The sequence below is a fragment of the Streptomyces sp. NPDC104106 genome, assembly GCF_055584345.1.
The window spans coordinates 222841-280511 of record NZ_JBVJMF010000001.1; the positions used below are offsets into that span (position 1 = coordinate 222841).

A 57671-nucleotide genomic window follows, 5' to 3' on the forward strand; every position below is an offset into this window, starting at 1 on the left:
GGCTCCCGGTGGTCCCCGTGCGGCGGTCGCCGTGGACCGGGGTCGGCCGCGCGGTCGGTGAGGGAGGCGACGAAGACGGTGAGGGTGTGCCGGGGGCGCGGTCTCGGGACGAGGGCCAGCACGAGGGCGAGGTAGCCGCGGGCCAGGTCGGCCCACTGGCGCCAGTCCGGGATGTGGTCGGCGCGGGCGGTCAGGGCCGCGAGTCTGCGCCGTAGGCGCCTGACTGCCGTACGGACGCTCTCCGCGAGGTCCACGGGGACGCGGGCGGTGCTGGCGCCGGCCGCGAGGGCCGGGACCGGCGAGGCGGGCAGCCTGTCCTGCGCCGAGGCGGTGACTTCCCAGGTCGCCCGGGTCTCCGCCTCGGGCGTCCGGCGGTGAAGCATGTGTATACCCATGCCCGCAGTGTTGCGGCTGCGGGGGGTGCGGGGCGTTTTGGCGGGGGCCACGTGAGTGACGGACCGGGCCCTTCGGGGGTCGGCCGGCGTCCGTCTGCCGACTCCGGCCGCGTGCTGCCCGCGGCGTGCGGGCGCGGGAGGCCGACCCCGGTTAGGCACCGCCGGACCGTCTCGCCCGAGCGCCATCGGCGACGGGACGGAACCTGTCGCGACGCTCAGCCGAAAGGCGTCCGGCGTCGAGGGCTTGGAGCCGGACCCGGCCGGAGGCGTTGGAGGCAGCCCTGGCTGGTGGTCGGCCAGCCCCGACGGGGTGTTCGGGGCTGCCCTCGTCGGCGACGTGCCGGACTGCTTTGGCGGGCGGCGTCGGAACGACCCCAGGCGGACGGCCAGAGCCCGCCCCGACGGGGGCTGCACTGATCCAGCGTGCTGGAACCGACCCCGGCGGAGGCGCTGCCCCCGTCAGGGGCGTTGGAACTGCTCTGCCCGGCGCATTGGACGCGCCCCCGGCCGGGTGCGGACACCCTGGCGAGGGGTGTTGGGGACTGCCCTGGCCGCCGGCGTCGACTCGACCCCGGCGGGGCGGAGCCGGCCCTGACTAGGGGCGGCACTGCCCTCGCCCAGAGTGTTGCAGCCGACCACGTCAGAGGAAGCCACCCCCGTCAGAGGGAGCCACCCCCGACCGGGGGGGGAGGCGACACCACCCCCCGCCCAGAGTGTCGGAACCGACCCCGACCGGGCGAGCCGACCCCGACCGGGGGTCGGCGCTGCGCTGGTCCAGGGTGATGGAGCCGACCCCGACCCCGGTCAGGGCGTGGGAGCCGACCCCGGCCGGGCGGGGGACACACCCCTGGCCGAGGCGTTCGAGTCGGTCCCGGGTTCGGGACGTTCGAGGTGGTCCCGGTCCGGCCCTGGCCGGGGACGTCCCGGGGCGGAGCCGGCCCTGAGGGGAGGGCGTCGGAGCCCGCCTCGCGGTGGCGCGCCCTCCGCGCTCGCGCCGGAGGGTCAGTGGGCTGCTGACTCCCAGTCCGGGCCCACGCCCACCGAGACGTCCAGGGGGGCCTTCAGGTGGACGGCGCCCGCCATCTCGCGTCGGACGATCTCCTCCGCGGTGTGGCGCTCGCCGGGGGCGATCTCCAGGACGATTTCGTCGTGGACCTGCAGGAGCATGCGGGACTTCAGGTCCGCCGCCCGCAGCGCGCCGTCCACCTTGAGCATGGCGATCTTGACAATGTCGGCCGCCGTGCCCTGGATGGGCGCGTTGAGGGCCATGCGCTCGGCCGCCTCGCGGCGCTGGCGGTTGTCGCTGTTGAGGTCGGGGAGGTAGCGGCGGCGGCCGAAGAGGGTCGCCGTGTAGCCCGTCGCCCGCGCTTCGTCGACCGCGCGGCGGAGGTAGTCGCGGACCCCGCCGAAGCGCTCGAAGTAGGTGTCCATCAGGGCGCGCGCCTCGCCCGCGTCGATGTTCAGCTGCTGGGAGAGCCCGAACGCGGACAGGCCGTAGGCGAGGCCGTACGACATGGCCTTGATCTTGCGGCGCATCTCCGCGTCCACCGCGTCCCGCTCGACGGCGAACACCTGTGAGGCGACCGTGGTGTGCAGGTCCTCACCGGAGGTGAACGCCTCGATCAGGCCCTCGTCCTCGGAGAGGTGAGCCATCACACGCAGCTCGATCTGGCTGTAGTCGGCGGTCATCAGCGACTCGAAGCCCTCGCCGACCACGAAGCCGCGGCGGATCGCCCGGCCCTCGTCCGTGCGCACCGGGATGTTCTGCAGGTTCGGGTCCGTGGAGGACAGCCGACCGGTCGCGGCCACCGTCTGGTTGAAGGTGGTGTGGATACGGCCGTCGCCCGCGACGGTCTTGATCAGGCCCTCGACGGTGACGCGCAGCTTCGCCTGCTCGCGGTGGCGGAGCATGATGACCGGCAGCTCGTTGTCGGTCTGGGTGGCGAGCCAGGCCAGGGCGTCGGCGTCCGTGGTGTAGCCGGTCTTGGTCTTCTTGGTCTTGGGCAGGGCCAGTTCGCCGAAGAGGACCTCCTGCAGCTGCTTGGGCGAGCCCAGGTTGAACTCGTGGCCGGCGGCCGCGTGGGCCTCCTTCACGGCCTGCTGCACGGCGCCCGCGAAGGTCTGCTCCATCGTCTCCAGGTGCGCGCGGTCGGCCGCGATGCCGTGCCGCTCCATGCGGGCGAGCAGGGCGGAGGTGGGCAGCTCCATGTCGCGGAGCAGGTCCGCCGCGCCGACCTCTTCCAGGCGGGCCTCGAAGGCCGTGCCCAGGTCGAGGACCGCGCGGGCCTGGATCATCAGGGCCTCGGCCTCGGCGCCGTCGTCCGCGCCGAACGCGAGCTGGCCGTCGGCCGCGGCGGCGGGTGCCAGCTCGCGGTGCAGGTACTCCAGGGACAGCGCGTCCAGGTCGAAGGAGCGGCGGCCCGGCTTGACCAGGTACGCGGCGAGCGCGGTGTCCATGGTCACGCCCTCGACGCGCCAGCCGTGCTCGGCGAGGACGCGCATGGCGCCCTTGGCGTTGTGGAACACCTTGGGGCGGTCGGCGTCGGCCAGCCAGGCCGCGAACGCGTTCTCGTCGGCCTCGTCCAGCTCGGCCGGGTCGAACCAGACGGCCGCTCCCCCGGCCGCGGCGAGGGCGACCTCGGCGACCGAGCCGGTACCCAGCGCCCAGGTGTCGACGGTGGCCACGCCCAGGGGCTCGGCGCCGTGCCGGGCGAGCCAGGGGGCCAGCTCGCCGGTGGCCAGGACCGTGCCGTCGATCTCCACGCCGTCGGTGGCGACCGGGGTGGCCTCGGCCTCCTGCGCTCCCGGGTCGACGGCGTACAGCCGCTCGCGCAGGGACGGGTTGCGGATCTCCAGGGTGTCCAGGACCATCGCGACGGCCGTGCGGTCGTACGGCGCGCGCTCCAGGTCGGCGACCGTCCTCGGCAGCTCGACCTCGCGCTCCAGCTCGGTCAGGACGCGGTTGAGCTTGACCGACTCCAGGTGGTCGCGGAGGTTCTGCCCCGCCTTGCCCTTGACCTCCTCGACGCGCTCGACGAGTTCGGCGAAGGACCCGAACTGGTTGATCCACTTCGCGGCGGTCTTCTCGCCGACGCCGGGGATGCCGGGGAGGTTGTCGGACGGGTCGCCGCGCAGGGCGGCGAAGTCGGGGTACTGGGCGGGCGTCAAGCCGTACTTCTCGAAAACCTTCTCCGGGGTGAACCGGGTCAGCTCCGAGACGCCCTTCGTGGGGTAGAGCACCGTGATGTTCTCGGTGACCAGCTGGAAGGAGTCGCGGTCGCCGGTGACGATCAGCACCTCGAAGCCGGCGGCCTCGGCCTGGGTGGCGAGGGTGGCGATGACGTCGTCCGCCTCGAAACCGTCGACGGCGAAGCGGGGCGCGTGCATCGCGTCGAGCAGCTCGCCGAGCAGCTCGACCTGGCCCTTGAACTCGTCCGGGGTCTTGGAGCGGTTCGCCTTGTACTCGGTGAAGCGCTCGGAGCGCCAGGTCTTGCGCGAGACGTCGAAGGCCACGGCGAAGTGCGTGGGCTGCTCGTCACGCAGCGTGTTGGCCAGCATCGACGCGAAGCCGTAGATCGCGTTCGTCGGCTGGCCGGTCGCGGTCGTGAAGTTCTCCGCGGGCAGCGCGAAGAACGCGCGATAGGCCAGCGAGTGCCCGTCCATGAGCATCAGCCGGGGACGGGTACCGCCGGGGGTCGTGTCGGTCTGCTTCGATGCTGTCTCTGCCACGTCCCCGATCCTGCCACGCCGCACTGACACTCCGGCCCGGGGCGCAGAGGGTCGCCAGCCGGTCACGTACCGTGGCACCGCCGGTGAACAGGGACGGGCCACGGTCGGCCTCGGCGTTGTCAGCGGCCCGTGGGAGGATCGTCGGCGTACATCTCACATGCAGTCGAAGGGGAGCGTGCGATGGCGACGAAGCCGCCGAAGGGTGATCCGGTCCAGGACGCGCCGCGGGTCGCGGAGCCGAAGCACGCGGCCGCGGGGCTGCCTGCCGTCGGCCACAGCCTGCGCATCGCCCAGCAGCAGATGGGCGTGCGGCGCACCACGCTGACGCTGCTCCAGGTGAACCAGAAGAAGGGCTTCGACTGCCCGGGCTGCGCCTGGCCGGAGCCGGACCACCGGCACGCGCTGGAGTTCTGCGAGAACGGCGCGAAGGCGGTCGCCGAGGAGGCCACGCTGCGCCGGGTCACGCCGGAGTTCTTCGCCGCGCACCCGGTGGCGGATCTGGCGACCCGCAGCGGCTACTGGCTGGGCCAGCAGGGGCGGCTCACGCACCCCATGTACCTCCCCGAGGGCGGCACGCACTACGAGCCGGTGACCTGGGAGCGCGCCTTCGACATCGTCGCCGAGGAGATCGCGGCCCTCTCCTCCCCCGACGAGGCCGTCTTCTACACCTCGGGCCGCACCAGCAACGAGGCCGCGTTCCTGTACCAGCTCTTCGCGCGCGAGCTGGGCACGAACAACCTGCCGGACTGTTCCAACATGTGCCACGAGTCGTCCGGCTCGGCGCTGTCCGAGACCATCGGCATCGGCAAGGGCAGTGTCCTGCTGGAGGACCTCCACCAGGCCGACCTGATCATCGTCGCGGGCCAGAACCCGGGCACGAACCATCCCCGGATGCTCTCCGCGCTGGAGAAGGCGAAGGCGAACGGCGCGAAGATCATCAGCGTCAATCCGCTGCCCGAGGCCGGCCTGGAGCGGTTCAAGAACCCGCAGACCGCGCAGGGCCTGTTGAAGGGCGCCGCCCTCACCGACCTGTTCCTGCAGATCCGCATCGGCGGCGACCAGGCCCTCTTCCGGCTCCTGAACAAGCTCGTCCTGGAGACGGAAGGCGCGGTCGACGAGGGGTTCGTGCGTGAGCACACGCACGGTTTCGAGGAGTTCGCCGCGGCCGCCCGGGCCGCCGACTGGGACGAGACCCTCAGGGCCACGGGCCTCGGCCGCGCGGAGATCGAGCGGGCCCTCGGCATGGTGCTCGCCTCGCAGCGCACCATCGTCTGCTGGGCCATGGGCCTCACCCAGCACAAGCACGCGGTGCCGACCATCCGCGAGGTGGTCAACTTCCTGCTGCTGCGCGGCAACATCGGCCGCCCGGGCGCGGGGGTGTGCCCGGTGCGCGGCCACTCCAACGTGCAGGGCGACCGCACGATGGGCATCTTCGAGCGGCCCGCCCCGGCGTTCCTGGACGCGCTGGAGAAGGAGTTCGGGTTCGCGCCGCCGCGCGAGCACGGCTTCGACGTCGTACGGGCGATCCGCGCGCTGCGCGACGGGGAGGCGAAGGTGTTCTTCGCCATGGGCGGCAACTTCGTCTCCGCCTCTCCCGACACCGAGGTCACCGAGGCCGCGATGCGGCGAGCGCGGCTGACGGTGCATGTGTCGACGAAGCTCAACCGCTCGCACGTGGTCACCGGCGCGCGGGCGCTGATCCTGCCCACGCTGGGTCGCACCGAGCGGGACGTGCAGGCGGGCGGCGAGCAGTTCGTGACCGTCGAGGACTCGATGGGCATGGTGCACGCCTCGCGCGGGCGGCTCGCGCCCGCGAGCCCGCGGCTGCGCTCCGAGCCCGCGATCATCTGCGGCCTCGCGCGCCGTGTGCTCGGCGAGCGGAGCGTCGTGCCGTGGGAAGAGTTCGAGAAGGACTACACGGCGATCCGTGACCGCATCGCGCGCGTGGTGCCCGGTTTCGAGGACTTCAACGCGCGCGTGGCCAGGCCCGGCGGCTTCACGCTGCCGCACGCCCCGCGCGACGAGCGCCGCTTCCCGACCGCCACGGGCAAGGCGAACTTCACGGCGGCGCCGGTGGAGTACCCCGAACTGCCCGAGGGCCGCCTGCTGTTGCAGACGCTGCGTTCGCACGACCAGTACAACACCACGATCTACGGTCTCGACGACCGCTACCGGGGCATCACCGGCGGGCGCCGGGTGGTGCTCGTGCACCCCGAGGACGCCCGTGCGCTCGGATTCGCCGAGGGGGCGTACGTCGATCTCGTCAGCGAGTGGAAGGACGGCGTGGAGCGGCGGGCGCCCGGCTTCCGCGTCGTGCACTACCCGACGACCCGGGGCTGCGCGGCGGCCTACTACCCCGAGACGAACGTCCTGGTCCCGCTCGACGCCACCGCCGACACCAGCAACACCCCGGCCAGCAAGTCCGTCGTCGTACGTCTCGAAGATCACACGGCGGGCACGGCGGGCCGTCTGGAACAATCGGCGACCGACTGAGCGTTTGCTCAGCGAGCAGGAAGCTGTGCGGACAGCTGGACGACGAACGGAGCCGGGCCCATGGGTGAGCAGCAGCAAGTGACGTTCCCGCAGGAGGTCGTCGACGAGTACGCGGCGCTGGGTGTCGACCTGGCCGCCCTGTTCTCGGCCGGACACCTGGGTACGCGCATGGGTGTGCAGATCGTCGAGGCCTGCGCGGACAAGGTCGTCGGGACCATGCCGGTGGAGGGCAACACCCAGCCGTACGGCCTGCTGCACGGCGGCGCCTCCGCGGTGCTGGCGGAGACCCTGGGCTCGGTCGGTGCCATGCTGCACGGCGGCAGCTCGAAGATAGCGGTCGGCGTGGACCTGAACTGCACGCATCACCGCGGGGTCCGCTCCGGCCTGGTGACCGGGGTGGCCACACCCGTGCACCGGGGCCGGTCCACGGCGACGTACGAGATCGTGATCAGTGACGAGGAGGGCCGCCGGGTGTGCAGCGCCCGGCTGACCTGCCTGCTGCGGGATGCCTGAGCAGAGGACCGAGGGCCCGGCAGGGGCCGGAGAAGGGGAGCCATGTCCGCAGGGAAGCACGGGGACCGGCCGGTGCTGGTCTTCGACGTCAACGAGACCCTCAGCGACTTCACCGCGCTCAGCGCCCGCTTCGAGGAGATCGGGGCCCCCGCCGGGCTGATGCCGACGTGGTTCGCGGGGGTGCTGCGGGACGGGTTCGCGCTGACGGCGGCGGGCACGTACGCCGACTTCGCGGCCCTCGCGCTGGACGGTCTGCGCACGCTGCTGCCGGGCGTCCCCGGGTGGACCGGGAACGTCGAGAAGGGCGCCCGGCACGTCCTGGACGGCCTGGCCGAGCTGGAGGTGCACCCCGATGTCCCGGAGGGGGTACGGCGGTTGAGTGACGCCGGGTTCCGGCTGGTGACGATGACCAACGGCGACGCCGGCCTGACCCGGCGGCTGCTCGACCGGGCGGGCGTGGCGGACCGCTTCGAGGCTCTGCTGGACGTGGGCGGCCCCCGCTGCTGGAAGCCGGCCCCGGCCGCGTACCGCTACGCGGTCGAGCAGGTCGCGGTGGCGCCGGAGCAGGCCCTGATGGTCGCCGTGCATCCGTGGGACCTCGAGGGCGCGCAGCAGGCGGGCCTGGGCGGGGCGTGGCTGTGGCGGGACGGTACGCCGGACTATCCGCGCAGCATGTCCCGGCCCGCGTACGCCGTACGGGATCTCCTGGCACTGGCAGAGGCCCTGAAGGCCGCGCGGTAGGCACCCCGCCGCACAGCCCTTCGGCGGCGCCCCACCCGGCCACGGCCTCTCCGCGGCCAGTTACGGCTCCGTGACCGACCACGAGATCTCGCCTCGGCCCCCACCTGCCGCGACCTCACCATGGCCGGCCGCGCCTCCCCGTGACCGCCCCGCCGTCTTCCCGCCTACCACGGCCTCTGTGACCGGCCGCGCCCCGCCATGCCCGGCCACGGCCCCTACCACCGACCGGATCCCTGCCCCCACCCACTCACCACCCGCACGACCGACCGGAACCCTGCCCCCACCCGCTCACGCCCCGCACAGCCGACAGGAACCCCGCCCACACCCGGCCGCGGCTTGCCCGACCGGCCGCGCGCCGCCCCGTCCGGTCGCGGCCGGCGCCATGGCTGACCACGGCGGCCACCACCCCCTTGGCCCTAGCGGTCTCGCCATGGCCGGCCGCGGCCTCCCCTCCCGCCGCAGGCCGGTCGCCGGTCCGCGCCGCCGCGGGGCGGTTGCCTACGGATGGTCCCAGCTCGCCGGTGGCAGGATGCGGTCGATCGGCGCCGTGGTGGCCAGTGCTCCGCGGTGGTCGGTGCGCAGCGGGCCGGCCGGGGGCAGGTCGAGGAGGTGGACGGGGTCCGGCGGCCAGCCGGCGGGGAGATCGCCCGCCGGGCGCAGGGTCGGTCCGGTCGCGTCGAGATGGGCGAAGCGGGCGGCGAGCCCGCGGCCGGCCAGCTTGCTGCCCGCCTCCTTGCGCGTCCACAGCCGGACGAAGGCCGCCGCACGCGCGGCCTGCGGCAGGCGGGCCAGTTCCCGCCGCTCCGCGTCCGTCAGTGCCTTGCGCGCCAGGCGGAGGGCGGTCCGCGGGTCGGGCACGGTGTCGACGTCCACGCCGACGAGGCCCTCGGAGACGACTACGGCCAGCACCCAGTCCCGGGTGTGCGCGACCGAGTAGTCCAGCCGTCCGGCCGCCGCGGGGAACCGGGGCCGTCCGTGTCCGGCTCCGCAGTGCGCGCAGGTGCGGTCGATCCGCAGCCGGTGGGGCGGGGTGCCCAAGTAGTGGCTGCCGAGGGCGCGTTGGAGGCCACGCGAGGTGACGTACGTGGCGCGCGGGGGCCCGGCCGGCAGCGTGTCCGCGCGTGCGGCCTCCTCCTCGGTGAGCAGCGCACGGAACGCGGCGGAGGCGGAGGCGGGCCACGCCCACAGGTGGCAGTCGCCGGGCCGGGGCGGCACACCGGCCGCCGCCGCGCGGGGGCCCGCCCCGGGCGGCGCACCGGCGGGACCGTGCCCGGCACGGACCGCCGCCCGGGGCTCGCTCACCGGCCGACGGACAGCGACGTGCCGGCCGGGTCGGTGCCCTCGGTGTCCGCGGCGGCCGTCCGGGCGCGCCAGCGGTGGATGAGCGCGCGGGAGGTCAGGTACACCAGCAGGCCGTCGCCGAGGTGCCAGACGAAGTGGGTGCCGATGGGCAGCGAGCCGCAGACCCGCTCGTCCAGGGTGCGGGCGGCCAGGGCGACGACGAACACCAGCGTCGACCAGGCGAAGGAGGGGGCGTGGGCGCGCAGTTCGGCGTCGCGCGAGGCGCGCAGGGTCACGGTGATGGCGATGAGCAGCAGCAGGACGGGGACGTATGTGCCGGACCTGTTGGGGATGTACGGGCCCGCCACGGCGATGAACACGGCCAGGAAGACGATGAAGGCGCCGACGCCGAGCACGCACCGCTTCAGGGGCTGGCCGTAGAACCAGAGCAGGAAGCTGCCGAAGTACCACAGGACGTACAGGCCGATCGGTGCGACGTCCAGGACCTGGGCCCAGCGGGTGGCGATGGTGTGGAAGGCGAAGCTGCCCAGGCCGATGCAGACCATCAGCGGGGTGGTGAAGGCGATGCTGACCGGTATCTTCCGGCCGGTGACGCGGTCCGGGGCCAGCATCCGCCAGATTGCCCAGGCGGCGATGAGGAAGGAGACGTTGCTGATCGCGTCGACCGGCTCGGACCAGAAGGCCGATGAGGTCCGTTCGCAGTAGTCGTCGACGTGCTCGTTGAGGTTCATCGGCTGTTTCCTGTCGGTTCCTTGTCGGATTCCCGCTCCGCGCGGGCGCTCGCGCGGTCCTCTCGCGACGGCCGGGACACCTCGTCGGCCGGCTCCGCGGCGACGGCGACGGCGAAGCGCCTGGTGTCCAGCACCGGTCCGGCCATCGCCGTGGTGAGCACGGCCATGACGACCATCATCGAGTAGACGGTGCCGTTGATCAGACGGAGTTCGAGGCCGACCGAGAGGATGACCAGCTCGGTGAGGCCCCGCATGTTCATCAGCGCCGTCAGCGGCAGCGCGAGCCTGTGGTCCAGCCCGGACAGCCGCGCCCCGCCGTACACGCCGGCCGCCTTGCCGGCCACCGCCACGACGAGGATGACGACGAGCGTCAGCAGGGCCGACAGCCCGAAGCCGTTCAGGTCGACCTTCGAACCGGCCACCACGAAGTACAGCGGCAGCAGCAGCGCGCCGACGTGGTTCGCGCCCTCGATCACGTGCAGGCGCAGTTCCTCGAAGCCGCCGCGGGGCATGACGGCACCGAACGCGAACGCGCCGAAGATGTAGTGGACGCCGAGCCATTCCGCGGCCCCGCAGGACATCAGCAGACCCACGATGAGGATCGGGAACAGCGCGAGGGGCGGGGTCCCGCGGTCCGCGCAGCGGCGCAGCAGCCGTCCGAGCAGCGGTCGTACGACGGCCAGGAGGAGCAGGACGTACCCGGGCAGCAGGCTGATCCGCCACTGCGAGGCGGTGCCGAACAGCGCCACCACGCCGGCCAGCGCCACCCAGGCCACCAGGTCGCCGAAGGCCGCGGCGGCGAGGGCGAGGCCGCCGAGCGGGGTGGCGGTCAGCCGGCGGTCCGAGAGCACGCGGGCCAGCACGGGGAAGGCGGTGACGGACATGGCGATGCCGAGGAAGAGGACGAACCCGGCCTTCGGTCCGGGGGCGTACCGCCCGGCGAGCGGCAGTGCCAGGAGCACGCCCAGGGCGAGCGGTACGACGACCGAACCCGTGGCGACGCCGAGCGCGCTGCCCTTCAGGCCGCGCAGCAGGGTGTGCTCCAGCTCGTAACCCACGACGAACATGAACAGGGCGAGGCCCAGCGCGGCGAGCGCGCCCAGCAGGGGCTGGACGTCGGCGGGCATCAGGGTGTGCCGCACCGATGCGGGCAGGACGAGCGGGCCGCAGGCCACGCCCGCGACGATCTCGCCGACGACGGCGGGCTGGCGCACCCTGCGGGCGAGGGCGCCGAAGAGTTTGGCCACCGCCAGCAGGGCGGACAGGCTGAGGAAGTAATGCACGGCCGTTGTGCCGTTCACGGGTTCACCGCCACGGAGGTCGAGGGCTGGGCCTGTGGGGCCGGACGCTCGGCGCGGACGATCAGCGCGGCGACGAGAGCGCCGAGGGCGAGCAGGGCGACGGGCAGGTAGACGGCGTCCGCCAGGGCGCTGCCGAAGGCGGACCGCAGGGCCCTCGGGACGCTGGTACTCCCGTCGGTGCCCGCGGCGACGTCGGCGGGCAGTCCCCGGGCGGCCATCCGGGACGCCACGACGGCGCTCACGGCGGCGCTGCCGAGGACGGAGCCCACCTGGCGCACCGCGTTGTAGACGCCCGCGCCCGCGCCGGCCCGCCCGGCCGGCAGCCGGAGCGTGGCGGCCACGGCGAGCGAGGGCCAGATGCAGGCGTTGGCGGTGCCGGCCAGGGCCGCGCCGACGAGGAAGAGACCGACGGGCGAGTCCGGTGTCATCAGGAGCGCGAACCCGGCGAGCGTGGCCGCGAACAGCGCGAGGCCGGTCACGGGCGCCACGCGCGGATGCAGCCGGTCCCCGAACAGACCGATGACCGGGACGAACACGATGGCCAGCAGGGCCATGGGGGCGAGCAGCAGTCCCGCCTTGGTGCCGGGCAGGTCGCGCACCGACTCCAGGTAGAGGTAGAGCGGCACCATCACGGCGGCCACCGCGGCGGCGGCGAGGCCGACGGCCAGGGCGGCCGCCGCGAAGGCGCGGTCGCGGAAGATGCCGAGCGGCAGCAGCGGGTCTGCGGTGGTACGGGCCTGATGGGCGACGAAGACGGCGAGGAGGGCGACGCCGGCCGCGACCGACCACCAGGTCCAGCCAGGCCGGCCCTGACTGCCGCCCTCCTGGATGCCGAGGACGAGCAGCGACATGCCGACGCTGCTGAGGACGAGGCCGGTCAGGTCGAAGCGGTGGGTGTGCGCGGGCAGCGCCGGTACGTAGCGGACGGCCAGCACGAACCCGGCGACGCCGACGGGGACGTTGACGTAGAAGATCCACTCCCAGCCCGCCCGGTCCACGAGCAGTCCGCCGAGCAGCGGGCCGACCAGGTTGGCGAGCCCGGCGACGGCGCCCCACAGGCTCATCGCGGCGCTGCGCCGCTCGGGCGGGAAGGTCCGGGTGATCACGGCCATCGTCTGCGGGGTCACCAGGGCCGCGCCGACGCCCTGCACCGCGCGGGCGGCGATGAGCGCGCCGATGGAGGGGGCCAGTCCGCAGGCCAGGGAGGCGGCGGTGAACAGGGCGAGGCCGGCGAGGTAGACCCGCTTGGGCCCGAAGTGGTCGCCCAGCCGGCCGGCGGGCAGCAGCAGCGCGGCGAAGGTGAGCAGATAGGCGCTGGTGGCCCAGACGAGGGAGGTGACGTCGGCATGGAGACTGTCCATGATCACCGGGTTGGCGACGGCCACGATGGTCATGTCCAGCACCACCATGAAGTAGCCGACGATCAGCGCGATCAGCGCCGGCCACGGACGGGATCGATCGGCCACGAAAGGTCCTCACAGAAGCGTGACGGCAGGGGTGCCGGAAAACGGGAGTAGGGGGCGTGCGGCTCACAGGAGGCGGCTGACGGCCCGCTTCACCCAGAAGGGGATCGTGCCGAGGCCGTGCACGAGCCGGGTGAGCGCGCCGGGCGGGGAGGTGCGCATGTGGTGGTCGAGCACCGGCCCGAACACGACCTGCCAGTACGGCCAGCGGCGGCCGAGCCGGCCGAGCTGCTCGCCGATGTCGATCGCCATGACGTGCACGGTTTCCTTGCTGTACGGATGCGTCTTGACGATGGGCAGCCGGCGGCCGCCGATCCGCTCGTACGCCGGGACGAGCTTGTCGATGGCGTCCAGCACCAGGTAGCGGCAGTCGAGGTTGAACGCCAGCCGGGCCGTCTCGCGGAACAGCGCGAGGACGACGCCCGCGCCGCGGTGTTCGGGGTCGATGGCCAGCCGGGACACCTCGACGAACCGGCCGCGCCAGATGTGCACGGGCAGTCCGGCGGTGCCGGTCTCGATCTCGCTGAGGCCGCGGTCGCCGCCGTTGACCACGACCCGGCCGGTGCCCACCGGCTTCTCCCCCAGCAGACACAGGAAGGTGACGGCGTGGGCGTCGAGGTCGTCGGCCACCTCGGTGCTGTCCTGCACGCCGGCCAGCCGGCCGAAGCGCTGGTTGCCGGCGAGCCGGACGTCGAGGGCCTGACGGTGTGTCAGCTCGTCGGCCACGGTGCGCACCGACAGGTACCGGGTCATCCGGGACGGCCGCACCCCAGCGTCGCGCAGCTCGGCGAAGCCGAAGTCCGGGTCCGTGCCGACCAGGACGGTCGCGCTGGTGCGCACCGATTCCCGGTCCACGATCCGGAAGCCGAAGCGGGCGCCGTCGGCCTCCTCGCGGCAGTCGGTCAGCTGGGCGGTGAGCCGCCAGTGGCCGAGCCAGGGCAGCCAGGCCTCCAGTGTGACGGCCATGCCGGGCGCCAGGCAGCGGCCGGGGTCGTCGGCCCGGAACTCCCCGTGGTAGGGCGAGAGTCGCAGCAGGTCGACCTCCGCCCGCCGGCCGAACAGCACGGCGCTGTCCAGTCGGGCCGGGATCGGCCGGGGCAGCGGCCGGGTGCGGCCGGCGCCGGCCGGGAAGCGCGCCACGACACGACCGGAGTCCTCGTCGAGGGTGTAGTCGGTGGTGAACACGGGCACCAGCCGTCCCCGGCGCAGCCGCGCGGCGTCGGCCCGGAAGGCGAGGGCCAGCCGTCCGCCGGGCGCGAGGCGGGCCGGCCGGTCCGGCCCGGGGACGGACAGCACGAGGGTGCCGTCGGCGCTCCGCTCCTCCAGTACGGCCGTCACCCGGTGCCGGCCCGTCCAGACCAGCACCTCCGGGCGGTGCAGGTCGGTCTTCCAGTACGCGTACGCGGCCTCGCGTTCGACCGACTCCGCGCGAACAAGTTCCATCGTCTGTCGCTCTCCGCTCAAGCGCTTCGCTGGAAGGGCCGTGCTCGGGAATGCCCCGGGTGCCGGTGTCCAGGCGGTTCCCCACGCCCCGGTGGGGCGCGGGGAACCGTTCCGGTCAGCCCGCGAGGTGGTGCCGGAAGAGGGTCCAGCCCTCTGCCCAGTCGCCCAGGCCCGCCGAGGCGTTGATATGGCCCTTGGGGCCGATGTTCACCAGGGGGGCGCCGTGGCGTTCGGCGACCGCGGCGGCGTGCTCCACGGTGCCGTACGGGTCGTCCTCGCTCGCGACGACGACGACCGGGAAGGGCAGCGCGGCCCGGTACGCGGCGGCGCTGAAGCCCTCCGCGGCGGCGGGGAAGTTCTCCCCGTCGGGGTCCGGGACGGCGACCAGGAAGGCACCGGTCACGTCCCCGGCCTCGCCGGCCTGTTCGCGGGCCCATTCGCCGAGCAGCGTGCAGCCCAGGCTGTGGGCGATGATCACCTTGGGGCCCGGCACCGCGGCGAGCGCGTCGGCCAGGTCCTTCACCCACGTGTCGCGGACGGGACGGTCCCAGGAGTCGTGCTCGACCCACACGCTGTTCTGTGCCTCGCGCTCGTACCACTGGCGCTGCCAGTGGTCGGGGCCGGAGTTGTCGATGCCCGCGAGGAACACGAAGGTCGGATTCTGTGCCACGGTCACACCTCGTACTCGACGCCCACGCCGTCGAAGCGCAGGCGGTCCTGGATGAACACGGGCTCGTCGTTCTTGTCGAACCCGGTGAGCAGCCCCGCCTCCATCAGCCGGATGACGATCTGCGAGCTGAGCTCCTGCCGGCCGAGGTCACCCAGCTGCCGGATGACGTCCTTGTAGGAGACGGTCTCCTTCAGCAGGGTCTCGAAGACCTCGCGGTGGGGCTCCTCCAGCGGCCACTTCACCATGTCCTGGCCGCTCTCGTTGGCCAGCACCTGCTTGGGCTCCAGCCGGAAGCTGAGCGGCTCGATCTTGTAGTACGGCTTGAGCCGGACCTCGGTGCCGTTCCACTGGAGCCGCTTGATGCTGTTGAGCTGCTTGGTCAGCCGGCTGATCCAGCGGACCCGGGCGACGTTCAGCTCGTCGTCGCTGAACTCGTCGCTCAGTTCCTGCCGCTGGTGCCGGCCGATGGCGATCATCGTGGAGGCGCGGTCCCGGAAGTCGGCCACCGACCAGTCGTCGTTCGCGTGGTCGGTCGCCACCAGCCGGTCGAACCAGCTCTTGCGGGTGAGCCGCTCGTCGTCGGCCTCGCTGATCCGGCGTTTGGTCCAGAACTCCGACTCGGGCTCGGTGAAGGAGGCGAACGTGTAGAAGGAGGCGAGGAACTCGTGGTACTGCTCGTAGGTCTCGCGGTAGGTGCGGTTGTACCAGGCGTGCACCTCCTCCCGCTCGTCCTCGTGCGCGGTGATGCGGTCGATCGCCGCGGCGGCGGAGACGGCGGACTGGCTGGCGAGGTGGACGCCCTGCGAGAACAGCGGGTCGGTGAAGCAGGCCGCGTCGCCGCAGAGGAAGAACCGGTCGCGGGAGAAGAGGTCGGACTCGTACGACCAGTCGTGGACGATGCGCACCTCGTCGGCCATCTCGGCGTCGCCCAGCAGGGCCGTGGCCCGCTCGGCCTTGGCGAGGGTCTCGCGGTAGAAGCGCTCCGGGCCCAGCTCCTTGACCTCGGCAGCCTTGGACCGGTCGACCACCAGGCCGACGCTGTACAGGTCGTCCTTGACCGGGATCATCCAGACCCAGCCGTCCTCGAAGGTGATCGAGTACGTGGTGCCCTTCAGGTCGCCGGTGAAGGGGTCCTCCATCCGGAAGTACGACCAGATCGCGAAGTTCTTGTAGAACTCGTCGTAGCGGCGCACCTTGAGCTGGCGGGCCAGCGGGCTGCCCGAGCCACCGGCGTCGATGACGAAGTCGCTGGTGACCGTGCGCGTGGCGTCTCCTTCGCGCACGGTGAGGGTGACCGAGTCGGTCGCCGAGATGTCGACCTGGGTGACCGGGGTGCCCTCGTGCACGAAGATGCCGCGCTCGCGGACCTCGTCCACCAGGAGCTGGTCGAACTCCTCGCGCTTGACCTGGATGGCGTGGTCGAAGACCCACGGCGAGGTGCGGGGCGTGGTGAACGAGAACGTCCACGGCGCCTGGTCCTGACCCCACAGGAAGGTCGCGGACGGCTTCTTCACGTAGTTCCGGGCGTCGATCTTCTCCTGCAGGCCGAGCCGGTTGAGGATCGACAGGGTGCCGGGCAGGAACGATTCGCCGACGCGGTAGCGCGGGAAGTGGTCCCGCTCGAAGACCTCTACGTCATGACCGAGCTTCTGCAGGGTCAGTGCGGCCACACAGCCGGCGGGACCCGCGCCGATGATGGAAACCTTCGCTCGCTTCACTACTGCTCTCCTCGGAGGGCTTCAGGGGACTGGTCAGAGGGCTTCAGAGGGACTTGATGGACTTGATCCGGCTCGGGGCGAGGTACGAGAACCCGCTCGCGGCGTCCTCGAAGAGGCTGAGGCCGGCCTGGAAGCGGCACTCGCCGCCGATCTCCACTCCGGGTGCGACCGTGCAGCTGAGCCCGAAGAAGTTGTCGTCGCCGATCCCGACGCTGTTGCCGCAGTGGAAGTTGGGGGCGACGAAGTTGTTCGACCCGATCCGGGAGTGGTGCCCGAAGCTGCTGCGGTAGTTCACGACGTTGAAGTCGCCGAACGTCGTGTTCACACCCACGTAGTTGTCGGGGCCGATGATGTTGCCGCTCCCGCGCAGCGCCGCGGGCTCGACGCGGGACGACGGGTGGACGATGTTCTCCGCCACCAGGCCGTGTTGGGTCACGACCTCGTCGATCAGCTTCCGGCGCAGGCCGACGTCCGACAGGGCGAGCACGACCCGGGTGCCGGGCTCGGGCGTGAAGCCGGCGAGCGGCACGGTGAGTCCGGCCGGGGCGTGGGCGGGCTCGCCGTCGACCGCCACGTACCGCAGGATGCGGTAGCCGGCCTCCGGGTCGGCGGCGGTGACGTCGTCGACGTACCGGGCCACCTCCAGGGCGAACTTGCCCGCCCCGATGAGGACGAGGTCCCTCACGGCAGGATCCTCCGCTTCTTGAACCGCTCGGAGACGGCGAGTTCCTCGACCACCTGCACCTTGCTGGGGATCTTGAACGGCTCGACCTTGCCGTCGAGGAAGTCCTGGACGTGCCGGCGCGCCTCGGCACGGCTCAGCGCGCCGGTGGGCTTGATGTCGGCACAGACCGACTGTCCGGTGATGGAGTTCGGCCTGCCGTACACCACGCAGTCGGCGATCAGCGGGCTGCCCAGCAGCAGGGACTCCAGCTCCAGTGGGAGTACCTTCTCGCCGCCGACGTTGATGATCTCCTTGGCGCGGCCCTTGACCTTGAGGTAGCCGTCGGCGTTCTCCTCGACCAGGTCGCCGGTGCGGAACCAGCCGTCCTCGGTGAGCGAGTCGCTGGGGTAGTTGAGGTAGCCCATGAACTGGGTCCGGCTCTTCAGCTGCAGTTCTCCGTCGACGATGCGGTAGCGCACGTTCTCGTCGGAGATCTTGAAGTAGGTGCTGCTGGAGGACTCGCTGGTCGTCGTCGAGATGCCGGTCTCGCTGGTGCCGAAGGTCTGCAGCAGCCGGGCGCGCGGGAGCGCCTCGTGCACGCGCCGCAGCAGTTCCTCGGGCATGGGCTCGGTGCCGTAGGTGATCAGCCGCAGGCCGGAGAGGTCGAACTTCTCGGTGTAGCCGCCGATCAGGATGAGGTTGAGGAAGGTGGGGCTCGTGGGCAGCAGCCGGATGCCGTAGGTCTCGACCAGGGCGCAGATCTCGTCCGGCGTGCGCCGCTCGGGGACGACGGCGGTGCCGCCCACCTTGAGGACGCCGAGCAGCGAGTTGATGCCGCCGATGTGGTCGAAGAGCAGGAACATCAGGATGTTCGGCGCCTTGGCGCCCACCCGGGTGCCGGTGCCGACCTTCTCCTCGACCAGGGAGTCGAGGTTGTGCAGGATCGCCTTGGGCGCGCCGGTGCTGCCGCTGCTGAGCAGGACCAGGCCGGCCGCTCCGGCCTCGATCAGGGGCCGGTAGGCGTCGGCTCCGTCGGCCGGGCCGGTCAGGGGCTCGATGGCCGGCTCGCCGTGGCCGTCGTCCCCGTCGGGCTTGAACAGGTGCCGGGGGTGGCAGGATCCGGTCACCGTGGCGAGGGTGCTCTCGGTGAAGGTCACGACCGGCACCACGATGTTCCGGCCCAGATAGAGCGCGAGGAGCGCGGCGATCGAGCGGAAGGAGAAGTCGGCGTTGAGGACGACGACGTCGTGCGGGCGCACCCCGGCCGCGGCCAGCCGCTGCTCGACCCGCCGGATCTCCGCGACCAGGTCGCGGTAGGAGTGGGTGACCCCTCGGTGGATCACGGCCGGGCGGTCCCCGAAGTGATCCAGCTTCTCGATGAGTTGACTGCGCATCAGTTCACTCCGCCCAGGAAGAGCGTCTCGCCGGTGACGAACCCCGACCGCTCGGAGATCAGGAACTCGACGGGCCCGACGAGGTCCGCCATCGTGCACATGCGTTTGATCGCCTGCCGTTCGATCAGGGAGTCGACCATCCCTTCGGGGAGGGTCCGGGTGAGCACGGTCCGCACCGGGGGCAGGCCGAGGCCGTTGACCCGGATGCCGAAACCGGCCAGTTCCTTGCTCATGACCCGCGTCAGCTGCTCCACCGCGGCCTTGCTGGCCGAGTAGACCAGCTGGCCGTCCAGCGCCCAGGGCACCGCGACGGTCGAGACGTTGAGGATCGCCGCCGAGCCGCCGGGACTCTTCTGCAGGAGCTTCGTCCCCTCACGGCAACAGCTGAGCAGCGAGAAGAAGTTGAGGTCGAAGACGTCCCGGGCGACCTTCTCCGGCGTCATCATGAAGTGGTTCATGTTGGACGTGCCGGCGTTGTTCACCAGCGCGTCCAGATGACCGAACTCCCGCCGGATCTCCCGGAACATGGACTTGACCGCGCTCGCGTCGGTGAGGTCCAGCTCGTGGTGCCGGTAGCCGGGACGGTCGAGACCGGCCGGCTTCCTGCTGCATCCGACGACCTGGTGCCCCTGGTCGAGGAAGTGTTCGGCGAGGGCCCTGCCCACACCGGTGCGTGTACCGGTAATCAGAATGATCATGGTCAGTGCAGCCGGTAGCCGACCAGCAGGGGCAGGGTGTACAGCGCGGGACCGATGTCCTGCGCCTTCAGGTCCTTGGACTTGAACTGGGAGGGCACCTCCCGGGTGACGACTCGGGCGAACGCCGGGGTGCCGCGCCGGTGGACGAGGTCCGCCAGCTCGGCGTGGTCGATGACGACGAAGGCGGTCCGCAGGCGCCGGCACAGGTCCAGGCGCAGCCGGTCGACGACGTCCAGCAGCATCGGTTTGTTGCTCGCGTAGAGGATCCGGCCGAACGGGACGTACTTGCGCAACCAGAGCCTCTTGACGACGAGATAGAGGTACTCGGTGCTGCCACGCCGGGTGACGAGGTAGTGGCGGCAGTCGAGATTCTCGTGGTCGAGAAAAATTTTGCGGTCGGCCTCGTCCAGATGCTGGACGATCAGGTGCTTGCGTGTCTCCAGCCGATAGCCCGTGCCAAAGGTACGCGGAGTCGGCACGGGCAGGAACTGCAAGATCTTCGTCTCCAGGTCCTCCCACCCGAACTTCTTGCTGATGTCGTAGACAGTCCGGGTGGGCGTGTAATTGAGCAGCGTGGCCTTCCGGATCGACATCACCGGAAGGAAGAGCTTCATGCTCTCGTTCCGGTACGCATCCTTCACGAACCAGCTGTGGATCTCGCAGAATTTATGGCGGCGTCCATTGATTTCACGTTCGGTGAAGAGCGTTCCGAGGAAGCCGACGACGTCGCCGTCGTCCTCCATGACATAGCCGAAGTAGCCCTCATCACCGCCCCACTGCGGCTGGAACATTCGCTTGCGCGACTCGAAGGGAATCCATGACGAATTGAGCGTCGAATCCCTGAGCAGTGGATAGACCTGATGCAGGTCCTCCGCCACCGCTTTCCGCACCGTCACCGGCACGAGGCACTCCTCCCCCGCCGCCTCGGCGGCTTGCTCAGGCCGCGCTTCCCTGGCCGGACTCGGCGCCGGCCAGGGCCATCTCCTCCTCGATGAACTCGATCAGCTTCCCGACCCGGCTGAACGGGCTGATCCGCCGCGAGACGGCCTTCTCCGAGGTCAGCGAGATCTCGACGTCGTACTCGTCTTCGATCGCCTCCTCGATCAGGGTCAGGAAGTTGACCAGGTGCATGGAGTCGAAGACGCCCGCGTCGCCGTACAGGCTGACGTTCAGCAGATCGTCGGTCGGGATCTTCTCGTCCCGCCGCTCATTGATCTCGGCAACGACGTTGCCGATCAGTGCCAGAAGGCGGTCGTTCACGACACAGTCCTCTCCTGATGGGGTCATACGGAAGGGCTGCCGAGCGTGGCCTCGTGAAGTACCGGGCGCGACACGACGGAATAGTCAAATAATCAACGTCATATACACAACGGCAGTCCCCCGGCCACTCCGTCGTGGCACCCGATCATGCGGGACGAGCGTCCGCACGTTCGATGATCGCATTCTTATACACAGGCGGCCTCCACCACACCGGAGACCCTGTTACGAGAGCGTAAAACTTCTCCACAGAGCTGCACCTGCGACTCGGTGAGCCACCCCCTCCCACCCTCAACGGACGTAACACTCCGTAACGCATGCGCAATATTTCCGGCCAGTGCCGACCGTTCGCGGAGCGCTCTGCGTGCGCCCCTCGGGAGCCGCTCTGCGCCCCTTTACGCCCCCTTTCGATTTCCCTGGAGCGACGTGCACTTTCTCAGTATGTGGACAGCGGAACAGCGTCTTCCGAATTCAGGGACACAGGCCTCGGAAACGACTGAAAACATCCCTTATGACGGGATGGACCCCTCATGTCATAACAACAAAGTCACAAGCCCTCCATCTGCGGTGACCGGTTGCACACCCCAGGCCTAGAGTCGCCGCCAGTCACCGCTCCCACCGGGGGTTCGGTAGCGACGCGGGGCCAACACTGTCCGTTCAGGGGACGTCCCGCCGCGGAAAGGACTGATTGTGCGTCAGCGTTCTCTGGTGATCCTCACCTCGCTCCTCACCACCGGAGCACTCGCGCTCACCGCCTGCGGTTCGCGCGACAACAAGGGCAGCGGCAGCGGCAAGACGACTGTCGTGATCGGCGTGGACGCCCCCTTGACCGGTCAGAACTCCGCCACCGGACTGGGCATCGAGTACGGCGTCAAGATCGCTGCCGACGACGCCAACAAGAACAACACCGTGCCCGGGGTCACCTTCCAGGTGAAGGCGCTGGACGACAAGGCGATTCCGGCCAACGGCCAGCAGAACGCCACCGCGCTGGTCTCCGACAGCAAGGTCCTCGGTGTCGTCGGTCCCCTCAACTCCGGTGTGGCGACCTCCATGCAGCAGGTCTTCGCCACGGCCAACCTGGTCCAGATCTCCCCGTCCAACACCGCCCCGGAGCTGACCCAGGGCAAGAACTGGCAGACCAGCAAGACACGGCCGTACAAGACGTACTTCCGCACCGCCACCACCGACGCCCTCCAGGGCGGCTTCGCGGCCGAGTACGCCTACCAGACGCTGAGCAAGCGCAAGGTCTTCGTCGTGGACGACAAGCAGACCTACGGCGCGGGCCTCGCCAAGCTGTTCACCGCCAACTTCACCAAGCTGGGCGGCAAGGTCGCCGGCTCCGACCACGTCAACACCGGTGACAAGGACTTCCAGACCCTCGTCACCAAGGTCAAGAACTCCGGCGCCGACCTCCTCTACTACGGCGGCCAGTACGACGAGTCGCAGATCCTCACCAAGCAGCTCAAGGCCGCCGGCGCCAAGATCCCGCTGTTCGGCGGCGACGGCATGTTCTCGGACACGTACATCAAGACCGCCGGGGCCGCCGCCGAGGGCGACCTCGCCACCTCCGTGGGCGTGCCGGTCACCACGCTGCCGGCCGCCAAGGACTTCATCGCCACCTACAAGGCCAAGGGCTACCCGGGCGACTACGGCACCTACGGCGGCTACTCCTACGACGCCGCGACGGCGATCATCAAGGCCGTCGGCAAGGTCGTGAAGGACGGCAAGGTGCCCTCCGACGCCCGCCAGCAGATCGTCGCCGCCGTGCAGGCCTCCGACTTCGACGGAGTCGCCGGCCACGTCTCCTTCGACCAGTACGGCGACACCACCAACAAGCAGCTCACCGTGTACCAGGTCAAGGGCGGCAAGTGGGTGGCCGTCAAGAGCGGCACCTACAACCCCTCCTGATCCAAGGACCAGCCGGCGCCCGCCCGGGGCCGTGCGGCCACGACGACCCGTCCGCGCGGCCCCACCCCTCTCCCCAGTTCACGCTCCCACCCATGGAGGCCACGCGGTGAACACGCTGCCGCAACAGCTGGCCAACGGGCTGTTCCTAGGCTCGATGTACGGGCTGATCGCCATCGGCTACACGATGGTGTACGGCATCGTCCAGCTCATCAACTTCGCCCACGGCGAGATATTCATGACCGGCGGCTTCGGCGCCCTCACGGTCTATCTGAACCTGCCCGACGGCACGTCCATGTGGATCGCGCTGCCCGCCATGCTGCTCGGCGGCGTCCTCGTCTCCACCCTCGTCGCCCTCGGCGCCGAACGGTTCGCCTACCGCCCGCTGCGCGGCGCCCCCGTGCTGGCACCGCTCATCACGGCCATCGGCCTCTCCCTCGCCCTCCAGCAAGCCGTCTTCAACTGGTTCCCCAACGCCAAGTCCGCGCGTGTCTTCCCGCAGCTGCCGTTCGGCCCCTACCACCTGGGCTCGATCCGCATCCAGAGCGGCGACCTGTTCCTCATCATCGTGGCGCCCCTGTGCATGGCGGGGCTGGCGCTGTTCGTGCGCCGTTCCCGCACCGGGCACGCGATGCAGGCCACCGCCCAGGACCCGGACACCGCGCAGCTCATGGGCATCGACACCAACCGCATGATCGCCACCGCGTTCGCCATCGGCGGTCTGTTCGCCGGCATCGCGGGTGTCGCCTTCGGCCTCAAGTACGGCTCCGTCCAGTACGACATGGGCTTCCAGGCCGGTCTGCACGCCTTCACCGCGGCCGTGCTCGGCGGCATCGGCAACGTCTACGGTGCCATGCTCGGCGGGCTCGTGCTCGGCCTGGCCGAGGCCATGGCCACCGCGTACATCGCCAACATCCCCGGCATGCAGCAACTCGGCGGACAGGGCTGGGCGTCCGTCTGGGCGTTCGTCCTGCTCATCCTCGTCCTGCTGCTGCGGCCACAGGGCCTGCTCGGCGAACGCGTCGCGGACAGGGCGTGATCCCATGACCGAGACCACGCCCCTGATACCGCTGCCCCGCTCCGCCGCCCGGCTCCTCATCGCCGTCGGCGCCGTCGGGACGATCGCCAGCACCTTCCTGTCGTGGACCTGGACACCCGACTTCCCCGGCGACCTGACCGTCTACGGCTACCCGGCGGGGCTGCAGGTGATCGCGCTCGTCGCCGGCGCGCTCACGCTGCTGTTCTCCCTCACCCTGTGGAACGTGCGCGGGCTGCGCTGGCTCAACCCCGCGGGCGCCACCTCGCCGTACCTGCTGATCACGCTGTCCGGATTCGCGGTCTGCTGGTTCACCGCCATCGCCATCGCCGTCCGCCTCGGCGGCCTGGTCAACCTGGATCCGGGCGGCTACGTGGCCGCCGTCGCCTCCGCGCTGCCGGTGCTCGGCGCGCTCGCCCTGCCCCGGCCGGGCAGCGGTGTGCGCGACTACCTCACCAAGCCGGAACAGCCCGCGCCGGCCCGGCCGCTCACCGGCTGGACCCGGTACGCGGTGATCGTCGCCGGCGTCGCCGTCGGCCTGATCGCCTTCACGTACGGCATCGGCATCAACAACGACGAGAGCGAGACCTTCATCGGGTTCTGCCTCCTCGTCCTCTTCGCGGCCTGGGCGTTCGTGCACGCCGGACTCATGGACCGGTTCTCCGCCGTGTGCGCTCAGCACAAGGGCTTCGCCACCGCCGCCGCCTTCGTCGCCGCCGCGGTCTTCCCCTTCACCCAGAGCGACGACCACAACGCCAACCTCGGCGTGAACATCCTGATCTTCGGCACCGTCGCCCTCGGGCTGAACATCGTGGTCGGCCTCACCGGCCTCCTCGACCTCGGATACGTCGCCTTCCTCGGTGTCGGTGCCTACGCGGCGGCCCTGGTCTCCGGCTCCGAGTACTCCCGGTTCTCCGGCACCCAGTTCCCGTTCTGGGCCGCCGCCCTGGTGGGCATGGGCGCCTCGCTCGTCTTCGGCGTGCTCATCGGCGCGCCGACGCTGCGGCTGCGCGGCGACTACCTGGCCATCGTCACCATCGGCTTCGGAGAGATCTTCCGGATCGCGGTCAACAACATGGACGGCACCTCGGGCCCCGACATCACCAACGGCCCCAACGGCATCCCGTCCATCCCCGACCTGAAGATCTTCGGATTCGACTTCGGCGCGCAGCACGACGTCGCCGGGGCCACCCTCGGCCGGTTCGCCAACTACTTCTTCCTGATGCTGCTCATCACCGCGCTGGTGGTGCTCGTCTTCACGCGCGCCGCGAACTCCCGTATCGGCCGGGCCTGGATCGCCATCCGCGAGGACGAGACCGCCGCCGTCGCCATGGGTATCAACGGCTTCCGGGTCAAGCTCATCGCGTTCGCGCTCGGCGCCTCCCTGGCCGGTCTCGCCGGCACGGTCAGCGCCCACGTCACGTACAACGTCGTACCCAACCCGTACCAGTTCGCCGGCTCCTCACCGCCCAACTCCGCGTTCCTGCTGGCCGCGGTGGTCCTCGGCGGCATGGGCACGGTCAGCGGTCCGCTGATCGGCGCCGCCCTGCTCTACCTGCTGCCGGAGAAGCTCACCTTCCTCCAGCAGTACGAACTGCTCGCCTTCGGCCTCACGCTCGTGCTGCTGATGCGCTTCCGCCCCGAGGGGCTCATCGCCAACCGGCGCCGCCAGCTGGAGTTCCACGAGACCGGCCAGCTGGACGTGCCCGACTCACCGGACCTGCCGGACAGCACGGTCGGCGTCACCAAGGCAGGGGCGTGATCCTGTGACCACCACGGCAACCAGCACGGTCCTTCAGGCCCGGGGCGTCACCATGCGGTTCGGCGGCCTGACCGCCGTGCGCTCGGTCGACCTCACCGTGGGCAGCGGCGAGATCGTGGGCCTCATCGGCCCCAACGGCGCCGGGAAGACGACCTTCTTCAACTGCCTGACGGGGCTGTACGTCCCCACCCAGGGCACCGTCTCCTTCCGGGGCACGGTGCTGCCGCCCAAGCCGCACCTGGTGACGAAGGCGGGCATCGCCCGTACCTTCCAGAACATCCGGCTGTTCGCGAACATGACCGTCCTGGAGAACGTCCTGGTCGGCCGGCACACCCGCACCAAGGAGGGCCTGTGGTCGGCCCTGCTGCGCGGGCCCGGCTTCCGCAAGGCCGAACGGGCCTCCGAGGAACGCGCCATGGAACTCCTGGAGTTCGTCGGCCTCGCCCCCAAGCGCGACCAGCTGGCCCGCAACCTGCCCTACGGCGAACAGCGCAGACTGGAGATCGCGCGGGCGCTGGCCAGCGAGCCGGGCCTGCTGCTGCTCGACGAGCCGACGGCCGGGATGAACCCGCAGGAGACCCGCGCCACCGAGGAACTGGTCTTCGCCATCCGGGACATGGGCATCGCCGTGCTCGTCATCGAGCACGACATGCGCTTCATCTTCAATCTGTGCGACCGCGTGGCCGTCCTCGTCCAGGGGGAGAAGCTCATCGAGGGCACCTCCGACGTCGTCCAGGCCGACGAGCGGGTCGTCGCCGCCTACCTCGGCGAACCCTTCGAGGGCGATCCCGGGGCGGCGGAGGCCGCGGAGGTCGAGGCCGCCGAGGCCGCGGCGGAGACCGCGGACGCCTCCGCCGCGGACGACGCGGAGAGCACCGGCACCACCAAGGGAGAGGCGCAGTGACCGCACTGCTGGAGGTCGAGGACCTCAGGGTGGCCTACGGCAAGATCGAGGCAGTCAAGGGCATCTCGTTCAGCGTCGAGGCCGGTCAGGTCGTCACCCTGATCGGCACCAACGGCGCCGGCAAGACGACCACCCTGCGCACGCTCTCGGGTCTGCTGAAGCCGCGCTCCGGGAAGATCGTCTTCGAGGGCAAGCCGATCACGGGCGTCCCCGCGCACAAGATCGTGGCGCTCGGTCTCGCCCACTCCCCCGAGGGCCGGCACATCTTCCCGCGGCTGAGCATCGCCGAGAACCTCCAGCTCGGCGCCTTCCTGCGGAAGGACAAGCCGGGCATCGAGAAGGACGTCCAGCGCGCCTACGACCTCTTCCCCATCCTCGGGGAGCGCAGGAAGCAGGCGGCGGGCACCCTCTCCGGCGGTGAGCAGCAGATGCTGGCGATGGGCAGGGCGCTGATGTCCCAGCCGAAGCTGCTGATGCTGGACGAGCCGTCGATGGGTCTGTCACCGATCATGATGCAGAAGATCATGGCGACCATCGCCGAGCTGAAGTCCCAGGGCACCACGATCCTGCTCGTCGAGCAGAACGCCCAGGCGGCCCTGTCGCTGGCCGACCAGGGGCATGTCATGGAGGTCGGCACGATCGTGCTGTCCGGGACGGGCCAGGACCTGCTGCACGACGAGTCCGTGCGCAAGGCCTACCTCGGCGAGGACTGAACGCCGGCGGCCCCGCGCCCACAGGGGCGCGGGGCCGCTCTCGCCAGTGCCTGGGGCGACTAGCCCTTCTTCGCCGCCTTCTTCTCCTCGCTGTCCGTGATGACGGCCTCCGCGACCTGCTGCATCGACATGCGGCGGTCCATGGACGTCTTCTGGATCCAGCGGAAGGCGGCCGGCTCGGTCAGGCCGTACTCGGTCTGCAGGATGGACTTCGCGCGGTCGACCAGCTTGCGGGTCTCCAGGCGCTGGGTGAGGTCCGCGACCTCCTTCTCCAGCTGCTTCAGCTCGGTGAAGCGCGAGACGGCCATCTCGATGGCCGGGACGACGTCGCTCTTGCTGAACGGCTTCACCAGGTACGCCATGGCACCGGCGTCCCGGGCGCGCTCCACGAGGTCGCGCTGGGAGAAGGCGGTGAGCATCAGGACCGGCGCGATGGACTCCTCGGCGATCTTCTCGGCCGCCGAGATGCCGTCCAGCTTCGGCATCTTCACATCCAGGATGACCAGGTCCGGCCTGTGCTCGCGGGCCAGCTCGACGGCCTGCTCACCGTCTCCGGCCTCGCCGACGACGGTGTACCCCTCTTCCTCCAGCATCTCTTTCAGGTCGAGCCGGATCAGGGCCTCGTCCTCGGCGATGACGACACGGGTCGTCAGCGGAGGCACGTGCGACTTGTCGTCGTCGGGCGCGTCTACGGGCTGGGGCGACTCGGCGGTCACAGGGGGCTCCTCGTTCAGGCAGGGGTACTGCTGACAAGAGCCTACCTAGCTACGGTATGGTGGACGCGCGGAGGGTCGGGGGAGACCTTGGATTCTGCGAGCCCCGGTAGCCCAATTGGCAGCAGGCAACGGATTCAAAACCCGTACAGTGTCGGTTCGAGTCCGACCCGGGGCACTTTTCCTTGGATTCCAAGGTCGCATACAGAAGGCCCCTCGGGTGAGGGGCCCTTTTTCGTGCGCCCGGTCCGTCACGTCGTCGGGCTGTCGTCCTCACCGATGTGGTGGACCCGGACCATGTTGGTCGAGCCCGAGACGCCGGGGGGCGAGCCGGCCGTGATCACCACGACGTCGCCCTTCGCGCAGCGGCCGTACCTCAGCAGCAGCTCGTCCACCTGGGCGACCATGGCGTCGGTGGAGTCCACGTGCGGGCCGAGGAAGGTCTCCGCGCCCCAGGTGAGGCTGAGCTGGGAGCGGGTGGCCGGCTCCGGGGTGAAGGCGAGCAGCGGGATCGGCGAGCGGTAGCGGGAGAGGCGGCGGGCGGTGTCCCCGGACTGGGTGAACGCCACCAGGAACTTCGCGCCGAGGAAGTCGCCCATCTCCGCCGCCGCGCGGGCGACCGCGCCGCCCTGGGTGCGTGGCTTGCTGCTCTCGGTCAGCGGCGGCAGACCCGCCGCGAGCATGCCCTCCTCGGCCGCCTCGACGATCTTCGCCATGGTGCGCACGGTCTCGACCGGGTAGCTGCCGACGCTGGTCTCGCCGGAGAGCATCACCGCGTCCGTGCCGTCGAGGACGGCGTTGGCCACGTCGGACGCCTCGGCGCGGGTCGGACGGGAGTTGTCGATCATCGAGTCGAGCATCTGGGTGGCGACGATGACCGGCTTGGCGTTGCGCCGGGCGAGCTTGACCGCGCGCTTCTGCACGATCGGCACCTGCTCCAGCGGCATCTCCACGCCCAGGTCGCCGCGCGCGACCATGATGCCGTCGAAGGCGGCGACGATCTCGTCCAGGTTCTCGACGGCCTGCGGCTTCTCGACCTTGGCGATCACCGGGAGCCGGCGGCCCTCCTCGGCCATGATGCGGTGCACGTCCTCGGCGTCCTCGCCGCTGCGCACGAAGGACAGGGCGATGACGTCGAAGCCGGTGCGCAGCGCCCAGCGCAGGTCGTCCTCGTCCTTCTCGGACAGGGCGGGCACGGAGACGGCGACGCCGGGGAGGTTCAGGCCCTTGTGGTCGGAGACCATGCCGCCCTCGACCACGCGGGTGCGCACGCGCGGGCCGTCGACGGCGGTCACCTCCAAACAGACCTTGCCGTCGTCCACGAGGACGCGCTCGCCGGGGGCGACGTCGGCCGCGAGACCGGCGTAGGTGGTGCCGCAGCGGTGACGGTCACCCTCGACGCCCTCCTCGACGGTGATGGTGAACTCGTCGCCGCGTTCAAGGAGTACGGGTCCTTCGCCGAAGTGGCCGAGCCGGATCTTCGGGCCCTGAAGGTCGGCGAGCAGGCCGACGCTGCGGCCGGTCTCGTCGGCCGCCTTGCGCACACGCTGATAGCGCTCCTCGTGCTCGGCGTGCGTCCCGTGGCTGAGGTTGAAGCGGGCGACGTCCATTCCGGCGTCGACCAGTGCCTTGATCTGGTCGTACGAGTCGGTGGCGGGCCCCAAGGTACAGACGATCTTTGCTCGGCGCATACCGTCGAGCCTAGGCCTTACCCACCGGTAGAGAATCGGGCTCACATGACCACTCAACAACCTTTGGGTGAAAGGTCATTGACAAGTGTTGAATTGTGCGACCACTCGCTCCGATGAGCGAATCACATCTCCAGCAGGGTCAGGTCCACGGCGTCGGCGATCGCCTTCGCGCCGGCGTCGTTGACGTGCAGGCCGTCGCCGCCGTCGAACTCGGGGCGGATCCGGTCCGGTGCGGCCGGGTCCGCGACGGCGGCGGCGACGTCCACGAGGCCGTCGAAGGGGTGCGCGCCGCTCAGCAGCCAAGCGTTGACCTCAGCCCGTACGTCCTGCCCGGCCTCGCTGTCGTAGCCGTCGTAGACCGTGCCCCGGTACGGACCGATGGTGGAGCCGATGACGGTCAGTCCGGCCGCGTGCAGCCGGTCGGCGAGGGCGGTGAGCCCCGCGACGAACTCCTCGGCCGCGGGCGGCTGACCGGGCTCGGGGAAGGCGATGTGGCCGGGCAGGCCGAGGTCGTTGAGGCCGATGTGGATCAGGACGTGACTGACGCCCGGCACCGCGAGGACGTCCCGGTCCACGCGGGCGAGGAGGTGCTCGCCGATCTCGTCGGTGAGCAGGCGGTTGCCGGACAGGCCCTGGTTGACGATCCAGCCGCGGGGCAGGCGGCGGCTCAGCTGGGCCGGGAAGCTGTTGTCGAGGCCGGGCGTGGTGGCCGCGCCCTCGATCCAGGAGTCCCCGAAGGCGACCGCGATCCGGGTGCCCTCGGGGGCGCGGACGTCGGCGCCGATCCCGAAGTGGCCGGTGGGCAGCTCCTCGGCGTCCCGCAGGACCTCCGCGCCGAGCTGGTCGCCGGGGGCCGCGTGGCCGATGTCGTACGGCACCGCCGAGTAGGTGGTCAGCCCGGTGCCGACGGGCAGATAGAGGCCGACCGCGAGGACCTGGCCCGCGAGGACGGGCTGTTCGACGGGGTCGGAGACGACGTCCCCGCCCGCCGGGACGGTGACGGACTTGGCGCCGTCGAAGGTGAGCGGGCTGTCGATCCCGTCGCCGCGGACGTGCGCGCCGCCGATCTCCAGGGGCTCCTTGCCGTACCGGTTGCTGAGGGTGATCCGTACCGCCTCACCTCCTCCCGCCAGCCGCAGGGTCTGTCGAACGGTCTGGTCGGCGAAGGCCCGGCTCTGGAAGAGGGCGAAGCCCTCGTGGGGGTCGATGACGGCGGTGCGGTGGGCGGCGATCCATGTCGTGGTCATGGTCATCGCCAACACGGCCGTCGACGGTCTTCTTCCGCCTCCCTCCGGCTTTGCCCGTTTATTGCCTTCCCTCGACGAGCGGGGTCGGCTGCCGGACCTGACCGCCCTGACGGGCCTGCGGCACCCTCGGCCGGACCTCCTGGAGTCCGAAGGTGGTGAAGGCGGTTCGGGCGGGCAGCGGGTAAGGATCCTTCCCGGTGAGCGAGTTGAGGATGGTGGCGCTGCGCCAGGCGGCGAGGCCGAGGTCGGGCGCGCCGACGCCGTGGGTGTGCAGCTCGGCGTTCTGGACGTAGAGGGAGCCGGTGACCGAGGGGTCGAGGACGATCCGGAACTCCTCGTCGATGCGCGGGCGTTCACTGCTGTCGCGGCGCACATAGGGGTCGAGCCCGGCGAGGATGCGGCCGAGCGGGCGTTCCCGGTAGCCGGTGGCGAGGACGACGGCGTCGGTGGTGAGCCGGGAGCGGCTGCCCTGCTGGAGGTGCTCCAGATGCAGTTCGACCTGGGTGGTCGCGATCCGGCCGGCCGTGCGGACCCGGACGCCGGGGGTGAGCACGGCGTCGGGCCAGCCGCCGTGCACGGTACGCCGGTACAGCTCGTCGTGGATGGCGGCGAGGGTGCTCGCGTCGATGCCCTTGTGCAGCTGCCACTGGGCGGCGACCAGCCGGTCCCGGACGGGCTCGGCGAGGGCGTGGAAGTAGCGCGTGTAGTCGGGGGTGAAGTGCTCCAGGCCGAGCTTGGAGTACTCCATGGGCGCGAAGGCCTCGCTGCGCCCGATCCAGTGCAGCCTCTCGCGGCCGGCCGGGCGGTGGCGCAGCAGGTCGAGGAAGACCTCGGCGCCGGACTGCCCGGAGCCGACGACCGTGACGTGCCCGGCGGCCAGCACCTCGGCACGGTGGTCGAGGTAGTCGGCGGCGTGGATGACCGGTACGCCGGGGGCGTCCACCAGCGGCTTGAGCGGGTCGGGCACATGGGGCGCGGTGCCGACGCCGAGGACGATGTTGCGGGTGTAGGTGCGGCCCGGGGACTCGGTCTCGCCCTCGGCGTCGAGCTGGGTGAAGTCCACCTCGAACACGTCCAGTTCGGGGTTCCAGCGGACCGAGTCGACCTGGTGGCCGAAGCACAGGCCCGGCAGGTTCCGCGCGACCCAGCGGCAGTAGGCGTCGTACTCGGCGCGCTGGATGTGGAAGCGCTCGGCGAAGTAGAACGGGAACAGCCGCTCGCGGGAGCGGAGGTAGTTCAGGAAGCTCCAGGCGCTGGTCGGGTCGGCGAGGGTCACCAGGTCGGCGAGGAACGGCACCTGGATGGTGGCGCCCTCGATGAGCAGTCCGGGGTGCCAGTCGAAGCCGGGGCGCTGTTCGTAGAAGACGGCGTCGAGTTCGGCGAGCGGGTGGGCGAGCGCGGCCAGGGAGAGGTTGCAGGGGCCGATGCCGATGCCGACGAGGTCGCGGGGGGAGGCGGGCTCGTGGCGTGGGGGGTTGGTCATGCGGGGGTGCCTTCTTCTGCGGGGGTCGTCACAGGTGCTGCGGGGTGCGCCGCGGGAGCCGTGGCCTGCGTCGCGGGAGCTGGGGGCCGCGTCACGGGCGGCGCGGGGTGCGTCGCCGGGGGCGCGGGATGCGGCGTAGGGGGCGCGGGGTGCGTTGCCGGAGGCGCGGGATGCGGCGTAGGGGCCGCGGATCGCGTTGCCCGAGCCGCGGATCGCGTTGCCCGAGCCGCGGATCGCGTTGCCCGAGCCGCGGGGTGCGTCGCCGGGGCCGCAGGGTGCGTCGCCGGAGGCGCGGCATGCGTCGCCGGAGGCGCGGGAGGCGGCGTAGGAGCCGCGGATCGCGTTGCCGGGGCCGTGGATCGCGGCGTAGGGGCCGCGGGGCTCGTCGGAGGGGTCCGGGCGGGTTCGCCCGGGTGTGCCGCGGTGAGTTCGAGCAGCCGGGCCAGGTCGTCCGGCCCGGTGCGAGGGTTGAGGAGGGTGGCTTTGAGCCAGAGCCGGCCGTCGAGCCGGGCCCGCCCGAGGACCGCCCGGCCCTCGTGCAGCAGCCGGCGCCGTACGGCGGCCACGGCGTCGTCGCTCGCCCGCGCGGGCCGGAACAGCACCGTGCTGATCACGGGCCGGTCGTACAGCTCGAAGCCGGGGTGCGCGTCGACCAGGGCGGCGAACTCGCGGGCGCGGGCGCACACCTGGTCGACCAGGGCACCGAGCCCGGTGCGGCCCAGGGTCCTCAGCGTGACGGCGATCTTGAGGACGTCGGGGCGGCGCGTGGTGCGCAGGGAGCGGCCGAGCAGGTCGGGGATTCCGGCGTCGGTGTCGTCGTCCGCGTTCAGGTAGTCGGCGCGCTGGTGGAGTACGGCGAGTTCGGCGGGGCGCGCGAGGACGAGCAGGCCGGCGGCGACCGGCTGCCAGCCGAGTTTGTGCAGGTCGACGGTGACCGTGTGGGCGGCGTCGAGTCCGGCGAGCCGGTCCCGGTACCGGTCGCTGAACAGCAGGCCCGCGCCGTAGGCGGCGTCGATGTGCAGCCGGGCGCCATGGGCGGCGCACAGGCCGGCGATCTCGGGCAGCGGGTCGATGAGGCCGGCGTCGGTGGTGCCGGCGGTGGCGGCGACCAGCAGCGGGCCGGGGAGCGTGGTGAGGGCCTGGTCCAGGGCGGCCGGGTCGAGGACACCGCTCGGTGCCGGGACGACGACCGGGTCGGGCAGGCCGAGCAGCCAGGCGGCGCGCGGCAGCGAGTGGTGGGCGTTGGCCCCGCAGACCAGCCGGAGGCCGGCGCCGTGCGCCTCGCGGGCGAGCAGCAGGGCGAGGTGGTTGGCCTCGGTGCCGCCGGTGGTGACCAGGGCGTCGGCGAGCCCGGCCGCTCGGGCGAGGGCGCGGGTGACCGCGGCTTCCAGGGCGGAGGCGGCCGGGGCCTGGTCCCAGGAGTCCAGGGACGGGTTGAGGACGCTCGCCGCGAGGTCGGCCGCGGTGGCCACGGCGAGCGGCGGGCAGTGCAGATGGGCCGCGCACAGCGGCTCGGCGGGGTCGGCGGCGCCCTCGGCGAGGACATGGACGAGGGTGCGCAGGGCGTCCGGGTCGCCGTGCTCCGGCAGCGGGTCCCCGAGCGCCTCGGCGACCCGCGCGGCCACCGCCCGCGGCCCTCCTGCGGGCAGCGGCCCGCCCCGCGCCCGGCCCCCGGCCGCGAGCGCGTCGAGCACGGTGCCGAGCAGGGGGCGCAGGGCGTCCGGTCCGTGGGTTCCGCCGGTGACCGAGGCGAGGGCCGCGGCGGGCAGAGAGTCGTCACCACGCATCCGTCGACCTCCGCTCCTGGCCGGCGCTCCTGGGCCGGCCTTCGGCTTCCAGCTTGTACGGGAAGTGGCCCGTCTGTCCCGAAAGAACGTCGATCAGAACCCGAAAGTGGGTACTGCCGTGCGGGGAAAGCGCGTTGGGGTCATGCCTGTCCGTGCGACGGGTCTACGGCCGGCCGCCGAAGTCCTGAACGTGGTCGCGGGCCCACTGGCTGAAGGGGCGGGCCGGGGCGCCGGTGAGCTTCTCCACCGTGTCGTTGATCTCCGGCGTCGCGCCGACGGCGTCCGCGAAGGTTTCGAGGAGCCGTTGCAGCATCTGCGGCGGCACGTACGGGAACAGCTCCGGGCCCGCCTCGCGCGGGTCCACCTCCGTGAACGTCAGTTCCCGGCCGAGGGCCGCGCCGATCGCCGCGACCTGCTCGGCGTTGGTGGCCGCCGCCGGCCCGGTGAGCCGGTGCACGGCGCCCTCGTGTCCGCCGTCGAGCAGGGCCCGTTCGGCGACGGCCGCGATGTCGTCCTCGTGGATGGGCGCGGAGCGGGCACCCGCGTAGACCCCGCGTACGGTGTTCCGGGCGCGGATCTGCGGCGCCCACTGCAGGGCGTTGGTGGCGAAGGCGCCCGGCCGCAGGAAGGTCCAGGTGAGCCCGCTGTCGCGGATGTGCCGCTCGACGGTGGCGTGCATGACGTGGATGGGGTGGGTCTCGTCGGCGCCCTGCGCGATGATGGCGCTGGAGAGCAGGACGACGTGCCGTACCCCGTGGGCGCGGGCGGCCCGGAGCAGCTCGGGCGTGCCGGCCTGCGCGTAGAGGTAGAGGGCGCTCGCCCCGTCGAACAGGGCCGCCGGGTCGTCCGGGTCGAACCGCACGACCTCGGCACCCTCGGGGAGGCCGGCCCCTCGCGGATCACGGGTCAGGGCCCGCACGGGCTGCCCGGCGTCGAGGAGACGGTCGACAAGGGCACGGCCGACGTTGCCGGTCGCTCCGGTCACTACGATCACGGTGCTGCCTCCGAAGGGTCGGTGGAACGCTCGTGACCGACCCTAGGAAGGCGGACGCCCCACCGCATCGTCGGCAGGGCGCAGCCGCGTCCTACGTCTTCGGCCCTACTCCCCCCTACACCTCCCCCGCCTCGCCCGCGTCCTGAGGCTCCTCGTGCGCCTCCCGGGAGTCCCGCTCCTCCTGCCCGCCGCGCACCCGCAGCGCGCGGGAGAGGTCGTCGAGCCGGTCGGCGAGGCCGCGGCGCAGCGCCGGGGTGATGTCGGCGTCGCGCAGACAGGCCTCGCCGAGTGCCAGGTTCTCGGCGTCGACGGCGTGGGCCGGGAAGGCCCAGCGGCCGGCGGCCTGGGCGATGGCGGGGCCGCGGCGGGCACTGACGGCGACCGCGTCCGCGTAGAAGCGCGGCACGTACTCGCGGACGACATCGGCCTGTTCGGGCTGCCAGAAACCCTGCGCGGTGGCCGTGAAGAGGTAGTTGGACAGGTCGTCGCCAGCGAACATCGCCTCCCAGGCCGCGCGCTTGGCCTGCGGATCGGGCAGGGCGGCGCGGCAGCGGGCGGCGCCCTCCTGGCCGGTGGCGCTCGGGTCGCGCTCCAGCTCGGCGGCGATGGCGGCCTCGTCGGTGGCGCCGAGGACGGCCAGGCGGGCGAGTATGCGCCAGCGCAGCTCGGGGTCCAGCTCCGGCCCGCCGGGCACCGTGCCGTCGGCGAGCCAGGCGGCGATGGTCTCGGGGTGGGCGGCGGTGCCGATCAGATGCCGTACGGCGATCAGCCGCAGGCCGGGGTGGTCGCCGTCCTCGGTGCGCCGCAGCAGGTCGCGGCAGAGGGAGGTGAGGGTGGACAGGGCCGCCGGGCGCTCGTCGGCGCTCAGGTACTGGTCGGCGATCTGGCCGGAGGCGAAGGCGAGGACGCCTTGGGCGAGGGCCAGGTCGGTCTCGCGCGGGAGGTGGGCGCGGGCCGTCTCCAGGTAGGCGGCGGGCGGCAGTTCACCGTCGCGCACGGCGTCCCTGAGGGCGTTCCAGACGACCGCGCGGGTGAGCGGGTCCGGCAGGCCGGACAGTCCGTCGCGTACGGCCGCGAAGGACTCGGCGTCGAAGCGGACCTTGGCGTAGGTGAGGTCGCCGTCGTTGAGCAGGAGCAGCGCGGGGCGCTTGCCGATGGGCTGCGGTTCGGTCTGCGGGACGTCGAGGTCGAGGCGCTTGCGCAGCACCAGGCCGCCCTCGTCGGCGAGGTCGTGGTCGTAGAGGCCGACGGCCAGGCGGTGGGGGCGGCTGCCCGCACGGTCGACGGTCAGGGTGCAGGTGCCGTCGGCGGAGGTGATCCGGGGCGTGAGCGTGTCGACACCGGTGGTGCGCAGCCAGTCGTCGGCCCACGCGGGCACGTCGCGGTCGGTGGCGGAGGCGAGGGAGTCGATGAAGTCGGCGAGGGTGGCGTTGCCGAACTTGTGCCGGGCGAAGTGGGTGTTGATGCCGGCGAGGAAGTCCTTCTCGCCGAGCCAGGCGGCCAGCTGGCGCAGCGCGGAGGCGCCCTTGGCGTAGGAGATGCCGTCGAAGTTGAGCAGCGCGGCGGCCGTGTCGTCGACGTTCCCGGGGGCGACCGGGTGGGTGGTGGGCCGCTGGTCGGCGTCGTAGCCCCAGCACTTGCGGGTGACGCCGAACTCGGTCCAGGGGTCGGTGAAGCGGGTGGCCTCGGCGGTGGTCTGGTAGCCCATGTACTCGGCGAAGGACTCGTTCAGCCAGATGTCGTCCCACCACTTGAGTGTGACGAGGTCGCCGAACCACATGTGGGCCATCTCGTGCGCGATGACCATGGCGCGGGTCTGCCGCTCGGTGTCGGTGACGGCCGAGCGGTAGACGAACTCGTCGCGAAAGGTGACCAGGCCGGGGTTCTCCATCGCACCCGCGTTGAACTCGGGGACGAACGCCTGGTCGTAGGAGTCGAAGGGGTACGGCTCCTCGAACTTCTCGTGGTAGCGGTCGAAGCACGCGCGCGTGACGTCGAGGATCTCCTCGGCGTCGGCCTCCAGGTGGGGTGCGAGGGAGCGGCGGCAGTGCAGGCCGAAGGGAAGTCCGCGGTGCTCGGTGCGCACCGAGTACCAGGGGCCGGCGGCGACGGCGACCAGGTACGTCGAGATCGGCGGGGTGGGCGCGGCCCGCCAGTGGCCGTCGGCGCCCTGCTCGGTGACGCCGTTGGCGAGGACGGTCCAGCCCTCGGGCGCCTTGACGGAGACCTCGAAGACGGCCTTCAGGTCGGGCTGGTCGAAGGCGGCGAAGACGCGCTGGACGTCGTCCATGAACATCTGCGTGTAGACGTACGTCTCGCCGTCGCTGGGATCGGTGAAGCGGTGCATGCCCTCGCCGGTGCGGGAGTAGGGCATGGCCGTGTCGACGCGCAGCTCGTGCTTGCCGGCGGTGAGGTTCTTCAGCGGGAGCCGGTCGTCCACGAGCGACTCGGGGTCGAGGGGCTGTCCGTCGAGCGTGACCGTGCGCAGCTCGGCGGGCTTCAGCTCGACGAACGTGTCCCCCGCCGACCGCGCGGTGAAGCGGATGGCGGTGCGGGAGTCGAAGGTCTCGGTCCCGGTGGTCAGGTCCAGTTCGACCGTGTAGCGGTGGACGTCGAGGAGCTGTGCACGGAGCTGCGCTTCGTCGCGCGTGAGTACGGACATGCACGCCATGCTGCCTGATGCCACTGACAGCGCACAGGGGGTGGACTGGTTCACGGCATATGTCCGGCTCATCGAGCGGGTCCGCTCCGGGCACCGGACCGCCCCGCGCCCGGCCCTCGCCGTGCCCGTCGGTCCGGGTCGGGGCCGCCCTGCCGCCCCCGCTCCCCTGGTGCGCTGGTCCGCTGTCCGGCCGCCCTGCCGGACGCCGGGGCCGCGGTCCCGGGACGCCGTCGGCACGGGCCGCGGCGCGGCGCGTCTCCGCGATGCCCCCATGCCCGTACGCCGGCGTCCGAGGCCCGGGCGCGTCCTCGGTCAGCCGTCCGCGGGCTGCGCGTTGGCGGTGTCCTCGGCGATGCGCTCGTGGTGCCGGATGACCTCGGCGATGATGAAGTTCAGGAACTTCTCGGCGAAGGCCGGGTCGAGCTTGGCGTTCTCGGCGAGGCGGCGCAGCCGCTCGATCTGGCGGGCCTCGCGGGCCGGGTCGGCGGGCGGCAGTTGGTGCACGGCCTTGAGCCGGCCCACCTGCTGGGTGGCCTTGAACCGCTCGGCGAGCAGGTGGACGACGGCCGCGTCGATGTTGTCGATGCTGTCGCGCAGCCGCTCCAGCTCCTCGCGGACCTCGGGCTGCACGTCACCGGTGCCGGTGTTGCTGGTGGTCATGGCCGTCCACCCTATGCGGTCGTCGGCCCGCGTCCACGGGGTGTCCGGAGAGTGGATCAGCGGGGGGTCGGCGGGGTCCGGGACGCGGTCGCTCCAGCCGCCGGGGACGGTGCGGGCCTGCTGGGCGCGGAAGCGGACCGGGGCGAGGCCCACGCGGCGCGTGAAGAGCCGGGAGAAGTAGGCGGCGTCGTCGTAGCCGACGCGGCGGGCGACGGCCGCGACCGGCAGTTCGGTGGCGGCGAGGAGTTCCTTGGCGCGGGTGAGGCGGATGCCGAGCAGGTAGTCCTTGGGGCTGCACCCGGCGGCCCGGCGCACGGCGTTGCGCAGCTCGGCGGGGTTCATGCCGTGCACGCGCGCGTGGTCGGCGACGCTCATCGGCGTGCAGGCGTCCCGGGCGAGGGCCTGGAGCACCTGGTCGCCGCCCGGGGCGAGGTCCGCGCGGGCCCGGCGCAGGGCGACGAGCAGCTCGTGCACGGCGGCGCCGGTCTCCACCTCCAGCAGGGGGTTGCCGCGGCGGGCGGCGCGGACGATGCGGGCGACCACCGCGCGGGGTCCGGCGGCGTCGGAGAGCGGGACGACGGGCCGCTCGGGCTCGATGTAGCCGAGGTCGGTGTAGGTCGCGGCGGCGGGCCCCGCGAAGTCGACGAAGCCCTCGTCCCAGCCGGCTCCCGGATCGGGCCCGTAGTGGTGGGGCACGCCGGGCGTGAGCCAGAGCAGCGCGGGCGCGGTGACGGTCGTACGGCGGCCGTCGGCGCTCCGGTACCAGCCGCCGCCCGAGCTGATCACGACGGCCACGTGGTGGTCGAGGGTGCGCGGGCCGACCGTGGGCAGCGCGCCGTGCTGGAGGCCGACGCCGAGGCAGACCAGGCCGAGGCGGTGGTGGGCGGGGCCGGGGCTGAAGAACCGCATCCAGGTCCGGTACATCGGCGCTCCTCCCGGCGTCGGCCACCGCGGACTTCCGTCCGGGCCGCGTTTTGTCCAAGCACCGCTGATCTTCGTCCATGGCGTCATGCCCCGCCAGGGGCAAGGCTGGGCGGCATGAGCGAGTTCTCGGTGGGGGAAAGCGACTTCCTGCTGGACGGGCGTCCGGTACGGCTGCTGTCCGGGGCGCTGCACTACTTCCGGGTGCACGAGGCGCAGTGGCGGCACCGGCTGGCGATGCTGCGGGCGATGGGCCTGAACTGCGTGGAGACGTACGTCCCGTGGAATCTGCACCAGCCGCGCCCCGGCGCCTTCCGGGACGTACCGGCGCTCGGCCGCTTCCTCGACGCGGCCCGGGAGGAGGGCCTGTGGGCGATCGTGCGGCCGGGCCCCTACATCTGCGCCGAGTGGGAGAACGGCGGCCTGCCGGCGTGGCTGACGCACGAAGTGGGCCCACGCGCGCGTACCCGCGACGAACGCTGGATGGTGCATGTGCGCGCCTGGTTCCGCCGGCTGCTGCCGGAGATCGTGCCCCGGCAGGCGGACCGCGGCGGGCCGGTGCTCATGGTGCAGGTCGAGAACGAGTACGGCAGCTACGGCAGCGACACCGGCTACCTGAGCGAGCTGGCGGCGCTGCTGCGCGCCGAGGGGATCACCGTCCCGCTGTTCACCTCGGACGGGCCGGAGGACCACATGCTGACGGGCGGCTCACTGCCCGGGGTGCTCGCCACGGTGAACTTCGGCTCGCACGCGCGCGTGGCCTTCGACACGCTGCGCCGCCACCGCCCCGTGGGCCCGCTGATGTGCATGGAGTTCTGGTGCGGCTGGTTCGACCACTGGTCCGGCGAGCACGTCGTTCGCGACCCCGACGAGGCCGCCGGGGCGCTGCGGGAGATCCTCGACGCGGGGGCGTCGGTGAACCTGTACATGGCGCACGGCGGCACGAGCTTCGGGGGCTGGGCGGGCGCCAACCGGGGCGGCGGCGAGCTGCACGAGGGCGCGCTGGAGCCGGACGTGACGTCGTACGACTACGACGCGCCCCTCGACGAACAGGGCCTCCCCACCGAGAAGTTCTGGCGCTTCCGCGAGGTCCTCCGCGCGTACCGCTCCGGTCCGCTGCCCGAACTCCCGCCGCGGCCGACGGCGTTGCGCGATCCGGCCGAGGCCGCGCTCTCCGGGTGGGCACCCCTGGACGCCGTCCTGCGGACACTGGGCGGTGAGGAGCGCGTGGCGCCCGTGCCGCCGTCCTTCGCGGAGCTGGGGGTCACCCGGGGCCTGGTGCGCTACGAGGTGGAGGTGCCGGGGCCGCGCCGGCCGTACCCGCTGAGCGTGCGCGGACTGCGGGACCTGGCGGTGGTCCACGTCGACGGCGTGCGGGCCGGGGTGCTCACCGAGGAGGAGCCGCGGCTGAAGGAGCCCGTCGCGGGCCCCGCGCGCGTGGAGCTGTGGGTGGAGTCCCTGGGCCGGGTGAACTACGGACCGCGGCTCGGCGAGGAGAAGGGCCTGACCGGCGGGATCCTGCACGAGCGGCAGTTTCTGCACGGGGTACGCGCGCGTGGGCTTGACCTGGCCGCCTTCGACGCCGGCGTGGACGCGGTGCCGTTCGGGCCGCTGCCGCCGGAGGGCGCGCCGGGGCTGTACCGGGGCGCCCTCACCGTGCGCGGGGCCGGGGACGCCCGGCTGGAGCTGCCCGGCTGGACGCGTGGCTTCGTCTGGATCAACGGATTCGGGCTGGGGCGCTACTGGTCGGTGGGCCCCCAGCGGTCGCTGTACGCCCCGGGGCCGGTGCTGCGGGAGGGCGAGAACGAGCTGTGGGTGCTGGAGCTGCAGGAGACCGGCCCGGACCGGCGGGCGCCCCGTCTCAACCCCGTGTGACCGGCGGCCCCCGCGCCTACAGTGGAGAGGAGTTCCGGTGTCGAGGGGATGCGGACGTGGCGAACGGCGGACCCGTCGAGCACGGCTACCCGCACCTGGAGATGGTGCGGACCGCGGTCAACGCGCTGTACAGGCGGCTGTCCTGCGACACCGTCCAGACGTTCTCGGCCAGTGTGGCCCCCGCCGACGTCGCCTTCTGCGACACCGACGACCTGCACCTGGGGGCGCAGCGCGTGGCCCGCGAGATCGTGCGGCACTTCCGGCTGCCGGACGCGCGGCTGATCGTCGGCTTCCGGGAGATGACCCACGCGGCGAACGTCGAACTGGCGGCGGGCCCCGAGTACTTCGTCGAACTGAACGATCGTTTCCGCACCCATCGCCGGGACATCGGCGCGGCGCTCGCGCACGAGGTGGCGCACGTCTATCTGCACCGTCTGGGGCTTGAGTTCCCGACCACGGCGGACAACGAGATCCTCACGGACACGGTGACGACGTACCTGGGCGCGGGCTGGCTGCTGCTGGACGCCTACCGGGAGGACGCGGTCTCCTCGCAGAAGCTCGGCTATCTCACTCCCGAGGAGTTCGGCTACGTCCTGGCCAAGCGGGCGCTGCTCTTCCAGGAGGACCCGTCGGTGTGGTTCACCAGCCCGCAGGCCTACACCGCCTACGTCAAGGGCATGGCCCAGGCCCGCCGCGACGAGCAGCAGCCCCCGCTGACCGGCGCGGGCTGGGCGGGCCGGCGCCGCTACGCCCACGACCGTCGGCACGCGCCCTCCGTCGCGCCGGGCGCCCCGTACGCCTTCACCCCGGACCCCACCGGCCACCTCCGCGTCACCTTCCCCTGCCCCACCTGCCACCAGCGGATCCGGGTACCGGTGAAAGGCCGCGTCCGCGCGCGGTGCGGGGTGTGCCGGACGGTGCTGGAGTGCGACACGTAGTTCCTCCGCACCCGTCCGCCGCCCACCCGCCACCATGCTCGGGCCGCGCACGAGGGGCCGGCCGTCCCCGGGGGCACCTGTCACCGGAGCCGTCATCTGGGCCCGGGTTCTGGGCGCCCGGCGCGCGAGGGCGCTCGCCCCGGACTCCGTCTCGGAAGACCGCCCCGAAGTCCGTCTTCCGGCGCGGCAGGCAGCTCGGGGGTCCGAGGGGCCGGCCGCGCCCCGTGCAGCGCCACGTACGCCCGCGCCCCGCAGTCCGTCCCCGGCGTCTGCTCCGTCTCGCCACCCACCCGGTCGGCTGGGAGGCGGCGAAAGGGGCGGCGCCCTGTGGTCACCGCCCGCTCGGCGGGCCGCGAGGTCTGCGGGGCGGCCGGGCCGGCCGGGCGTGCGTGCGTGCGGCAGAGGATCTCCGCCCTCGCTCTCCAGCCGTCAGGGTCGCAGGTGTGCGAAGGCCGTCGCCTACGCGCCGTACACCGCGCCCGGCTCCTGGGCCGCCGCCAGGAGCGAGCGGGCCGCCTCTCCCGCCTCGGCCGGGGTCCAGCGGGCGCCCTTGTCGGCGGTGGGGCCGGCCCGCCAGCCCTCCATGACCGTGATCCGGCCGCCCTCCGCCTCGAACACCCGGCCGGTGACCCCCGCGCTCGCGGCCGAGCCGAGCCAGACCACGAGCGGGGAGACGTTCTCGGGCGCCATGGCGTCGAATCCGGTCTCCGGTGCCGCCATCGTCTCGGCGAAGGCGTGTTCCGTCATGCGGGTGCGGGCAGCGGGGGCGACGGCGTTGACCTGGACGCCGTAGCGGGCCAGCTCGGCCGCCGCGACCAGGGTCAGGGCGACGATCCCGGCCTTCGCGGCGCTGTAGTTGCCCTGGCCGACCGAGCCCAGCAGTCCGGCACCGCTGCTGGTGTGGACGACCCGCGCCGCCGGGACGCGCCCGGCCTTGGCCTCGGCCCGCCAGTACGCGGCGGCGTGCCTCAGCGGCAGGAAGTGGCCCTTGAGGTGGACGCGGATCACGGCGTCCCAGTCGTCCTCGTCGAGGTTGACCAGCATCCGGTCGCGCAGGAACCCGGCGTTGCTGACGAGCGTGTCGAGCCGGCCGTACGTCTCGACGGCCGTCCTGATCAGGGACGCGGCGCCCTCGGCCGTGGCGATGTCGCCGCCGTGCGCCACCGCCTCGCCGCCCGCCGCGCGGATCTCGGCCACGACGGCGTCCGCGGGGGTGTGTGCGCCGGGCGTCCTGCCGGCGCCCGGCGTGCCGTTCAGGCCCACGCCCAGGTCGTTGACGACGACCCGTGCGCCCTCGGCCGCGAAGGCGAGGGCATGGGCGCGGCCGAGCCCCCGGCCGGCGCCGCTCACGGCGACGACCCGGCCGTCGCACAGTGCGTTCATCTCACTTCTCCCGGTCGGCGGTTGTGGCGTCGAGGAAGGCGGGCCGCTCCCCACCGCCGTGCACGTGCAGGCTCGCTCCGCTGACGTAGGCGGCCGCGTCGGAGGCGAGGAAGACGGCGGCGGCGCCGACGTCCGCGGGGACGGCGAGCCGGCCGAGCGGGACGGTGCGCGAGACGGCGGCGATGCCGTCCGGGCCGCCGTAGTGCACATGCGACAGCTCGGTGCGGACCATGCCGACCACGAGCGTGTTGACCCGGACCTCGGGCGCCCACTCCACGGCCATGGAGGCGGCCAGGCTGGCCAGGCCCGCCTTGGCGGCGGCGTAGGCGGCCGAGCCGGGCGAGGGCCGGGTGCCGCTGACGCTGCCGACCATGACGACCGAGCCCCGGCTGCGCCGCAGCTGCTCGTACGCGGCGAGGGACGCCGTCAGCGGGGTGATCAGATTCAGCTCGACCACCCTGGCGTGCCGCTCGGCGTCGGCGTGGGCGAGGAGCCGGTACGGGGTGCCCCCGGCGTTGTTCACGAGCACGTCGAGCCGGGACAGCCCCGCGAAGAAGGCCCGTACGGCGGGCGGGTCGCGCAGGTCGAGCGGGGCGAACTCCACGCCTTCCAGGGGCCGTTCGGGAGGCCGGCGGGCGCAGGCCAGGACGCGTGCCCCGGCCTCGGCGAACGCCCGCGCTATCCCGGCGCCGACGCCCCGGGTGCCGCCGGTGACGACGACGGTGGTGCCGCCCGCCGAGGTGCCCCCAGCGTGCGCCGCCGAGTTATCCACAGGCCCTCCCGCTTGTCGGCGGCGGCTGCTAGCTTCGAGACCGTCGCACCTAACAAATGTTTGGTGGAAAGGTAGCTGATGCCGCCATGGGTGTCTCCCGTTCGTCCCCGGAAAAGGGGATTTCCGTGGTCACCGTCGACTTCCCGCCGGTGAACGCGCTGCCGGTGCGCGGCTGGTCCGAGCTGGCCGAGGCGGTGCGCGCGTCGGGCCGCCACACGGACGTCCGGTGCGTCGTCCTGGCCGCCGAGGGGCGGGGGTTCAACGCGGGCGTGGACATCAAGGAGATACAGGTGGCCGGCCGGCAGGCCCTGATCGGCGCCAACCACGGCTGCGCCGAGGCCTTCGCGGCGGTGTACGAGTGCGAGGTCCCGGTGGTCGCGGCGGTGCAGGGTTTCTGTCTGGGCGGCGGGATCGGCCTGGTGGGCAACGCGGACGCGATCGTGGCGAGCGAGGACGCCGTCTTCGGACTGCCCGAGCTGGACCGGGGCGCGCTGGGTGCCGCGACCCATCTGGCCCGGCTGGTCCCGCAGCATCTGATGCGCGCGCTCTACTACACGGGGCGCACGGCGAGCGCCGCCGAGCTGCAGGGGCACGGCTCGGTGTGGCGGGTGGTGCCGCGCCCGGAGCTGCGGACGGCGGCGCTGGCACTGGCGCGCGTGATCGCCGCGAAGGACGGGCGGCTGCTGCGCATGGCGAAGGCCGCGATCAACGGCATCGACCCGGTGGACGTCCGCCGCAGCTACCGCTTCGAACAGGGGTTCACCTTCGAGGCCAACCTCAGCGGACTGGCCGACCGCGTGCGCGACGCCTTCGGGACGAGCGGGGCGCCGGGGAAGGACGAGACGTCAGGAAAGCGCGACACGTCAGGGAAGGAGGGCGCGTAGTGGGTGACAAGACGATGACCGCCGAGGAGGTGGTCTCCCGCCTGGCGAGCGGCATGACGCTCGGCATCGGCGGCTGGGGGTCCAGGCGCAAGCCGATGACGCTGGTCAGAGCCCTGCTGCGGACGGACATCACGGACCTGACGGTCGTGTCGTACGGCGGTCCGGACGTCGGGATGCTCGCCGCGGCCGGCCGGATCCGCAGACTGGTCACCGCCTTCGTCACCCTCGACTCCATCCCGCTCGAACCGCACTACCGGGCGGCGCGTGAGCGGGCCCGGTTCGAGCTGACGGAGGTCGACGAGGGCATGTTCCTGTCGGGCCTGCGCGCGGCGGCGCACCGGCTGCCCTTCCTGCCGGTGCGGGCGGGTCCCGGCTCCGACGTCCCGCGGATCAACCCGGCCCTGAGGACGGTCACTTCGCCGTACGAGGACGGGGAGACGCTCGTGGCCATGCCGGCGCTGCGGATGGACGCGGCCCTGGTGCACGTGGGACGCGCCGACCGGTTGGGCAACGGGCGGTGTCTGGGCCCGGATCCGTACTTCGACGACCTGTTCTGCGCGGCGGCGGATGCGGCCTACGTCTCCTGCGAACGGATCGTGGACACGGCCGAGCTGACCAAGGCGGCGCCGCCCCAGTCCCTGCTGCTCAAGCGCCTCGTGGTGACCGGCGTGGTGGAGGCGCCGGACGGCGCGCACTTCACGTCCTGCGCACCGGACTACGGCAGGGACGAGGAGTTCCAGCGCCTCTACGCCGTCACGCCGTGGCCGGAGTTCGCCGAGCGGTTCCTCGGCCGGGACGAGGAGGCGTACCGGGCGGCGGTGCGGGAATGGCGGAAGGAGCAGACGGGATGAGCGCACCGGAGACGACGGTCACGCGGGCCCCGCTCCCGCCGCCCACCCGCGCCGAGTACTGCGTGATCGCCTGCGCCGAGGCCTGGCGCGGGGCGGGCGAGATCCTGGCGAGCCCGATGGGCCTGATCCCTTCGCTGGGAGCGCGCCTGGCCAGGCTCACCTTCGCGCCGGACCTGCTGCTGACCGACGGCGAGGCGCTGCTGGTCGGCCCGGACGGCACGCCCGAGGGCTGGTTGCCGTACCGCCAGCACCTGGACCTGGTGGCGGGCGGGCGGCGGCACGTGATGATGGGCGCGAGCCAGATCGACCGGTACGGCAACCAGAACATCTCCTGCATCGGCGACTGGGCCCACCCGCGCCGGCAGCTGCTCGGGATGCGCGGTGCGCCGCTCAACACGCTGAACAACCCGACGAGTTACTGGATCCCGAGACACTCCAGCCGGGTGTTCGTGAAGCGGGTGGACGTGGTCTGCGGGGTGGGATACGACCGGGCGGCCGGGCTGGGCCGCGCGGCCCGCTTCCACCGTCTCGGCCGGGTGGTCTCCGATCTCGGCGTCTTCGACTTCGCCACCCCGGACCGGTCGATGCGGCTGGCGTCGCTGCATCCGGGGGTGAGTGCGGAGCGGGTGCGCGAGGCGACCGGATTCGCGCTCGCCGTGCCGGAGGAGGTGCCCCGCACCCGGGAGCCCGAGGCGGCGGAACTGCGGCTGATCCGCGAGGTGCTGGACCCGGACGGGGCACGCGCGCGCGAGGTGCCCGAGGCGGCGAGGGGGTGAGGAGGTGAGGGAGACCGCGCTGACCCGGCTGGTCGGCATACGGCACCCGATCGTGCAGACGGGCATGGGCTGGGTGGCCGGCCCCCGGCTGGTCTCTGCGGCGGCGGAGGCGGGCGCGCTCGGCATCCTGGCCTCGGCGACGATGACACCGGACCGGCTGCGCGAGGCGATACGGGAGGTGCGGTCGCGCACCGACGCGCCGTTCGGGGTGAACCTGCGGGCGGACGCGGGCGACGCGGCCGACCGGGTGCGGATCATGCTGGAGGAGGGAGTGCGGGTGGCCTCCTTCGCGCTCGCGCCCTCGCCCGAGCTGATCGGCCGGCTGAAGGAGGCGGGCGTGGTCGTCATCCCGTCCGTGGGAGCGCGCCGGCATGCCGAGAAGGTCGCCGCGTGGGGTGCGGACGCGGTCATCGTGCAGGGCGGCGAGGGCGGCGGGCACACCGGCGAGGTGGCGACGAGCGTGCTGCTGCCGCAGGTGGTGGACGCGGTGGACATACCGGTGGTCGCGGCGGGCGGCTTCTTCGACGGGCGGGGCCTGGTGGCGGCGCTGGCCTACGGGGCGGCGGGGGTGGCGATGGGCACGCGCTTCCTGCTCACCTCGGACTCGACGGTGCCGGACGCGGTGAAGGCCCGGTATCTGGCCGCGACGGTCCGGGACGTCACGGTCACCCGGGCGGTGGACGGCCTGCCGCACCGGATGCTGCGCACGGATCTGGTCGACGCGCTGGAGCGGTCGGGCCGGCTCCGGTCCCTGGCCCATGCCCTGCGCAAGGCGGCCGGTTTCCGGCGGCTGTCGGGGCTCGGCTGGACGGACCTGGTCCGGGACGGCCTGGCCATGAGACACGGAAAGGAGCTGAGCTGGAGTCAGGTGGTGCTGGCGGCGAACACGCCGATGCTGCTGCGCTCCGCGATGGTGGACGGCCGTACGGATCTCGGGGTGATGGCGTCCGGGCAGGTCGCCGGGGTGATCGACGACCTGCCGTCGTGCGCGGAGCTGGTGGAGCGGATCGTGACGCAGGCGCAGGAGGTGCTGGCCCGGCTGGAGGGAGTGCGGGGCTGACCTGCCCGTGCGGGCTCAGGGGCACCGGCGGTGGCCGCGTTCACGTGGCCCGCAGGCCCCGGCCGCTCGACGACGGTCGGCCGGCCCGCCCGCCGGTCACAGCCGCATCGCCGACGATCGGCCGGCCCGGCCACCGGTCACAACCGCTCGATGATCGTCACGTTGGCCTGGCCGCCGCCCTCGCACATGGTCTGGAGGCCGTAGCGGCCGGCGGTTCGCTCCAGTTCGTGGAGGAGGGTCGTCATCAGGCGGACGCCGGTCGCGCCGAGGGGGTGGCCGAGGGCGATCGCGCCGCCGTTGACGTTGACCTTGGCGGGGTCGGCGCCGGTCTCCTTCAGCCAGGCGAGGACGACCGGTGCGAAGGCCTCGTTGATCTCCACGAGGTCGATGGCGTCCAGCCTCAGGCCGGTCTTCTTCAGGGCGTGGGCGGTGGCCGGGATCGGGGCGGAGAGCATCCGGATCGGATCCTCGCCGCGCACGGAGAGGTGGTGGACGCGGGCGCGGGGGCGCAGGCCGTGATCGCGGACGGCGCGCTCGGAGGCGAGCAGCAGGGCCGCGGCGCCGTCGGAGACCTGGGAGGAACAAGCCGCGGTGATGGTGCCGCCGTCGAGGACGGGCCTCAGCGCGGCCATCTTCTCCAGCGAGGTGTCCCGACGGGGGCCCTCGTCCACGGTGACCTCACCGTAGGGGACGGTCTCGCGGTCGAAGCGGCCGGTGTCGAGGGCGTGGAGGGCGCGCCGGTGCGAGCCCAGGGCGAACTCCTCCTGTTCCGCGCGGCTGATGCCCCACTGGGCGGCGATCATCTCGGCGCCGGCGAACTGGTTGACGGACTGATCGCCGTAGCGGGCGCGCCAGCCGGTGCTGCCGAGGAAGGGGCCGTCGGTCAGGCCGAGGGGCTCGGCGGCCTGGCGGGAGGCGAAGGCGATGGGGATCTGGGACATGTTCTGCACACCGCCGGCGATCACCAGGTCCTGGGTGCCGGAGAGCACGGCCTGCGCGGCGAAGTGCACGGCCTGCTGGGAGGACCCGCACTGCCGGTCGACGGTCACGCCCGGTACCTCCTCGGGCAGCCCGGCGGCCAGCCAGCAGGTGCGGGCGATGTCCCCGGCCTGCGGCCCCACCGTGTCCAGGCAGCCGAAGACCACGTCCTCCACGCCGGCCGGGTCGACCCCGGCCCGCTTCACCAGGGCGGTGAGCACGTGCGCGCCCAGGTCGGCCGGATGGACCGCGCTGAGCCCTCCCCCGCGCCGCCCGACGGGCGTGCGGACCGCTTCGACGATGTAGGCCTCGGCCATGGTGACTCCCTCACAGGAAAAGGGCGTGATGCGATGCCGGCGGTGTCACTCGCGTACGGCGATCCCGTCCAGCACCATCGACAGGTACTGGCGGGCGATCTCGTCGGGGCTGTGCTGTCCGCCGGGCCGGTACCAGGAGGCGGCGACCCAGACGGTGTCGCGGACGAACCGGTAGGTCAGGCGGACGTCGAGGTCGGCGCGGAAGACGTGCTCGGCCACGCCCCGCTCCAGGGTGGACAGCCAGGCCTTCTCGAACCGGCGCTGGGACTCGGCGAGGAACGCGAACCGGTCCTGGGCGACGAGCTGCCGGCTCTCCTTCTGGTAGATGGCGACGGCCGCGCGGTGCCGGTCGATCTCCCGGAAGGACTCGGTGACCAGCGCCTCCAGCGTCTCGCGGGGCCCGAGCCCGGAGGCGAGGACGGTGTCGTAGCCGTCCCACAGCTCGTCGAGGAAGGTCCGCAGGATCTCCTCGAGCATCGACTCCTTGGAGTCGAAGTGGTAGTACAGGCTGCCCGCGAGCATCCCGGCGTGGTCGGCGATCTTGCGGACGGTGGTGGCGTTGTAGCCGTGCTCGGCGAAGACCTCGGCGGCGGTGGTCAGGAGTTCGCCGCGCCGGGCCGCTGCCGGGGTCACCTGGGGCTTCTTGTTGGTCGGCACGGACCCATTCTGGTACCGGGCCCGGCCGGCCTAGGCATGCTGGCTGCTGACGGAGACGACCTCGCCGGTCAGGTACGAGGAGTAGCCGGACGCCAGGAAGACGATCACGTTGGCGACTTCCCAGGGCTCGGCCCCGCGCCCGAAGGCCTCCCGCCCGGTCAGCTCCCGAAGCAGCTCGGCGGAGGTGGCCTTCGCCAGGTGGGGGTGCATGGCGAGGCTGGGGGCGACGGCGTTGACCCGGACGCCGAAGGCGGCGGCCTCGATCGCCGCGCACCGGGTCAGCGCCATCACGCCCGCCTTGGCGGCGGCGTAGTGCGCCTGCCCGGCCTGGGCGCGCCAGCCGACGACGGAGGCGTTGTTGACGATCACCCCTCCGCCGGTCTCCCGCAGGGCCCGCAGGGCGGCGCGCGTGCAGCGGAAGGTGCCGTTCAAGGTGATGTCCAGGACGCGGGACCACTGCTCGTCGGTCATGTCGACGAGGTCCGAAGTGCCGCCGAGGCCCGCGTTGTTGACGACGATGTCGAGCTTTCCGTGCTCGGCGACGGCCGTCTCGAACAGGGCCCGTACCTGTGTCTCGTCGGTGACGTCGCACGGCAGCGCCGCCACCCGGCCCGGGAAGACGCGGCCCAGGGCGGCCTCGTGCTCCTCCAGCCGGCGGGTGTGGGCGTCGCTGATCAGCACGCGCGCGCCCTCCTCCAGGAAGCGGCGCGCGGTCGCTCCGCCGATGCCGGCGCCGGCCGCCGCGGTGATGACGGCGGTGCGCCCCCTGAGCAGTCCGTGCCCGACGACGTAGGCCGGGCTCTCGACGCCTGTCATAGGGCCACGCTAACCTACCAAACACTTGTTAGGGAAGGATCGAGGCACGGCGACGGAAGGAAGGCGACGGCGGTGGACCTGACGCTCTCTGCGGCCGACGAGGAGTTCCGCGCGCAGGCCCGCGCCTGGCTCGCGGCGCATGTGCCGCGCACGCCGCTGCCGTCCCTGGAGACGGCGGAGGGCTTCGCCGCCCACCGCGCCTGGGAGGCCGAACTGGCCGCGGACCGCTGGTCGGTGGTGTCCTGGCCGGAGCGGTACGGCGGCCGGGACGCCGGCCTGCTGCGCTGGCTGGTCTTCGAGGAGGAGTACTGGGCGGCGGGCGCGCCTGGCCGCGTCGTCCAGAACGGCGTCAGCCTGCTCGCGCCGACGCTCTTCGACCACGGCACGCGGGAGCAACGCGCGCGCGTCCTGCCCCCGATGGCCACCGGCGAGGCGGTCTGGGCCCAGGCATGGTCCGAGCCGGAGGCGGGCTCCGACCTGGCCTCCCTGGCCTCCCGGGCGGTCCGGACGGACGGCGGCTGGCGCCTGAGCGGACAGAAGACCTGGTCCTCGCGGGCGGCCTTCGCCGACCGGGCCTTCGGGCTGTTCCGCAGCGACCCGGACACCCCGAAGCCCCACCAGGGGCTCACCTACCTGATGTTCGACCTGCGCGCGCCCGGTGTGACGGTCCGGCCCATCGGCCGCCTGGACGGCAGACCGGCCTTCGCGGAGCTGTTCCTGGACGAGGTGTTCGTCCCCGACGAGGACGTGATCGGCGAGCCCGGGCAGGGCTGGCGGATCGCGATGTCCACGGCGGGCAACGAACGGGGGCTCACGCTGCGCTCCCCTGGCCGCTTCCTCGCCGCGGCCGGCCGGCTGGCGGGGCTGTGGCGGGAGCGTGGCTGTCCCGGGCACGCCCGCGCGCGCGTGGCCGACGCCCTGATCGGCGCCCGCGCCTACCAGCTGTTCACCTATGCGGCCGCCTCCCGCTTCCTGGAGGGCGAGCGGCTCGGTCCCGAGTCGAGCATGAACAAGCTCTTCTGGTCAGAGCTGGACCTCGCGCTGCACGAGACGGCGCTCGACCTCCTCGGCGCGGAAGGCGAGTCGGCGGACTCCGTGTGGTCCGAGGGGTACGTGTTCGCACTCGCCGGGCCCATCTACGCCGGGACGAACGAGATCCAGCGTGACATCGTCGCCGAGCGGCTGCTCGGCCTGCCGAAGGGACGCCGCTGATGCGCTTCCTGCCCGATGCCGACCAGCGCGCCTTCACCGGCTCGCTGCACGCGATGCTGACCGCCGCGGACACCCCGGCGGTGATCCGCGACTGGGGCCGGGGCGAGCGTGCGCGCGGGCGAGCGCTGTGGCGCCGGGTCGCGGACGCGGGGGTGTTCGGGCTGGCGGTCCCGGAGGAGCACGGCGGGCTGGGCCGGCATCCGGTGGAACTGGCCCTGGCCTTCGTGGAACTGGGGCGGCACGCGGTGCCGGGTCCGCTGGTGGAGACGGTCGCGGCGGCGGTCCTCCTCGCCGAACGCCCGCTCGCGCGGCGGTTCATGCCGGGGCTCCTGTCCGGCACGGACCTCGCGACCGTCGCGCCCTTCGCCGGCCCCGCCCCCGACCCCGGTGCCGTCCCCCGCTCCGGGGCCACCAGCGCCGCCGAGACAGCCGCCCGCGCCAGGACCGCCGCCGGTCCCCGCGGCGCCCCGCTCGCCCTCGACGCCGACGCGGCCGCCGTCCGCCTCGCGCTCGCCCCCGGCGGGCTGCACCTGGCATCCGTCGCGGGCCCGGCGCGCCGCTCCCTCGATCCCGCCCGCCGGCTGATCCCGCTCGCCCCGGACCGCGAACTCCTCACCGCTCACCCGCCGTACGGCCCCGCCCTCGCCTGGGCCCGGCTGGCCGCCGCCGCCCAGGCCCTCGGGGTCGGGCTCGCCCTGCTCGACCGCACGGTGGACTACGTCCGCCGGCGCACCCAGTTCGGGGTCCCCGTCGGCTCCTTCCAGGCGGTCAAGCACCGCCTGGCCGACGCCGCGACGGCCCTGGAGTTCGCGCGCCCGCTGGTCCTCGGCGCGGCGATGTCCCTGCGCCCCGCGGAGGTGGCCGCCGCCAAGCTCAGCGCGTGCGAGGCGGCGTACGCGACCGCCCGTACGGCGCTGCATCTGCACGGCGCGATCGGCTACACGGCGGAGTACGACCTGTCGCTGTGGCTGACCAGGGCCCGCGCGCTGCGGGCGGCGTGGGGCACCCCCGAGGAGTGCCGGGAGGTGTTTCTCGCGGACGTCCTCACGGGACCGGCAGGCGCGTGAGGGAGGTGCGGGCGCCCTCCGGGCGGGCGATGCGCTCCTTGATGCCCTGGAGCCGCTCCCGCAGTATCCGGCGAGCGGTTCCAGCGGATCGACGCCGGGTGTGGGTCAGGCCAGCTGCCGTACGATCCCGGCGGCGCGGGCGGCCGCCAGCCACTCCGGAAACCCGCCGACGAGCCGGTCGTACAGCTCGGTGTCGGACAGGCGCCGCAGGTCCTGCCCGGCGTGGAAGAAGCCGGCGTTGTCCACGATCCGCCTGCCGGGCACGGCCGGCTCGTCCAGCCTCCGAAGGAAGCCGAACTGCCGGCTGCCGGGGTCGCCGAAGCCGACGAACTGCCAGAACAGCGGGAGTCTCGCCGCCTTGCACAGACAGCGCTCGGCGGCGGGCCGGCCGACCGGGCCGCCGTCGGTCTGGAGGACGACCAGGGCGGGGGCGGTGGCGCCGCTGTCCAGGTAGTGGTCGGTGACGGCGTCCATCGCCGCTTGGTAGCTGGTCCTCCCCCTGTGCCCGAGCCCGGCCGCGGTCCGTTCGACGCCGCCCGCGTGGCGGTCGAGGCGGATGTCGGTGACCGCGTCGATGTCCGTCGAGAAGAACACGGGCGGGTGCGCGGACAGGCCCAGCACCCGGTCGGCGAGCGCCTGCACGCATGCCGTCCCGGTAGTACGGTCGCATGGTCCCGGAGTGGTCGAGCACCAGGCAGACGGCGGCGCGCAGCCCGTCAAGCCCGTGCGTGCGCCGGGACACTCCGGCGCTCTTGTACAGGCTGACCGGCGCGGGCGCGGTCTCCTCCACCGTGCGCAGCGGTGCGGACATGCAACGACGCCTGCCCGGCGTCCGGTCGGGGACAGGGCAGGCGTCGTCAGTGTTCCGCACGCCGTTGTACGGGACGTCTGTGGGGGACCCGAGGGTCCCGGGTCAGACCGCCAGGGCGCGGTCCGTCGGGCGGATCGGGGCCGGCAGGTCGCTGGCACCGGTCAGGTGGCGGTCGACTCCGCGGGCCGCCGAACGTCCTTCCGCGATGGCCCACACGATGAGGGACTGCCCGCGGCCGGCGTCACCGGCGACGAACACACCCGGCACGTTGGTCTGGAAGTCGGCGTCGCGGGCGATGTTACCCCGCTCATCGAGGTCTAGACCAAACTGCTCCACCAGGCCGTTCTCCCGGTCGGTGCCGGTGAAGCCCATGGCGAGGGTGACCAGCTGGGCCGGGATCTTGCGCTCGGTGCCCGGCTTGGAGGTCAGCTTGCCGTCGACGAACTCCACCTCGGCGAGGTGCAGCCACTGCACGTTGCCGTCCTCGTCGCCCTCGAAGTGGGTGGTGGAGGCGGAGTAGATCCGCTCGCCGCCCTCCTCGTGGGCCGAGGTGACCTTGTACAGGATCGGGAAGGTCGGCCAGGGCTGGTTGGTCGGGTGCCGCTCGTCGTTCGGGCGGGGCATGATCTCCAGCTGGGTGACGGAGGCCGCGCCCTGCCGGTGGGCGGTGCCCACGCAGTCCGCGCCGGTGTCACCGCCGCCGATGACGACGACGTGCTTGCCCTCGGCCGAGACCGGGGGGGTGACGTAGTCGCCCTCCTGGACCTTGTTGGCCAGGGGCAGGTACTCCATCGCCTGGTAGACGCCCTTCAGCTCGCGGCCGGGGACGGGCAGGTCACGGGCGGTCGTGGCACCGGCGGCGATCACGATCGCGTCGTAGCGCTTCTTCAGGTCGCGGGCGTTGATGTCGCGGCCGATCTCCACGCCGGTGCGGAAGCGGGTGCCCTCCGCGCGCATCTGCTCGATACGGCGGTTGATGTGCCGCTTCTCCATCTTGAACTCGGGGATGCCGTACCGGAGGAGGCCTCCGATGCGGTCCGCGCGCTCGTAGACGGCGACCGTGTGGCCGGCCCGGGTGAGCTGCTGGGCGGCGGCGAGACCCGCCGGGCCCGAGCCGATCACCGCGACCGTCTTGCCGGACAGGCGCTCGGGGATCTGCGGGGCGACGTCCCCGGTCTCCCACGCCTTGTCGATGATCGAGACCTCGACGTTCTTGATGGTGACCGGCTGCTGGTTGATGCCGAGCACGCACGCCGACTCGCAGGGGGCCGGGCAGAGGCGACCGGTGAACTCCGGGAAGTTGTTGGTCGCGTGCAGGCGCTCGGAGGCGGCGCCCCAGTCCCCGCGGTAGGCGTAGTCGTTCCACTCGGGGATCAGGTTTCCGAGTGGACAGCCGTTGTGGCAGAACGGGATGCCGCAGTCCATGCAGCGGCTGGCCTGCTTGCTGATGATCGGCAGCAGGGAGCCGGGGACGTAGACCTCGTTCCAGTCCCTGACGCGCTCACCGACGGGACGGGTCTTGGCGACCTCGCGGCCGTGGTTCAGGAAGCCCTTCGGGTCAGCCATTGATCGCCGCCTCCATCATCTTCTCGGTGATCTCGGTCTCGGAGAGACCCGCTCGCTCGGCGGCGTCCTTGGCGGCGAGCACTGCCTTGTACGTGCTGGGGATGATCTTGCTGAACCGGGCCGCGGCCGCGTCCCAGTCGGCGAGCAGCCTCTCGGCGACCGTCGAGCCGGTCTCCTCGGCGTGGCGGCGCACCACGTCGTGCAGCCACTGCTTGTCGGCGTCGTCCAGCGCCTCGACCGATCCGGCGTTGCCGGCGTTGACGTTGTCGCGGTCGAGGTCGATGACGTAGGCGATGCCGCCGGACATGCCCGCCGCGAAGTTGCGGCCGGTCGGGCCGAGGACGACCGCGTGACCGCCGGTCATGTACTCGCAGCCGTGGTCGCCCACGCCCTCGGAGACGACCAGCGCGCCGGAGTTGCGCACGCAGAACCGCTCACCGGTGCGGCCGCGCAGGAACAGCTCGCCGCCGGTGGCGCCGTAGCCGATGGTGTTGCCGGCGATGGTCGAGTACTCGGCGAGGTGGTCGGCCGCACGGTCCGGGCGGACGACGATACGGCCGCCCGACAGGCCCTTGCCGACGTAGTCGTTGGCGTCGCCCTCCAGGCGCAGCGTGACGCCGCGCGGCAGGAACGCGCCGAAGGACTGGCCGGCCGAGCCGGTGAAGGTGATGTCGATGGTGTCGTCGGGCAGGCCCGCGCCGCCGAACTTCTTCGTCACCTCGTGGCCGAGCATGGTGCCGACCGTGCGGTTGATGTTGCGGATGGCGACCTGGGCCCGCACCGGCTGCGCCTCGGTGGCGTCACCGGCGGCCAGGGCGTCGGCGGCGAGCTTGATCAGCTCGTTGTCCAGCGCCTTCTCCAGGCCGTGGTCCTGGGCGGTCAGCTGGTGGCGGACCGCGCCCTCGGGCAGGTCGGGCACGTGGAACAGCGGCTCCAGGTCCAGGCCCTGCGCCTTCCAGTGGTCGACGGCACGCTCGACGTCCAGCACCTCGGCGTGGCCGACGGCCTCCTCGATGGAGCGGAAGCCCAGCTCGGCCAGCAGCTCGCGGACCTCCTCGGCGATGAACCGGAAGAAGTTCACGACGTACTCGGCCTTGCCGGCGAAGCGGTCGCGCAGCACCGGGTTCTGGGTGGCGATGCCGACCGGGCAGGTGTCCAGGTGGCAGACACGCATCATCACGCAGCCGGAGACGACAAGCGGAGCGGTCGCGAATCCGAATTCCTCGGCGCCGAGCAGCGCGGCGATGACCACGTCGCGGCCGGTCTTCAGCTGGCCGTCCGTCTGGACCACGATGCGGTCGCGCAGGCCGTTGAGCAGCAGGGTCTGCTGGGTCTCGGCGAGGCCCAGCTCCCAGGGGCCGCCCGCGTGCTTCAGCGAGGTCAGCGGGGAGGCACCCGTGCCGCCGTCGTGGCCCGAGATGAGCACGACGTCCGCGTGCGCCTTGGAGACACCCGCGGCCACCGTGCCGACGCCGACCTCGGACACCAGCTTCACGTGGATGCGTGCCGCCGGGTTGGCGTTCTTGAGGTCGTGGATCAGCTGGGCCAGGTCCTCGATGGAGTAGATGTCGTGGTGCGGCGGCGGGGAGATGAGCCCCACGCCCGGCGTCGAGTGCCGGGTCTTGGCCACCCACGGGTAGACCTTGTGGCCGGGCAGCTGGCCGCCCTCGCCGGGCTTGGCGCCCTGGGCCATCTTGATCTGGATGTCGTCCGCGTTGACCAGGTACTCGGAGGTCACGCCGAACCGGCCGGAGGCGACCTGCTTGATGGCGGACCGGCGGGCCGGGTCGTACAGGCGCTCCGGGTCCTCGCCGCCCTCACCGGTGTTGGACTTGCCGCCCAGCTGGTTCATGGCGATGGCGAGGGTCTCGTGCGCCTCCTTGGAGATGGAGCCGTACGACATGGCGCCCGTCGAGAACCGCTTGACGATCTCGCCGGCCGGCTCGACCTCGTCGATGGAGATCGGCTGCCGGCCGGACTTGAAGCCGAAGAGCCCGCGGAGCGTCATGAGCCGCTCGGACTGCTCGTTCACCCGGGACGTGTACTTCTTGAAGATGTCGTAGCGGCCCGTGCGCGTGGAGTGCTGGAGGCGGAAGACCGTGTCCGGGTCGAACAGGTGCGGCTCGCCCTCGCGGCGCCACTGGTACTCGCCGCCGATCTCCAGCGCGCGGTGCGCCGGGGCGATGCCGGAGGCGGGGTAGGCCTTGGCGTGGCGGGCGGCGACCTCCTGGGCGATGACGTCGATGCCGACGCCGCCGATCTTGGTGGCGGTGCCGTCGAAGTACTTCTCGACGAAGGCCTCGTCCAGGCCGACGGCCTCGAAGACCTGGGCGCCGCGGTAGGAGGCGACGGTGGAGATGCCCATCTTCGACATGACCTTCAGCACGCCCTTGCCGAGGGCGTAGATCAGGTTCTTGATGGCCTGCTCCGGCTCGATGCCGTTCAGGAAGGTGCCGGCGCGCAGCAGGTCCTCGACCGACTCCATCGCCAGGTACGGGTTGACGGCGGCGGCGCCGTAGCCGATCAGCAGGGCGACGTGGTGGACCTCGCGGACGTCGCCGGCCTCGACCAGCAGGCCCACGTGGGTGCGCTGCTTGGTGCGGATGAGGTGGTGGTGGACGGCCGCGGTGAGCAGGAGCGACGGGATCGGCGCGTGCTCGGCGTCGGAGTGCCGGTCGGACAGGACGATGAGCCGGGCGCCGTTGTCGATGGCGGCGT

General features: G+C 72.3%; 44 protein-coding genes, 1 tRNA gene and 3 pseudogenes (2 of these 48 only partly in view). 17 read left to right on the top strand and 31 right to left on the bottom strand.

Going from position 1 to position 57671, the window contains the following annotated elements; translation table 11 throughout:
- Positions 1–395, bottom strand: partial view of a hypothetical protein gene (locus ACZ60X_RS01090; RefSeq protein WP_469591981.1) — the 5' portion only. 31 nt of this gene lie to the left of the window's left edge; only the first 395 of its 426 coding nucleotides appear in the window; it begins with the start codon at positions 393–395; its stop codon lies off the left edge, out of view.
- A gap of 1002 nt (positions 396–1397) precedes the next feature.
- Positions 1398–4124 carry a DNA polymerase I gene (gene polA, locus ACZ60X_RS01095; RefSeq protein WP_469591984.1) on the bottom strand — a complete coding sequence of 909 codons (2727 nt, stop codon included), beginning with the start codon at positions 4122–4124 and terminating at the stop codon, positions 1398–1400.
- Between the two features lie 180 nt (positions 4125–4304).
- On the opposite strand from polA, the gene ACZ60X_RS01100 reads away from it, so the two are divergent.
- Genes ACZ60X_RS01100 through ACZ60X_RS01110 form a run of 3 tightly spaced genes read left to right on the top strand, consistent with a single transcriptional unit; the run spans position 4305 to position 7871 of the window.
- Positions 4305–6617, top strand: coding sequence for an FdhF/YdeP family oxidoreductase (locus ACZ60X_RS01100; protein WP_469591986.1), 2313 nt, complete (start codon positions 4305–4307; stop codon positions 6615–6617).
- 60 nt (positions 6618–6677) lie between these two features.
- Positions 6678–7130, top strand: a complete 453-nt coding sequence (locus ACZ60X_RS01105; protein WP_469591988.1) for a hotdog fold thioesterase — start codon at positions 6678–6680, stop codon at positions 7128–7130.
- A gap of 42 nt (positions 7131–7172) precedes the next feature.
- Positions 7173–7871: a haloacid dehalogenase type II gene (locus tag ACZ60X_RS01110; RefSeq protein WP_469591990.1), complete on the top strand. Its 699-nt coding sequence runs from the start codon at positions 7173–7175 to the stop codon at positions 7869–7871.
- Between the two features lie 498 nt (positions 7872–8369).
- On the opposite strand, the gene ACZ60X_RS01115 is transcribed toward ACZ60X_RS01110, so the two are convergent.
- From ACZ60X_RS01115 to ACZ60X_RS01170, 12 genes are all read right to left on the bottom strand, one after another.
- On the bottom strand, positions 8370–9173 hold the full coding sequence (locus ACZ60X_RS01115) for a 4'-phosphopantetheinyl transferase family protein (RefSeq protein WP_469591992.1): 804 nt from the start codon (positions 9171–9173) through the stop codon (positions 8370–8372).
- Positions 9170–9904: a ceramidase domain-containing protein gene (locus tag ACZ60X_RS01120; RefSeq protein ID WP_469591994.1), complete on the bottom strand. Its 735-nt coding sequence runs from the start codon at positions 9902–9904 to the stop codon at positions 9170–9172. Before ACZ60X_RS01120 ends, ACZ60X_RS01115 begins: the two co-directional genes overlap by 4 nt.
- The gene (locus ACZ60X_RS01125) at positions 9901–11205 is read right to left on the bottom strand and encodes a cation:proton antiporter (RefSeq protein WP_469591997.1); all 1305 of its coding nucleotides are present in this window, start codon (positions 11203–11205) and stop codon (positions 9901–9903) included. The genes ACZ60X_RS01120 and ACZ60X_RS01125 overlap by 4 nt, the downstream gene beginning before the upstream one ends.
- Positions 11202–12671 (bottom strand): DHA2 family efflux MFS transporter permease subunit, encoded by a 1470-nt coding sequence (locus ACZ60X_RS01130; RefSeq protein ID WP_469591999.1) that lies wholly within the window; start codon positions 12669–12671, stop codon positions 11202–11204. The genes ACZ60X_RS01125 and ACZ60X_RS01130 overlap by 4 nt, the downstream gene beginning before the upstream one ends.
- A gap of 63 nt (positions 12672–12734) precedes the next feature.
- The gene (locus ACZ60X_RS01135; RefSeq protein ID WP_469592001.1) at positions 12735–14111 is read right to left on the bottom strand and encodes a GNAT family N-acetyltransferase; all 1377 of its coding nucleotides are present in this window, start codon (positions 14109–14111) and stop codon (positions 12735–12737) included.
- 115 nt (positions 14112–14226) lie between these two features.
- Positions 14227–14781: an RBBP9/YdeN family alpha/beta hydrolase gene (locus tag ACZ60X_RS01140; protein ID WP_469592004.1), complete on the bottom strand. Its 555-nt coding sequence runs from the start codon at positions 14779–14781 to the stop codon at positions 14227–14229.
- 2 nt (positions 14782–14783) lie between these two features.
- Positions 14784–16499 carry a chloramphenicol-biosynthetic FADH2-dependent halogenase CmlS gene (gene cmlS / locus ACZ60X_RS01145; protein WP_469592006.1) on the bottom strand — a complete coding sequence of 572 codons (1716 nt, stop codon included), beginning with the start codon at positions 16497–16499 and terminating at the stop codon, positions 14784–14786.
- Positions 16500–16542: 43 nt separating this feature from the next.
- Positions 16543–17184 carry an LbetaH domain-containing protein gene (locus tag ACZ60X_RS01150; RefSeq protein WP_469592008.1) on the bottom strand — a complete coding sequence of 214 codons (642 nt, stop codon included), beginning with the start codon at positions 17182–17184 and terminating at the stop codon, positions 16543–16545.
- A complete protein-coding gene (locus ACZ60X_RS01155) occupies positions 17181–18557 on the bottom strand; it encodes an ANL family adenylate-forming protein (protein ID WP_469592010.1) in 1377 nt (458 codons plus the stop codon). Before ACZ60X_RS01155 ends, ACZ60X_RS01150 begins: the two co-directional genes overlap by 4 nt.
- Complete coding sequence (locus ACZ60X_RS01160) at positions 18557–19255, bottom strand: SDR family NAD(P)-dependent oxidoreductase (protein WP_469592012.1); 699 nt, start codon at positions 19253–19255, stop codon at positions 18557–18559. The genes ACZ60X_RS01155 and ACZ60X_RS01160 overlap by 1 nt, the downstream gene beginning before the upstream one ends.
- A 2-nt stretch (positions 19256–19257) precedes the next feature.
- Positions 19258–20157: a GNAT family N-acetyltransferase gene (locus ACZ60X_RS01165; RefSeq protein WP_469592014.1), complete on the bottom strand. Its 900-nt coding sequence runs from the start codon at positions 20155–20157 to the stop codon at positions 19258–19260.
- 34 nt (positions 20158–20191) lie between these two features.
- Positions 20192–20515 carry a hypothetical protein gene (locus ACZ60X_RS01170; RefSeq protein ID WP_469592017.1) on the bottom strand — a complete coding sequence of 108 codons (324 nt, stop codon included), beginning with the start codon at positions 20513–20515 and terminating at the stop codon, positions 20192–20194.
- Positions 20516–21202: 687 nt separating this feature from the next.
- On the opposite strand from ACZ60X_RS01170, the gene ACZ60X_RS01175 reads away from it, so the two are divergent.
- From ACZ60X_RS01175 to ACZ60X_RS01195, 5 genes are all read left to right on the top strand, one after another.
- Positions 21203–22420: a branched-chain amino acid ABC transporter substrate-binding protein gene (locus ACZ60X_RS01175; RefSeq protein WP_469592019.1), complete on the top strand. Its 1218-nt coding sequence runs from the start codon at positions 21203–21205 to the stop codon at positions 22418–22420.
- 106 nt (positions 22421–22526) lie between these two features.
- Positions 22527–23456: a branched-chain amino acid ABC transporter permease gene (locus ACZ60X_RS01180; RefSeq protein WP_469592021.1), complete on the top strand. Its 930-nt coding sequence runs from the start codon at positions 22527–22529 to the stop codon at positions 23454–23456.
- A 4-nt stretch (positions 23457–23460) separates the two neighbouring features.
- A complete protein-coding gene (locus tag ACZ60X_RS01185; protein WP_469592023.1) occupies positions 23461–25215 on the top strand; it encodes a branched-chain amino acid ABC transporter permease in 1755 nt (584 codons plus the stop codon).
- Positions 25216–25267: 52 nt separating this feature from the next.
- Positions 25268–26119 carry an ABC transporter ATP-binding protein gene (locus ACZ60X_RS01190; RefSeq protein WP_469592972.1) on the top strand — a complete coding sequence of 284 codons (852 nt, stop codon included), beginning with the start codon at positions 25268–25270 and terminating at the stop codon, positions 26117–26119.
- Positions 26116–26832, top strand: coding sequence for an ABC transporter ATP-binding protein (locus ACZ60X_RS01195; RefSeq protein WP_469592025.1), 717 nt, complete (start codon positions 26116–26118; stop codon positions 26830–26832). Before ACZ60X_RS01190 ends, ACZ60X_RS01195 begins: the two co-directional genes overlap by 4 nt.
- 59 nt (positions 26833–26891) lie before the next feature.
- On the opposite strand, the gene ACZ60X_RS01200 is transcribed toward ACZ60X_RS01195, so the two are convergent.
- A complete protein-coding gene (locus ACZ60X_RS01200; protein ID WP_469592027.1) occupies positions 26892–27548 on the bottom strand; it encodes an ANTAR domain-containing response regulator in 657 nt (218 codons plus the stop codon).
- Positions 27549–27648: 100 nt separating this feature from the next.
- Between ACZ60X_RS01200 and ACZ60X_RS01205 the strand changes: the two genes are divergently transcribed.
- Positions 27649–27723: transfer RNA gene (locus ACZ60X_RS01205), tRNA-Leu, on the top strand.
- A gap of 73 nt (positions 27724–27796) precedes the next feature.
- On the opposite strand, the gene pyk is transcribed toward ACZ60X_RS01205, so the two are convergent.
- The 8 genes and pseudogenes from pyk to ACZ60X_RS01245 all read right to left on the bottom strand — a co-directional run.
- Positions 27797–29236 (bottom strand): pyruvate kinase, encoded by a 1440-nt coding sequence (gene pyk / locus ACZ60X_RS01210; RefSeq protein ID WP_469592029.1) that lies wholly within the window; start codon positions 29234–29236, stop codon positions 27797–27799.
- Between the two features lie 122 nt (positions 29237–29358).
- Positions 29359–30483, bottom strand: coding sequence for a GDSL-type esterase/lipase family protein (locus ACZ60X_RS01215; RefSeq protein WP_469592031.1), 1125 nt, complete (start codon positions 30481–30483; stop codon positions 29359–29361).
- Between the two features lie 58 nt (positions 30484–30541).
- A complete protein-coding gene (locus ACZ60X_RS01220; protein WP_469592033.1) occupies positions 30542–31966 on the bottom strand; it encodes a lysine N(6)-hydroxylase/L-ornithine N(5)-oxygenase family protein in 1425 nt (474 codons plus the stop codon).
- Between the two features lie 413 nt (positions 31967–32379).
- Positions 32380–33753 (bottom strand): annotated as a pseudogene (locus ACZ60X_RS01225) (pyridoxal phosphate-dependent decarboxylase family protein); the annotation flags it as partial.
- Between the two features lie 163 nt (positions 33754–33916).
- On the bottom strand, positions 33917–34747 hold the full coding sequence (locus ACZ60X_RS01230; RefSeq protein WP_469592036.1) for an NAD(P)H-binding protein: 831 nt from the start codon (positions 34745–34747) through the stop codon (positions 33917–33919).
- A gap of 115 nt (positions 34748–34862) precedes the next feature.
- Positions 34863–37409 carry an aminopeptidase N gene (gene pepN, locus ACZ60X_RS01235; protein ID WP_469592038.1) on the bottom strand — a complete coding sequence of 849 codons (2547 nt, stop codon included), beginning with the start codon at positions 37407–37409 and terminating at the stop codon, positions 34863–34865.
- A 312-nt stretch (positions 37410–37721) separates the two neighbouring features.
- A complete protein-coding gene (locus ACZ60X_RS01240) occupies positions 37722–38069 on the bottom strand; it encodes a chorismate mutase (protein ID WP_469592975.1) in 348 nt (115 codons plus the stop codon).
- Between the two features lie 45 nt (positions 38070–38114).
- A pseudogene (locus tag ACZ60X_RS01245) lies at positions 38115–38993 on the bottom strand (helix-turn-helix domain-containing protein); the annotation flags it as partial.
- A gap of 114 nt (positions 38994–39107) precedes the next feature.
- Between ACZ60X_RS01245 and ACZ60X_RS01250 the strand changes: the two are divergent.
- Positions 39108–40865, top strand: coding sequence for a glycoside hydrolase family 35 protein (locus ACZ60X_RS01250; protein ID WP_469592041.1), 1758 nt, complete (start codon positions 39108–39110; stop codon positions 40863–40865).
- A 56-nt stretch (positions 40866–40921) separates the two neighbouring features.
- Positions 40922–41803 (top strand): hypothetical protein, encoded by an 882-nt coding sequence (locus tag ACZ60X_RS01255; protein WP_469592043.1) that lies wholly within the window; start codon positions 40922–40924, stop codon positions 41801–41803.
- A 459-nt stretch (positions 41804–42262) separates the two neighbouring features.
- On the opposite strand, the gene ACZ60X_RS01260 is transcribed toward ACZ60X_RS01255, so the two are convergent.
- Together ACZ60X_RS01260 and ACZ60X_RS01265 are read right to left on the bottom strand one after the other, a co-directional pair.
- A complete protein-coding gene (locus ACZ60X_RS01260; protein ID WP_469592045.1) occupies positions 42263–43186 on the bottom strand; it encodes an SDR family oxidoreductase in 924 nt (307 codons plus the stop codon).
- A gap of 1 nt (position 43187) precedes the next feature.
- Positions 43188–43958, bottom strand: a complete 771-nt coding sequence (locus tag ACZ60X_RS01265; protein WP_469592046.1) for an SDR family oxidoreductase — start codon at positions 43956–43958, stop codon at positions 43188–43190.
- An 86-nt stretch (positions 43959–44044) separates the two neighbouring features.
- On the opposite strand from ACZ60X_RS01265, the gene ACZ60X_RS01270 reads away from it, so the two are divergent.
- Genes ACZ60X_RS01270 through ACZ60X_RS01285 form a run of 4 tightly spaced genes read left to right on the top strand, consistent with a single transcriptional unit; the run spans position 44045 to position 47529 of the window.
- The gene (locus tag ACZ60X_RS01270; protein ID WP_469592048.1) at positions 44045–44842 is read left to right on the top strand and encodes an enoyl-CoA hydratase family protein; all 798 of its coding nucleotides are present in this window, start codon (positions 44045–44047) and stop codon (positions 44840–44842) included.
- Positions 44842–45693: a CoA transferase subunit A gene (locus ACZ60X_RS01275; protein ID WP_469592050.1), complete on the top strand. Its 852-nt coding sequence runs from the start codon at positions 44842–44844 to the stop codon at positions 45691–45693. The genes ACZ60X_RS01270 and ACZ60X_RS01275 overlap by 1 nt, the downstream gene beginning before the upstream one ends.
- A complete protein-coding gene (locus ACZ60X_RS01280) occupies positions 45690–46469 on the top strand; it encodes a CoA-transferase subunit beta (RefSeq protein ID WP_469592052.1) in 780 nt (259 codons plus the stop codon). The genes ACZ60X_RS01275 and ACZ60X_RS01280 overlap by 4 nt, the downstream gene beginning before the upstream one ends.
- Before the next feature lie 4 nt (positions 46470–46473).
- Entirely contained in the window at positions 46474–47529 is a 1056-nt protein-coding gene (locus ACZ60X_RS01285; RefSeq protein WP_469592055.1) for an NAD(P)H-dependent flavin oxidoreductase, read from the top strand.
- Between the two features lie 137 nt (positions 47530–47666).
- On the opposite strand, the gene ACZ60X_RS01290 is transcribed toward ACZ60X_RS01285, so the two are convergent.
- The 3 genes from ACZ60X_RS01290 to ACZ60X_RS01300 are packed head-to-tail and all read right to left on the bottom strand — an operon-like array spanning position 47667 to position 50297.
- Positions 47667–48824: an acetyl-CoA C-acetyltransferase gene (locus tag ACZ60X_RS01290; RefSeq protein ID WP_469592056.1), complete on the bottom strand. Its 1158-nt coding sequence runs from the start codon at positions 48822–48824 to the stop codon at positions 47667–47669.
- Between the two features lie 45 nt (positions 48825–48869).
- Entirely contained in the window at positions 48870–49481 is a 612-nt protein-coding gene (locus ACZ60X_RS01295; RefSeq protein ID WP_469592058.1) for a TetR/AcrR family transcriptional regulator, read from the bottom strand.
- Positions 49482–49511: 30 nt separating this feature from the next.
- Positions 49512–50297 carry an SDR family oxidoreductase gene (locus tag ACZ60X_RS01300; protein WP_469592059.1) on the bottom strand — a complete coding sequence of 262 codons (786 nt, stop codon included), beginning with the start codon at positions 50295–50297 and terminating at the stop codon, positions 49512–49514.
- Between the two features lie 72 nt (positions 50298–50369).
- On the opposite strand from ACZ60X_RS01300, the gene ACZ60X_RS01305 reads away from it, so the two are divergent.
- A complete protein-coding gene (locus ACZ60X_RS01305; RefSeq protein WP_469592061.1) occupies positions 50370–51509 on the top strand; it encodes an acyl-CoA dehydrogenase family protein in 1140 nt (379 codons plus the stop codon).
- On the top strand, positions 51509–52576 hold the full coding sequence (locus ACZ60X_RS01310; RefSeq protein WP_469592063.1) for an acyl-CoA dehydrogenase family protein: 1068 nt from the start codon (positions 51509–51511) through the stop codon (positions 52574–52576). Before ACZ60X_RS01305 ends, ACZ60X_RS01310 begins: the two co-directional genes overlap by 1 nt.
- 105 nt (positions 52577–52681) lie before the next feature.
- Here ACZ60X_RS01310 and ACZ60X_RS01315 read toward each other — a convergent pair.
- The 3 genes and pseudogenes from ACZ60X_RS01315 to gltB form a co-directional block, all read right to left on the bottom strand.
- Positions 52682–53387: pseudogene (locus ACZ60X_RS01315) on the bottom strand (VWA domain-containing protein).
- A gap of 102 nt (positions 53388–53489) precedes the next feature.
- Positions 53490–54953 (bottom strand): glutamate synthase subunit beta, encoded by a 1464-nt coding sequence (locus ACZ60X_RS01320; protein WP_469592065.1) that lies wholly within the window; start codon positions 54951–54953, stop codon positions 53490–53492.
- Positions 54946–57671, bottom strand: partial view of a glutamate synthase large subunit gene (gene gltB / locus ACZ60X_RS01325; RefSeq protein ID WP_469592067.1) — the 3' portion only. It continues 1786 nt past the right edge of the window; the window shows 2726 of its 4512 coding nt (coding positions 1787–4512); its start codon lies off the right edge, out of view; it ends in the stop codon at positions 54946–54948. Before gltB ends, ACZ60X_RS01320 begins: the two co-directional genes overlap by 8 nt.

Bases quoted from the DNA above. Each gene is read 5' to 3' on its own strand.
- pepN (WP_469592038.1), bottom strand. From the start codon at position 37,409: ATGTCCGTACTCACGCGCGACGAAGCGCAGCTCCGTGCACAGCTCCTC.
- pyk (WP_469592029.1), bottom strand. From the start codon at position 29,236: ATGCGCCGAGCAAAGATCGTCTGTACCTTGGGGCCCGCCACCGACTCG.
- ACZ60X_RS01100 (WP_469591986.1), top strand. From the start codon at position 4,305: ATGGCGACGAAGCCGCCGAAGGGTGATCCGGTCCAGGACGCGCCGCGG.
- ACZ60X_RS01270 (WP_469592048.1), top strand. From the start codon at position 44,045: ATGGGTGTCTCCCGTTCGTCCCCGGAAAAGGGGATTTCCGTGGTCACC.
- ACZ60X_RS01105 (WP_469591988.1), top strand. From the start codon at position 6,678: ATGGGTGAGCAGCAGCAAGTGACGTTCCCGCAGGAGGTCGTCGACGAG.
- ACZ60X_RS01260 (WP_469592045.1), bottom strand. From the start codon at position 43,186: ATGAACGCACTGTGCGACGGCCGGGTCGTCGCCGTGAGCGGCGCCGGC.
- ACZ60X_RS01155 (WP_469592010.1), bottom strand. From the start codon at position 18,557: ATGCGCAGTCAACTCATCGAGAAGCTGGATCACTTCGGGGACCGCCCG.
- ACZ60X_RS01160 (WP_469592012.1), bottom strand. From the start codon at position 19,255: ATGATCATTCTGATTACCGGTACACGCACCGGTGTGGGCAGGGCCCTC.
- ACZ60X_RS01280 (WP_469592052.1), top strand. From the start codon at position 45,690: ATGAGCGCACCGGAGACGACGGTCACGCGGGCCCCGCTCCCGCCGCCC.
- ACZ60X_RS01300 (WP_469592059.1), bottom strand. From the start codon at position 50,297: ATGACAGGCGTCGAGAGCCCGGCCTACGTCGTCGGGCACGGACTGCTC.
- ACZ60X_RS01135 (WP_469592001.1), bottom strand. From the start codon at position 14,111: ATGGAACTTGTTCGCGCGGAGTCGGTCGAACGCGAGGCCGCGTACGCG.
- ACZ60X_RS01215 (WP_469592031.1), bottom strand. From the start codon at position 30,483: ATGACCACGACATGGATCGCCGCCCACCGCACCGCCGTCATCGACCCC.
- ACZ60X_RS01290 (WP_469592056.1), bottom strand. From the start codon at position 48,824: ATGGCCGAGGCCTACATCGTCGAAGCGGTCCGCACGCCCGTCGGGCGG.
- ACZ60X_RS01185 (WP_469592023.1), top strand. From the start codon at position 23,461: ATGACCGAGACCACGCCCCTGATACCGCTGCCCCGCTCCGCCGCCCGG.
- ACZ60X_RS01220 (WP_469592033.1), bottom strand. From the start codon at position 31,966: ATGACCAACCCCCCACGCCACGAGCCCGCCTCCCCCCGCGACCTCGTC.
- ACZ60X_RS01190 (WP_469592972.1), top strand. From the start codon at position 25,268: ATGCGGTTCGGCGGCCTGACCGCCGTGCGCTCGGTCGACCTCACCGTG.
- ACZ60X_RS01110 (WP_469591990.1), top strand. From the start codon at position 7,173: ATGTCCGCAGGGAAGCACGGGGACCGGCCGGTGCTGGTCTTCGACGTC.
- ACZ60X_RS01320 (WP_469592065.1), bottom strand. From the start codon at position 54,953: ATGGCTGACCCGAAGGGCTTCCTGAACCACGGCCGCGAGGTCGCCAAG.
- ACZ60X_RS01120 (WP_469591994.1), bottom strand. From the start codon at position 9,904: ATGAACCTCAACGAGCACGTCGACGACTACTGCGAACGGACCTCATCG.
- ACZ60X_RS01250 (WP_469592041.1), top strand. From the start codon at position 39,108: ATGAGCGAGTTCTCGGTGGGGGAAAGCGACTTCCTGCTGGACGGGCGT.
- ACZ60X_RS01310 (WP_469592063.1), top strand. From the start codon at position 51,509: ATGCGCTTCCTGCCCGATGCCGACCAGCGCGCCTTCACCGGCTCGCTG.
- ACZ60X_RS01240 (WP_469592975.1), bottom strand. From the start codon at position 38,069: ATGACCACCAGCAACACCGGCACCGGTGACGTGCAGCCCGAGGTCCGC.